General features: G+C 72.6%; 54 protein-coding genes and 2 pseudogenes (1 of these 56 only partly in view). 30 read left to right on the top strand and 26 right to left on the bottom strand.

Annotation, left to right across the window (positions count from 1 at the left end; all coding sequences use genetic code 11):
* From ACTOQ2_RS37810 to ACTOQ2_RS37780, 7 genes are all read right to left on the bottom strand, one after another.
* Nucleotides 1-266, bottom strand: partial view of a VOC family protein gene (locus ACTOQ2_RS37810; RefSeq protein ID WP_440105848.1) — the start only. The gene continues 499 nt to the left of window position 1, outside the view; 266 of the gene's 765 nt are visible here — the first part of the coding sequence; the start codon lies at nt 264-266; the stop codon falls past the left edge of the window.
* A 223-nt stretch (nt 267-489) separates the two neighbouring features.
* Entirely contained in the window at nt 490-1,638 is a 1,149-nt protein-coding gene (locus tag ACTOQ2_RS37805) for a bifunctional WXG100 family type VII secretion target/C40 family peptidase (protein WP_440105846.1), read from the bottom strand.
* Complete coding sequence (locus ACTOQ2_RS37800) at nt 1,635-1,943, bottom strand: hypothetical protein (protein ID WP_440105844.1); 309 nt, start codon at nt 1,941-1,943, stop codon at nt 1,635-1,637. The genes ACTOQ2_RS37805 and ACTOQ2_RS37800 overlap by 4 nt, the downstream gene beginning before the upstream one ends.
* Nucleotides 1,944-2,211: 268 nt before the next feature.
* Nucleotides 2,212-2,619 (bottom strand): RidA family protein, encoded by a 408-nt coding sequence (locus tag ACTOQ2_RS37795; RefSeq protein WP_440073620.1) that lies wholly within the window; start codon nt 2,617-2,619, stop codon nt 2,212-2,214.
* Nucleotides 2,620-2,787: 168 nt separating this feature from the next.
* The gene (locus ACTOQ2_RS37790; RefSeq protein ID WP_440105842.1) at nt 2,788-3,741 is read right to left on the bottom strand and encodes an SRPBCC family protein; all 954 of its coding nucleotides are present in this window, start codon (nt 3,739-3,741) and stop codon (nt 2,788-2,790) included.
* 43 nt (nt 3,742-3,784) lie between these two features.
* Nucleotides 3,785-4,099: an ArsR/SmtB family transcription factor gene (locus ACTOQ2_RS37785; RefSeq protein WP_362691272.1), complete on the bottom strand. Its 315-nt coding sequence runs from the start codon at nt 4,097-4,099 to the stop codon at nt 3,785-3,787.
* Nucleotides 4,100-4,287: 188 nt separating this feature from the next.
* On the bottom strand, nt 4,288-5,355 hold the full coding sequence (locus tag ACTOQ2_RS37780; protein WP_440105840.1) for a lysostaphin resistance A-like protein: 1,068 nt from the start codon (nt 5,353-5,355) through the stop codon (nt 4,288-4,290).
* 353 nt (nt 5,356-5,708) lie between these two features.
* Between ACTOQ2_RS37780 and ACTOQ2_RS37775 the strand changes: the two genes are divergently transcribed.
* Nucleotides 5,709-6,125: an SRPBCC family protein gene (locus tag ACTOQ2_RS37775; RefSeq protein WP_440105838.1), complete on the top strand. Its 417-nt coding sequence runs from the start codon at nt 5,709-5,711 to the stop codon at nt 6,123-6,125.
* Nucleotides 6,126-6,286: 161 nt separating this feature from the next.
* On the opposite strand, the gene ACTOQ2_RS37770 is transcribed toward ACTOQ2_RS37775, so the two are convergent.
* Complete coding sequence (locus ACTOQ2_RS37770; protein WP_440105836.1) at nt 6,287-7,171, bottom strand: SMP-30/gluconolactonase/LRE family protein; 885 nt, start codon at nt 7,169-7,171, stop codon at nt 6,287-6,289.
* Between the two features lie 37 nt (nt 7,172-7,208).
* Between ACTOQ2_RS37770 and ACTOQ2_RS37765 the strand changes: the two genes are divergently transcribed.
* On the top strand, nt 7,209-7,649 hold the full coding sequence (locus ACTOQ2_RS37765) for an Lrp/AsnC family transcriptional regulator (protein ID WP_440073596.1): 441 nt from the start codon (nt 7,209-7,211) through the stop codon (nt 7,647-7,649).
* 158 nt (nt 7,650-7,807) lie between these two features.
* Here ACTOQ2_RS37765 and ACTOQ2_RS37760 read toward each other — a convergent pair whose 3' ends face one another.
* The gene (locus tag ACTOQ2_RS37760) at nt 7,808-8,476 is read right to left on the bottom strand and encodes a response regulator (protein ID WP_440105834.1); all 669 of its coding nucleotides are present in this window, start codon (nt 8,474-8,476) and stop codon (nt 7,808-7,810) included.
* Complete coding sequence (locus ACTOQ2_RS37755; RefSeq protein ID WP_440105832.1) at nt 8,473-9,759, bottom strand: sensor histidine kinase; 1,287 nt, start codon at nt 9,757-9,759, stop codon at nt 8,473-8,475. Before ACTOQ2_RS37755 ends, ACTOQ2_RS37760 begins: the two co-directional genes overlap by 4 nt.
* Before the next feature lie 132 nt (nt 9,760-9,891).
* Between ACTOQ2_RS37755 and ACTOQ2_RS37750 the strand changes: the two genes are divergently transcribed.
* Nucleotides 9,892-10,380: a hypothetical protein gene (locus ACTOQ2_RS37750; protein WP_440105830.1), complete on the top strand. Its 489-nt coding sequence runs from the start codon at nt 9,892-9,894 to the stop codon at nt 10,378-10,380.
* A 172-nt stretch (nt 10,381-10,552) separates the two neighbouring features.
* Nucleotides 10,553-11,326 (top strand): class I SAM-dependent methyltransferase, encoded by a 774-nt coding sequence (locus ACTOQ2_RS37745; RefSeq protein ID WP_440105828.1) that lies wholly within the window; start codon nt 10,553-10,555, stop codon nt 11,324-11,326.
* Nucleotides 11,327-11,484: 158 nt separating this feature from the next.
* Here the strand turns inward: ACTOQ2_RS37745 and ACTOQ2_RS37740 are convergent.
* Both ACTOQ2_RS37740 and ACTOQ2_RS37735 read right to left on the bottom strand, forming a co-directional pair.
* A pseudogene (locus tag ACTOQ2_RS37740) lies at nt 11,485-12,453 on the bottom strand (RNA polymerase sigma factor); the annotation flags it as partial.
* A 437-nt stretch (nt 12,454-12,890) separates the two neighbouring features.
* Nucleotides 12,891-13,400 (bottom strand): hypothetical protein, encoded by a 510-nt coding sequence (locus tag ACTOQ2_RS37735; RefSeq protein ID WP_440105826.1) that lies wholly within the window; start codon nt 13,398-13,400, stop codon nt 12,891-12,893.
* Between the two features lie 239 nt (nt 13,401-13,639).
* On the opposite strand from ACTOQ2_RS37735, the gene ACTOQ2_RS37730 reads away from it, so the two are divergent.
* Nucleotides 13,640-14,944, top strand: a complete 1,305-nt coding sequence (locus ACTOQ2_RS37730; protein WP_440105824.1) for a sensor histidine kinase — start codon at nt 13,640-13,642, stop codon at nt 14,942-14,944.
* Nucleotides 14,941-15,585 carry a response regulator transcription factor gene (locus tag ACTOQ2_RS37725; protein ID WP_440105822.1) on the top strand — a complete coding sequence of 215 codons (645 nt, stop codon included), beginning with the start codon at nt 14,941-14,943 and terminating at the stop codon, nt 15,583-15,585. Before ACTOQ2_RS37730 ends, ACTOQ2_RS37725 begins: the two co-directional genes overlap by 4 nt.
* Here ACTOQ2_RS37725 and ACTOQ2_RS37720 read toward each other — a convergent pair.
* Nucleotides 15,570-17,201, bottom strand: a complete 1,632-nt coding sequence (locus ACTOQ2_RS37720; RefSeq protein ID WP_440105820.1) for a serine hydrolase domain-containing protein — start codon at nt 17,199-17,201, stop codon at nt 15,570-15,572. The genes ACTOQ2_RS37725 and ACTOQ2_RS37720 overlap by 16 nt on opposite strands.
* A 468-nt stretch (nt 17,202-17,669) precedes the next feature.
* Between ACTOQ2_RS37720 and ACTOQ2_RS37715 the strand changes: the two genes are divergently transcribed.
* Entirely contained in the window at nt 17,670-19,511 is a 1,842-nt protein-coding gene (locus ACTOQ2_RS37715) for a discoidin domain-containing protein (RefSeq protein ID WP_440105818.1), read from the top strand.
* Nucleotides 19,512-19,696: 185 nt separating this feature from the next.
* On the opposite strand, the gene ACTOQ2_RS37710 is transcribed toward ACTOQ2_RS37715, so the two are convergent.
* On the bottom strand, nt 19,697-20,557 hold the full coding sequence (locus tag ACTOQ2_RS37710) for an aldo/keto reductase (RefSeq protein ID WP_440073581.1): 861 nt from the start codon (nt 20,555-20,557) through the stop codon (nt 19,697-19,699).
* A 108-nt stretch (nt 20,558-20,665) separates the two neighbouring features.
* Between ACTOQ2_RS37710 and ACTOQ2_RS37705 the strand changes: the two genes are divergently transcribed.
* Entirely contained in the window at nt 20,666-21,565 is a 900-nt protein-coding gene (locus ACTOQ2_RS37705) for a LysR family transcriptional regulator (RefSeq protein WP_440105816.1), read from the top strand.
* Here ACTOQ2_RS37705 and ACTOQ2_RS37700 read toward each other — a convergent pair.
* Nucleotides 21,558-23,504 carry a serine/threonine protein kinase gene (locus tag ACTOQ2_RS37700; protein ID WP_440105814.1) on the bottom strand — a complete coding sequence of 649 codons (1,947 nt, stop codon included), beginning with the start codon at nt 23,502-23,504 and terminating at the stop codon, nt 21,558-21,560. The two genes, ACTOQ2_RS37705 and ACTOQ2_RS37700, sit on opposite strands and share 8 nt — an antisense overlap.
* Nucleotides 23,501-25,462, bottom strand: a complete 1,962-nt coding sequence (locus ACTOQ2_RS37695; RefSeq protein ID WP_440105812.1) for a serine/threonine protein kinase — start codon at nt 25,460-25,462, stop codon at nt 23,501-23,503. Before ACTOQ2_RS37695 ends, ACTOQ2_RS37700 begins: the two co-directional genes overlap by 4 nt.
* Nucleotides 25,463-25,776: 314 nt before the next feature.
* Between ACTOQ2_RS37695 and ACTOQ2_RS37690 the strand changes: the two genes are divergently transcribed.
* Nucleotides 25,777-26,664: a helix-turn-helix domain-containing protein gene (locus tag ACTOQ2_RS37690; protein ID WP_440105810.1), complete on the top strand. Its 888-nt coding sequence runs from the start codon at nt 25,777-25,779 to the stop codon at nt 26,662-26,664.
* A 151-nt stretch (nt 26,665-26,815) separates the two neighbouring features.
* Here ACTOQ2_RS37690 and ACTOQ2_RS37685 read toward each other — a convergent pair whose 3' ends face one another.
* Complete coding sequence (locus tag ACTOQ2_RS37685) at nt 26,816-27,490, bottom strand: pyridoxamine 5'-phosphate oxidase family protein (protein ID WP_440105808.1); 675 nt, start codon at nt 27,488-27,490, stop codon at nt 26,816-26,818.
* 245 nt (nt 27,491-27,735) lie between these two features.
* Between ACTOQ2_RS37685 and ACTOQ2_RS37680 the strand changes: the two genes are divergently transcribed.
* From ACTOQ2_RS37680 to ACTOQ2_RS37635, 10 genes are all read left to right on the top strand, one after another.
* Complete coding sequence (locus ACTOQ2_RS37680) at nt 27,736-28,515, top strand: sugar phosphate isomerase/epimerase family protein (RefSeq protein WP_440105806.1); 780 nt, start codon at nt 27,736-27,738, stop codon at nt 28,513-28,515.
* 252 nt (nt 28,516-28,767) lie between these two features.
* Entirely contained in the window at nt 28,768-29,049 is a 282-nt protein-coding gene (locus tag ACTOQ2_RS37675; RefSeq protein WP_440073569.1) for an MSMEG_0570 family nitrogen starvation response protein, read from the top strand.
* Nucleotides 29,046-30,353, top strand: coding sequence for an MSMEG_0569 family flavin-dependent oxidoreductase (locus ACTOQ2_RS37670; protein ID WP_362846215.1), 1,308 nt, complete (start codon nt 29,046-29,048; stop codon nt 30,351-30,353). The genes ACTOQ2_RS37675 and ACTOQ2_RS37670 overlap by 4 nt, the downstream gene beginning before the upstream one ends.
* A gap of 1 nt (nt 30,354) precedes the next feature.
* The gene (locus ACTOQ2_RS37665) at nt 30,355-31,170 is read left to right on the top strand and encodes an amidohydrolase family protein (protein ID WP_440105804.1); all 816 of its coding nucleotides are present in this window, start codon (nt 30,355-30,357) and stop codon (nt 31,168-31,170) included.
* A 13-nt stretch (nt 31,171-31,183) separates the two neighbouring features.
* Entirely contained in the window at nt 31,184-31,696 is a 513-nt protein-coding gene (locus ACTOQ2_RS37660; protein ID WP_362691351.1) for an MSMEG_0572/Sll0783 family nitrogen starvation response protein, read from the top strand.
* Nucleotides 31,697-31,706: 10 nt separating this feature from the next.
* A complete protein-coding gene (locus ACTOQ2_RS37655; RefSeq protein WP_440105802.1) occupies nt 31,707-32,759 on the top strand; it encodes an MSMEG_0568 family radical SAM protein in 1,053 nt (350 codons plus the stop codon).
* A 7-nt stretch (nt 32,760-32,766) separates the two neighbouring features.
* Nucleotides 32,767-34,269: an MSMEG_0567/sll0787 family protein gene (locus ACTOQ2_RS37650; protein WP_440105800.1), complete on the top strand. Its 1,503-nt coding sequence runs from the start codon at nt 32,767-32,769 to the stop codon at nt 34,267-34,269.
* Nucleotides 34,266-35,108 (top strand): carbon-nitrogen hydrolase family protein, encoded by an 843-nt coding sequence (locus ACTOQ2_RS37645; RefSeq protein WP_362846207.1) that lies wholly within the window; start codon nt 34,266-34,268, stop codon nt 35,106-35,108. The genes ACTOQ2_RS37650 and ACTOQ2_RS37645 overlap by 4 nt, the downstream gene beginning before the upstream one ends.
* Nucleotides 35,109-35,111: 3 nt before the next feature.
* The gene (locus tag ACTOQ2_RS37640) at nt 35,112-35,939 is read left to right on the top strand and encodes a carbon-nitrogen hydrolase family protein (RefSeq protein ID WP_362691363.1); all 828 of its coding nucleotides are present in this window, start codon (nt 35,112-35,114) and stop codon (nt 35,937-35,939) included.
* Between the two features lie 149 nt (nt 35,940-36,088).
* Nucleotides 36,089-37,216 carry an MSMEG_0565 family glycosyltransferase gene (locus ACTOQ2_RS37635; protein WP_440105798.1) on the top strand — a complete coding sequence of 376 codons (1,128 nt, stop codon included), beginning with the start codon at nt 36,089-36,091 and terminating at the stop codon, nt 37,214-37,216.
* Here the strand turns inward: ACTOQ2_RS37635 and ACTOQ2_RS37630 are convergent.
* Both ACTOQ2_RS37630 and ACTOQ2_RS37625 read right to left on the bottom strand, forming a co-directional pair.
* Nucleotides 37,167-37,745: an HAD-IA family hydrolase gene (locus ACTOQ2_RS37630; RefSeq protein ID WP_440105796.1), complete on the bottom strand. Its 579-nt coding sequence runs from the start codon at nt 37,743-37,745 to the stop codon at nt 37,167-37,169. The two genes, ACTOQ2_RS37635 and ACTOQ2_RS37630, sit on opposite strands and share 50 nt — an antisense overlap.
* Nucleotides 37,746-38,024: 279 nt before the next feature.
* A complete protein-coding gene (locus ACTOQ2_RS37625; RefSeq protein WP_440105794.1) occupies nt 38,025-38,546 on the bottom strand; it encodes a CGNR zinc finger domain-containing protein in 522 nt (173 codons plus the stop codon).
* A 71-nt stretch (nt 38,547-38,617) separates the two neighbouring features.
* On the opposite strand from ACTOQ2_RS37625, the gene ACTOQ2_RS37620 reads away from it, so the two are divergent.
* A complete protein-coding gene (locus tag ACTOQ2_RS37620; RefSeq protein WP_440105792.1) occupies nt 38,618-39,490 on the top strand; it encodes an alpha/beta fold hydrolase in 873 nt (290 codons plus the stop codon).
* 91 nt (nt 39,491-39,581) lie between these two features.
* On the top strand, nt 39,582-39,992 hold the full coding sequence (locus ACTOQ2_RS37615) for a RidA family protein (protein WP_440105790.1): 411 nt from the start codon (nt 39,582-39,584) through the stop codon (nt 39,990-39,992).
* A gap of 116 nt (nt 39,993-40,108) precedes the next feature.
* Here ACTOQ2_RS37615 and ACTOQ2_RS37610 read toward each other — a convergent pair whose 3' ends face one another.
* The 4 genes from ACTOQ2_RS37610 to ACTOQ2_RS37595 form a co-directional block, all read right to left on the bottom strand.
* Nucleotides 40,109-40,663 carry a hypothetical protein gene (locus ACTOQ2_RS37610; protein WP_440105788.1) on the bottom strand — a complete coding sequence of 185 codons (555 nt, stop codon included), beginning with the start codon at nt 40,661-40,663 and terminating at the stop codon, nt 40,109-40,111.
* A gap of 29 nt (nt 40,664-40,692) precedes the next feature.
* Nucleotides 40,693-40,920 (bottom strand): hypothetical protein, encoded by a 228-nt coding sequence (locus ACTOQ2_RS37605; RefSeq protein ID WP_440105786.1) that lies wholly within the window; start codon nt 40,918-40,920, stop codon nt 40,693-40,695.
* Nucleotides 40,921-40,989: 69 nt separating this feature from the next.
* Nucleotides 40,990-41,589 (bottom strand): hypothetical protein, encoded by a 600-nt coding sequence (locus ACTOQ2_RS37600; protein ID WP_440105784.1) that lies wholly within the window; start codon nt 41,587-41,589, stop codon nt 40,990-40,992.
* 186 nt (nt 41,590-41,775) lie between these two features.
* On the bottom strand, nt 41,776-42,996 hold the full coding sequence (locus ACTOQ2_RS37595) for a cation diffusion facilitator family transporter (protein ID WP_440105782.1): 1,221 nt from the start codon (nt 42,994-42,996) through the stop codon (nt 41,776-41,778).
* 48 nt (nt 42,997-43,044) lie between these two features.
* On the opposite strand from ACTOQ2_RS37595, the gene ACTOQ2_RS37590 reads away from it, so the two are divergent.
* The 3 genes from ACTOQ2_RS37590 (at nt 43,045) to ACTOQ2_RS37580 (ending at nt 45,132) form a co-directional block, all read left to right on the top strand.
* Nucleotides 43,045-43,401: an ArsR/SmtB family transcription factor gene (locus ACTOQ2_RS37590; protein WP_440072111.1), complete on the top strand. Its 357-nt coding sequence runs from the start codon at nt 43,045-43,047 to the stop codon at nt 43,399-43,401.
* A 117-nt stretch (nt 43,402-43,518) separates the two neighbouring features.
* Nucleotides 43,519-44,322: an ArsR/SmtB family transcription factor gene (locus tag ACTOQ2_RS37585; RefSeq protein WP_440105780.1), complete on the top strand. Its 804-nt coding sequence runs from the start codon at nt 43,519-43,521 to the stop codon at nt 44,320-44,322.
* 48 nt (nt 44,323-44,370) lie between these two features.
* Nucleotides 44,371-45,132 (top strand): SRPBCC family protein, encoded by a 762-nt coding sequence (locus ACTOQ2_RS37580; RefSeq protein WP_440105778.1) that lies wholly within the window; start codon nt 44,371-44,373, stop codon nt 45,130-45,132.
* Between the two features lie 4 nt (nt 45,133-45,136).
* On the opposite strand, the gene ACTOQ2_RS37575 is transcribed toward ACTOQ2_RS37580, so the two are convergent.
* Both ACTOQ2_RS37575 and ACTOQ2_RS37570 read right to left on the bottom strand, forming a co-directional pair.
* The gene (locus ACTOQ2_RS37575; RefSeq protein WP_440105776.1) at nt 45,137-45,718 is read right to left on the bottom strand and encodes a dihydrofolate reductase family protein; all 582 of its coding nucleotides are present in this window, start codon (nt 45,716-45,718) and stop codon (nt 45,137-45,139) included.
* 162 nt (nt 45,719-45,880) lie between these two features.
* Nucleotides 45,881-47,272 (bottom strand): MFS transporter, encoded by a 1,392-nt coding sequence (locus ACTOQ2_RS37570; protein ID WP_440105774.1) that lies wholly within the window; start codon nt 47,270-47,272, stop codon nt 45,881-45,883.
* A 47-nt stretch (nt 47,273-47,319) separates the two neighbouring features.
* Here ACTOQ2_RS37570 and pdxR point away from each other — a divergent pair, with 47 nt between their 5' ends.
* Nucleotides 47,320-48,744, top strand: a complete 1,425-nt coding sequence (pdxR, locus tag ACTOQ2_RS37565; RefSeq protein WP_440105772.1) for a MocR-like pyridoxine biosynthesis transcription factor PdxR — start codon at nt 47,320-47,322, stop codon at nt 48,742-48,744.
* A 153-nt stretch (nt 48,745-48,897) separates the two neighbouring features.
* On the opposite strand, the gene ACTOQ2_RS37560 is transcribed toward pdxR, so the two are convergent.
* Nucleotides 48,898-49,755, bottom strand: coding sequence for an SDR family oxidoreductase (locus ACTOQ2_RS37560; protein ID WP_440105770.1), 858 nt, complete (start codon nt 49,753-49,755; stop codon nt 48,898-48,900).
* Nucleotides 49,756-49,870: 115 nt separating this feature from the next.
* Here ACTOQ2_RS37560 and ACTOQ2_RS37555 point away from each other — a divergent pair, with 115 nt between their 5' ends.
* The 5 genes and pseudogenes from ACTOQ2_RS37555 to ACTOQ2_RS37535 form a co-directional block, all read left to right on the top strand.
* Nucleotides 49,871-50,287, top strand: a complete 417-nt coding sequence (locus ACTOQ2_RS37555) for a winged helix-turn-helix transcriptional regulator (protein ID WP_440105768.1) — start codon at nt 49,871-49,873, stop codon at nt 50,285-50,287.
* 84 nt (nt 50,288-50,371) lie between these two features.
* Complete coding sequence (locus tag ACTOQ2_RS37550) at nt 50,372-50,800, top strand: nitroreductase family deazaflavin-dependent oxidoreductase (RefSeq protein WP_440105766.1); 429 nt, start codon at nt 50,372-50,374, stop codon at nt 50,798-50,800.
* Between the two features lie 415 nt (nt 50,801-51,215).
* A complete protein-coding gene (locus ACTOQ2_RS37545) occupies nt 51,216-52,730 on the top strand; it encodes an FAD-dependent monooxygenase (RefSeq protein ID WP_440105764.1) in 1,515 nt (504 codons plus the stop codon).
* A gap of 124 nt (nt 52,731-52,854) precedes the next feature.
* A complete protein-coding gene (locus tag ACTOQ2_RS37540; protein ID WP_440105762.1) occupies nt 52,855-54,246 on the top strand; it encodes a helix-turn-helix domain-containing protein in 1,392 nt (463 codons plus the stop codon).
* 346 nt (nt 54,247-54,592) lie between these two features.
* A pseudogene (locus tag ACTOQ2_RS37535) lies at nt 54,593-54,867 on the top strand (histidine kinase); the annotation flags it as partial.

Raw genomic sequence — 54,867 nt, 5'->3', positions numbered from 1 at the left:
TGCTCGACCGCCTTCGCCGTGGCGTCGGCGTCGGAGGTGTGGAAGTAGGGCGTCCACGCCGGCACCGCGCCCTCCTGGGTGAGCGGCCCGACGGCGGCGACGGTCTTGCCGTCGAGCTGGAAGAAGCCGTAACCGCCCGCCTGGGGACCGGCCTCCTGGAAGTGCCAGCCGAACAAGGAGGAGTAGAAGGCGACGGCGGCCTCGGTGTCGGGCGTGCCCAGGTCGATCCAGTTGGGGGCGCCGGGGACATATCGGGTGGTGAGCATGGCCTCTTCCTTCGATGCGTTCACGTGGCGGTGACCCGGCTCCGGGCTTCCGCGCGCGGGGGCGAAACCATCGGGCCGGTCGCCCTCAGCCTGCCAGACCCCACCGACATTTCCCTCTCCTCCGTACCCGATGCGCGGGCGGCCCGGGAACCACCGGCCCCGTCACCGCGAACACCGGCGAACGGACCTGCCGGCCGGCGTCGTGCGAGCCCCGTACGGACCTTCAGGTGAAGCGCCGGTAGGTGATGGGGGACGCGCCGGCCACCGTCTGGATCTTGACGTGGTCGCCCGGCTTCGGGGCGGCGATCATCTGGCCGTCGCCCATGTAGACGGCGCAGTGGGTCGCCGGATAGCCGAAGAAGACGATGTCGCCCGGCTGCGGCGGGCCGGTGATCGGCCGGCCGCTCGCCTGGTACCCGGCGGCGGTGTTGTCCCCGATCTTGATGCCCGCCTCGTTCAGCGAGACGTGCACCAGACCGCTGCAGTCGAACGCGTTGGGCCCGTCGGCGCCCCAGACGTAGGGCTTGCCGATGTGGCTCCTCGCGGCGGCCACGACGTCGGCTCCGGTGCCGTCGCCGGTGACCGTGTACGGGATCGCCTGGCCGCCCCCGCCCCCGCCCCCGCCTCCACTGCCGCCGCCCGAGCCGCCGCCGTTGTTCCCGGACGACGGGCCGCCGCCGTTGCCCTGCCCGCCGCCGCCTCCACCGCCGCCGCTCTGCGAGCCGGGTCCCGTACCGGCGAGCGTGGTGCGGAGCTCCTCCTCGGGCACCGGCACCCACCGGGTGGTGTGCCCGGGGCCGGGGACGAAGTCCTGGTCGCCCGCGGCCGGGATGGCGGAGAACACCGTGGTGTCGCCGAGATGCTTGTCGATCTCGCGCCGCGCGGTGGACAGCGCGGTCTCGGCCGAGTCGACGTGCCCCCGCACCTGGGACACCGCCATCTCGACCTGCCGGCCGATGCCCGGCTTGAGCTGCTCCTCGGTGGCGTGCGGGTTGCGGCGCCGGTATTCCGCCACCCAGGTCAGCAGGTCGCCGCAGACGCGCTCGGCGTCCGACCTCGCCGTCTCGACGGCGCCGGCGGCGGCGTCCAGGGAGTTCGCGCAGTCGCCCAGCGCGTCTCGCAGGGAACCGCCGGCCTTGTCGTACCGCCGCATGTACGCGACGAAGGCGTCGGCGGAGGCGCCCCTCCAGGCGGTGTCCACCTGGTTGACCGCGTTCCTCAGGAGCCTGAACGGCTCGGCGGACGAGCTGACCGCCTTGCGCCACCGGGTGGCGATCGCCCGGATCGCGGCGGGGTCCCCGTCCGTCTTCCTCACCAGCGCGGCCAGGGCCTGCCCCCCGGGCAGCGCCGCCACGGCGTCCATGTCGGTCATATGGTCGGAAGATGGCTCGTGGTGCCCCGCTCGGCCGCGGTCACGTTGTCCTCGATCGTGTCGAGGGCACGTTCGACGCCGTCAAGACGGCTCTTCACCGTGCCCAGCTCGCCGTCCGCGTACCCTTCGACCCGGCCGATCGCGTCGGCCAGCTCCCGGGCGCCGGTCAGGGTCCCGAAGAGCGACGAACTCGCGCCGCCCCTGGCGGGGAAGTCGTCGCCGACGGTGGCGAGCCTTCCCCCCTGGGCGTTCACCGTGACGCGCAGCTTGGCCAGCGCCTCGCGATTCAGGTCGAGGTTTCCCACCGGAGCCGACTCCCTCCGCCGTCGCCGAGATGCCACCCGCTCGGACGCCGGTTCGGCGCGTTGGCCGGTTGCCTGCCCACCGTCCGGCCATATCTACCAAGAAGCGATCATATCCAGCGAACCGTGATCATCGCAGTACGAAAACCTATCCGGCCCCGCGGTCCGCGGGTCGCGGTCCCGCCGGCGGCATGACGGTGGCCGACGAGGTGACCGCGACGGGCTCCGTGGCGGGTGCCGGACGGCGAGGGCCGCGGCGGTCACCCGTCGTTCAGTCGATGATCGCGGTGGCTTCCACCTCGACCAGAAGATCGGGCTCGCCCAGTGCGGCGACGCCCAGCAGCGTGATCGGCTTGACCGGGTCGACCCCCAGTTTCGCGGCCGCCCTGGCGACCCCCTCGCCCAGCAGCGGCATCTTGTCGGGGCTCCAGTCGACGACGTAGACGGTCAGCTTGGCCACGTCGTCGAAGGAGGCGCCGATCCCGGCCAGCGCGGTGCCGATGTTGAGGTAGGCCTGCTCGACCTGGGCGGCGAGATCGCCTTCGCCCACCTTGCCGCCGTCGGCGTCGCGGGCGACCTGGCCGGCCAGGAACACCAGCTTCGATCCGGTGGCGATCGACAGCTGCCGGTAGACCTCGGGCTTCGGCAACCCGTCCGGGTTGACCAGGGTGACGGCCATCGCTGCTCCTTCGTCTTCGTCCTCGGCGAACTCGGGCTCGGGCTCGCGTTCCATCAAACCATAGCATTGCTATGCAATATGATGACATGGTGAGGACGAGAAAATCGCGCGGTCGGCCCGCGGTCCGTCCTGCCCGTCGATCGCGCCGCGCGGGCGCTCCGGGCGCGATCAGCCCAGGCGGTGCTCGTACAGCTTCCGCAGTTCCTCGACGCGACCCTCGGGCCGGCGCCGGGGCTCGCCCTGGACGGCCGCGAAGAGCACCTCCAGGTGCGCCTGCCAGGCGGCGAGCGCCGTCGCGCGGAGATCGGCCAGTCGCGCGGGAACCGTCTGCGTCAGCACCACCCGGGTGCCCTGCGCGGGATCGTGCGCGAACTCCCAGCGCACCCGCCCCGCGGGCTCGCCGTCATGGAGCCAGTCGTACTCCAGGACGCGCGGCGCCCCGGCCTCCGTCACCGGGCCCGCGGGCACGTACGGGTTCGTGAGCCACGCCGGCGGCTCTGCGCCCGGCCGGGGGTCGTCCCGCTCGACGAGGACGTCCCACACCTCCTCGACGGGCTTCCACATCAGGTCGCGCGCGAACCTCACGAGGTGGCTGTCGCCGCTCTCCCGCGTCTCGCCCTCGGCCAGCCCGAAGACCTCGACGTAGGCCCCGATGCGGTCGGCCCAGCCGGAGGGCTGCTCGGAAGGCTGCTCGGAGGGCTCGCCGTCCAGCCTGGCCAGCAGCGCGACCAGGCAGACGTCCCAGCCCGCCGCGGTGCGGCCCGCGGTCAGCCGGCCGGCCCACCCGCCTCCCAGCGTGTGGGTGAAGACGAGACGGCACCCCGGCCCGTCGGGGAGCACCTCGAAACGCAGCACGTCCTGGTTCCAGCGGAAGGCGTACACCTTCGGGGGGTCGAACTCGAGGATCCGGCCGTGGGTGAGGTCGTCCCCGCCTTCGAAGGTGAAGCGCATCGCGGCGCCGACCACCTGCTCGGTCTCCACCGTCGCCGGGAACCAGTGGACCATCTCGGCCGGGTCGGTGACGGCCTTCCAGACCTTCTCCGGGGAGTGGGCCAGCCGCCGTTCGAAGCGCAGCACCGGCCGGTCGTCGACGGTCCGCAGGGTCGCCTGTTGTTCCTCCACTATGTTTCCCTTTCTTGGGTTTTGTCGGATTCCTGATGCCTTGTCAGGCCTCTTCCGGCATGGTGTCGAGGTGGCGTTCGAGCGCGTCCAGGCTGGTCTCCCACATGCTCCGGTAGGGCTCGAGCCAGGCGGCCATCTCGGCGAGCGGCTCCGGTCGCAGCCGGTACCACCGGCGCTGCGCGTCGTGCCTGACCTCGACCAGGCCCGCCTCGCGCAGGATCCTCAGGTGCTTCGACACCGTCGGCTGGGTCAGCGCGAGCCGCTCGACCAGGTCGCCCACGGGACGCTCGCCGGTGCGGAGCAGGTCGAGGATCTCCCGGCGCCGGGGCTCGGCCAGTACTTCGAATGTGGTTGCCACTTCGGCAATATAGCTGGATTGGCATATATCCTGTCAAGGAGCGTGGAAGGCGGTCCGGATGCCGCGCCCGGCGTACGGGATGGGAGTGCGCGCTCCGGCCGGGTTCCACGCGGGCGACGGGGCCGGCGGGGCGACCCGTGCGGCGATCCCGGGCCGGCCGGGGCGATTCGAGCCGTGGCGCCGGGGCCTCAGCGGGAGACGGTCTCGATCCTTCGCCTCCTGGCCATGACCACCACCACGATCGCGTAGAGGCCGAGCTGCACGACCGTTCCCGCCAGGGTCTGCCAGGGCACCGACCCCTGTTTCAGCGCCTCCGACAGGCTCCCGTCGGCTCCGCTGACCCCGAACGCCAGCACGTTGTTGGCCACGTGCAGGGCGATGGCGGCCTCCAGGCCGCCGGTCCGCACCGCCAGCCAGCCCATCAGCGCCCCGAAGGCGAAGACGTCGATGACGCCCCAGTCGATGTAGGCGTGCACCGCGGTGAAGCCGGCGGCGCTCAGCAGGATGCCGGGCCACGGGTTGGAGAGGAAGGCGCCGAACGCCTGGATCAGCCACCCCCGGAAGACGTACTCCTCGGCGGCGGCCTGGAAGGGCACCAGGAGCAGGGTGACGGCCAGGGCGGGAAGGAAGCGCTCCCAGCCCACCCAGCCGAACATGTCGCCGAGGTTCTTCCCGGTGGCGAGGTAGGTGACGGCGACCGCGGCCTGGCCCAGCACCACGGCGCCGACCGCCACCGCCGTGCACCGCGCCATCCACCGCCACCGCAGGCGGCCCACGACCGAGGAGAGGGTGCCGGGCGGGCGCCGCTGGATCCACGCCACCACGCCGTACACGACGGGCAGTACGGCCGCGATCGCGAGCAGGTTGATCCCCAGGTCGAACACCGGATCGGTGAAGATCTGCCCGTCGGATCCGCCTATCTCGACGCCCGCGACCACGCCGGCCGTCGCACCGCCGAGGATGACGGCGAGCCCGGCCAGCATGAGGCCCGCGAGGCCCACGGCCGTGCCCAGCACCGGCCGCCACCAGGCGTGCAGGCGGGTGCGCGCCAGCCGGTCGTAGCGGCTGCCGGGCGGTGCCGGCACCAGCCAGGGGTCGTGCCGGGACGGGGGCGGGAAATGCTCCACGGGTACGCCGGACGCGTCGGGAGCACCGGGAGCACCGGGAACGCCGAACCGGTGGGGCGGCGGGCCGGGAGGCTGGGCGGGGGGCTGGAGGGGCCCCGCCGCGGGCCGAGGGTCCTGGGGGACGTGCATGGCTTCGTTCCGTTCCGATGGATTCACGGAGTTCATGAGGGTTCATGAGGGTTCATGAGGTCGGAGGGCGGGACGCGCCTCATCGAGCTCGACGCTCCGCCCGGGATCCCGGTCCCCTTCGGGCACAACGACACCCGACGCCGTTCGGTTCCGCGCCGTTCCCTCCGGGGACGCCACGGGGCCTCGGCGGGCGATCCCGGTGGAGGCCCCGGCCCTGAGCTCTCGGAATCCGGTTTGAGCTGGTGTTTCGTGGATGGATCTCGCGGGGTGGGGTAGGTCGTCGATCAACGTCCACGACCGGTCGGCAACCTCCTCGGGGCCGAGGCCGGGGTCTCCACACCGGAGGGATCGAGATGAGTGAATACGAGCGTTCCCGTACGATCGCCGCACCGCCGGAGGTGGTGTTCGATCGGGCGGGCGATGTGGACAACCTCGACGAGTGGCTCCCGCACGACCTGCACGTGCACCCGGGAGACCTGCCCGCGGTGACGGTGCACGATGACACCGGCGGGCAGGACTCCACCGGGCAGGACTTCCGCGCGCTGCTGCGCACCGAGCGGGACCAGCTCCGGATGGAGTGGGGCACCCGCGACGACGGCAGCTACGCCGGGTGGCTCCAGGTGGCCGGCATCGGCGACGCCGAGAGCGAGGTGACGATCCACCTGTCCTTCTTCGACGAGGCGCACGCCCCGCCGGGCGCCGCGGTCGACCGGGCGCTCGGCGACAGCCTGGAGCGCCTCGCCGGTCAGGTCGACCGGCGAGGCGGCTGATCCCCTCCGGTGGCCGCGGGTGGGCGGCCGTACGCGACCGTACGCCGGGCCGGTCCGGCTCCGGCGGCCGGGCGGCTCGGCGGGCACACGACACCGTCCCAGCCGGGCCGCCCGGAGTGCCGGCCGCGTCCCCGAGCCGGCCCGCGTCACGTCCGGGAAGATCACGCCCCGCGGACGTTGGTCATGATCGCGTAGACCGAGCTGGAGGCGGTCATGAACAGCCAGTTGCGCTTGAGGCCGCCGAAGACCAGGTTGGAGGTCTTCTCGGGAAGCCTGAGCCTGCCGATCAGGGTGCCGTCCGGGGCGAAACAGTGCAGCCCCTCGTGCGTCGCCGCCCAGATCCGGCCGGCGGTGTCGAGCCTGATCCCGTCGAGGCCGCCCGCCGAGCATTCCGCGAGCACCCTGCCGTTCTCCAGCGCGGCGCCGCGCACGTCGAAGACCCGCAGATGCCCGTGGCGAGTGTCGGCGACGTAGAGCAGGGACTCGTCCGGCGAGAAGGCCAGGCCGTTGGGGCGGGCGAAGTCGTCGGCCACCGCCGTGACCTCTCCGGTGGCGGGGTCGAGACGGTAGACCTGGTCGTTGCCGATCTCGCTTTCCGCGCGGTGGCCCTCGTAGTCGCTGGTGATGCCGTAACTGGGGTCGGTGAACCAGACGGAGTCGTCCGACCTGACCACCACGTCGTTGGGGCTGTTGAGACGCTTGCCCTGCCAGCTGTCGGCGATGACGGTGATGGAGCCGTCGTGCTCGGTACGGGTCACCCGCCGGTTGCCGTGCTCGCAGGAGATCAGCCGGCCCTGCCGGTCGAGAGTGTGACCGTTGCTGTACCCGGCCGGGGCGCGGAAGGGGCCGACGTTCCCGGTCATCTCATCCCATCGGAGCATCCTGTCGTTGGGGATGTCGCTCCACAGCAGATAGCGGCCCGCCGCGACGTAGGTGGGACCCTCGGCCCATCGGCAACCGTGGTGGATCCGCTCGATCCGCTCGTCGCCCCCGACGCCGACGAACCGTTCGTCGAACGCCTCGAACTCCGCTGGGATAGATTCCATCATGCAATCCTCCTTGATCACAGAATATGATACGGCGATGGATAAGATTGACAAGACGTTGGTCAGCCTCCTTCAGGTCGATGCCGGTCAGTCTTACGCCGCGCTCGGCGCCGCGGTGGGGCTGTCGAGCGGCGCCGCGCACGAGCGGGTGCGCAAGCTGCGCGAACGGGGGCTGATCCGGCGGACGACCATCGACGTCGATCCCGTCGCCGCGGGCAGGGGCGTGTTGTCGTTCGTGCTCGTGGAGGGGGACGCGTGGATGGGCGCGTCGGGCGAGGCCCTGCTGGCGATTCCCGAGATCGAGGAGGCGCACGTCATCGCGGGCCCGGCGTCACTGCTGGTCAAGGTGCGTACGGCGAGCACCCGGGAACTGCAGGAGGTGCTGCGCGGGATCTTCCAGATCGAGGGGGTGACCGGGACGCGAACCATCATGGTGCTGGAGAGCTTCTTCGAGCGTGGCCTGCATGTTCCTCACTAGGGTGTGCGAAGGCCTCGTGACCTGAGCTCGCCTCCCCGGAGCCGGAGCCGGAGCCGGAGCCGGGGCCAGGGCAGAGGGCCTCACCGGGAGCCGGGACGGGCGGGCGTCGCGTTCGGGCCGGGGCAGCGGGAAGCCCTCGGCCGCCGACGCGCCGGTCACTACCGGCGGAGGTCCTCGCTGGTGCCGAGCCCGGAGCGGTGAGCGATGACGGCCAGCGCCGTGCGGTCCCGCGCGTCGAGTTTGGTCAGGATCCGGCTGACGTAGGTGCGTACGGTGGCCGGGCTGATGAAGAGCGCGGCGGCGATCCTGTCGTTGGTCTCGGCATGACCGATGCGGGCCAGGACGGCGAGTTCCCGTTCGGTCAGCGTGGCCAGCCGCGGGTCCGGCTCCGGCGGTCGCGGGGTCTGGGCGAGACGTTCCATGACGCGCCGGGCGATCGCGGGGGAGAGCACGTTGCCGCCTCCCGCGGCCGTGCGCACCGCCTTGCGGAGGTCCTCCGACGGGGTGTCCTTGAGAAGGTAACCGGCGGCTCCCACGGTGACGGCCTCGACGATGTCCTCCTCGTCGTCGAACGTGGTCAGGATCAGCACCCGCGAGCCCCTCAGGGACTCGTCGGCGCGGATGGCCGCGGTCGCCTGGAGCCCGTCCATGCCGGGCATGCGGATGTCCATGAGCACGACGTCCGGGTGGAGCTCCCGGACGCGGGAGAGCGCGGCACGCCCCTCCGAGGCCTCACCGACGACGGTGATGCCCGGATCGTTCTCGAGGAGTGTCCGCAGTCCCGCTCGCACGAGCTCCTGATCGTCGACGATGACCACGCCTATCATGACGTCCTCTCCAGGGGGAGGACGGCCCGGACCGCGAATCCCGCGGACTCGCGTCCGGCCGTCAGGGTGCCGCCGAGGGTCTCGGCCCGCTCGCGCATCCCGGCGATGCCGTGTCCCGAGCCGATGCCGTGTCCCGAGCCGATGCCGTGTCCCGAGCCGATGCCGTGTCCCGGGCCGACGCCGTGACCTGAGCCGATGCCGTGTCCGGGACCGATGCCGTGTCCGGGACCGATGTCGTGGTCCGGGCCGCCGTCACGGACCTGCCCGGGACCGTCGTCGACGACGGACAGGCGCAGGACCGCGCCGTCGTCGAGCGCGGTGATGCGGGCACGGGTGCCGCGGGAGTGCTTGACGATGTTGGTGACCGCCTCCTGGACGATCCTGAACGCCGAGGCGTCCACCGTCGCGGGAAGCTCGGCGGTGACGCGCATCTCGATGTCGATCTCGATCCCCGCGGCCGCGGCGGTCTCGCGGAGTGTGTCGACGCTGGACAACGAGACGACCGACCTCGCGTCCTCGTCCGGGGTACGGAGCAGGGCGACGGTTCTGCGCAGCTCGCTCATCGTGCGGGTGGTGGTGGACTTGATCAGGTCGAGAGCCGCCCGGGTCTGCGACTCGTCGCGGCCGAGCGACTCGCGGGCGACATCGGCGTGCAGGGAGATCACGGAGGTCGTGTGGCCGATCGAGTCGTGCAGATCACGCGCGATGGCCAGGCGTTCGGCGTGCAGCCGGGCGTCCGCTTCCTGCCGGTACCGCTGGGCGGTGAGCTCGGCGATCCGTCTCGCTCCCGCCTGCGCGTTTCGCCGCGATCTCAGGCTGTCTCCCAGGGCGATCGCCGCGGCCATGAGCAGGATGTGCCCGGCCAGTTCGTACCCGACGACGAACGAGAAGTCATCTCCCTCGGCCAGTCGGAAGAACAGCGAGACCGCGATCACGACGGTGGCGGTGACGACGGCATGGACGAGACGGCCGAACTCGGCCGCCGAGAACAGCGCCGCGGCGACGGGGACCGCGATCCCGACGGCCGGATAGCCGGCGGCGTAGTAGGCGAACAGTCCCAGGGCGGTGACGGCGAGCACGGTCACCGGGTGGCGTCGCCGGGCGAGCATCAGCGCCCCCAGCCCCACGGCCCACAGATGGGCGATCGCGTCCGGGCTCTGCCGTCCTCCCTGGCCGGCGGAGATGACGATCGACACGATGAGAGCGACGCCCGCACCGATCAGGGCGTCGACCGCCCAGGGCGGAAGTCTCCTCAGTGCCTGCCCGTACCGCTCTTCGATCATGAATTCACCCTATGGCGCCGTCCCGTCGCTCCGCGTCCCGCGTGAGGCGACGCCGGCGGTCGCCTCTCGACGTACCGGCATCGAGACCGGAGACGGATGTGCCGCGTCCCCGGCGCTTCCTAGCGTGAGGCCATGACCTCTCGAAACGCCCTGCCGCGTCAACCGCTCGCCTCCAGACGCCCGGTCCTCGGGCTGCCCGTGCTCGCCGTGATCGGACTCGCTCTCCTCGCGGTGCCCCGGGTCGTGCTTCACGACCTGGACGTCATCCACGAGGGTACCTTCGTGAACGCCCTGTTCGTCTTCGTACCTCTGGTCGTCTGGATCGCGGTCGCCCTCTGGAGGAGGGTGCCCAACCCCTTCCTCACCCTCCTCGTCGTGGGCCTGTTCTACGGCGTCTTCCTGGCCGCGGGACATCAGCTGCTCTGGAACTCCGCGTTCGGCGGCAACCCGCCCACGCTCGGCGGAAACCTGAGCGACCTCGCCCCGGCCACGCAGTCCGCCATCCTGCGACTCTTCGCCGCGATCAGCAGTGTCTTCACCGGTGTGATCGTCGGAGCGATCACCGGCCTCGTCGCCTGGGGACTCGGCAAGGTCGTTCCCTCCGGCCCCCGGACGCCCTGAACGGGACGCGGCCCTCCCGGTGCCCCGGACCGGGCGTGACCCTCCCGGTCCGCCGGACGGGACGCGTGTCTCCGGCAGTGCGTGACGAACGGCGTCTTCCGCTGTTCAGGGGCCCCTATCGGCCCGGCCGCAGGCCCCCGGTTCCCGGAGGAGCGTGTCTAAACTGGTTCGCATGATCTCTCGGAGCGAACTGTTCGCGGGTGCCGCCACCTACTACGCGCGTTACCGGCACGGCTACGAAACAGAGATCATCGACTACATCGCGGACATGCTGGACCTCGACGACCGGGTACGGGTGCTGGACCTCGGGTGCGGTCCGGGCACGCTGGCGATCCCCCTCGCGTCCCGGGCCGGGGAGATCCTGGCCGTGGACCCCAGCGAGGAGATGCTCGCCGAGGGGGCCCGGTGGGGCACGCCCGGCATCCGCTGGCTGCGGGGCGACTCCTCGACGCTCGGGGAGCTGCCGCTCGGCCCGGTCGACCACGTCGTCATGGGCCGTTCCTTCCACTGGATGGAGCGCGAGCGGGTGCTCCGGTATTTCGACGGGCTGCTCCCCGCGCACGGGGCGGTCGTCCTGGCCGGTCCCACCACCGACCCGGTCGAGCCGCCCTGGGAGCCGGTGGTGCAGGCCGTACGGCAGACGTTCGGCCTGGAGTGGCGGGCGAACAGCGAGGAGTACGCCCAGAGCGGGCGGCACCACCAGGAGGTGCTGCGCGAGTCGGTGTTCCACCGGCTGGAGTCCCGGTGTTTCGTCCGTACGGTCCGGCAGTCCGTCGACGAGATCGTGGGGTTGCAGCTGTCGTTCTCCTACTCCTCGCCCGCGCGGCTCGGTGAGCGCCTGCCCGCGTTCACGGAGGCGGTGCGCGAGGCACTGGCCGCGGTGAACCCGTCGGGGGAGTGGCCGGAGGAGGTCGTCACCGAGATAGTCGTCGCGCGCAGGTCGTGACACGGGTCGTGACGGCCGCCGCACGCGTGTCTCGAACGCCCCGTTCGCCCGGTCGCGCCTCGTGGCGGCGCCGGGCCTGAGGGGCCCGCGGTGGCGAGAATGAATCCGGGGCGGTCCGGACGGCGACCGCCCCGGGGCCGACGGGGCCGGAAGACCGATCAGGTCAGATAGTCGCGCAGGGCCCGCGAGCGCGAGGGGTGGCGCAGCTTCGTCATGGTCTTGGACTCGATCTGCCGGATGCGCTCGCGGGTCACCCCGTAGGCGCGCCCGATCTCCTCCAGTGTCTTGGGCCGGCCGTCGCCGAGCCCGAACCGCATCGCCACCACCCCGGCCTCACGCTCGGACAGCGCCTCCAGGATCGTGTGCAGCTGCTCCTGCAGCAGCGCCGAGGCCACCGCGTCCTCGGGGGTGATCGCCTCGGAGTCCTCGATGAGGTCGCCGAACTCGCTGTCGCCCTCGGTGCCCAGCGGGCTGTGCAGGGAGATCGGCTCTCGCCCGTACCCCTGGACCTCGACGACCCGCTCCGGGGTCATCTCCAGCTCCACGGCCAATTCCTCGGGGGTGGGCTCGCGGCCCAGGTCGGTCGTCATCTGCCGGTGCACGCGCGCCAGCTTGTTGATCACTTCGACCATGTGCACGGGGATGCGGATGGTGCGGGCCTGGTCGGCGAGCGCCCGGGTGATCGCCTGCTTGATCCACCAGGTGGCGTACGTGGAGAACTTGAATCCCTTGGTGTAGTCGAACTTCTCCACGGCGCGAATCAGCCCCAGGTTGCCCTCCTGGATCAGGTCCAGGAACAGCATGCCCCGGCCGGTGTGGCGCTTGGCCAGCGACACCACCAGGCGCAGATTGGCCTCCAGCAGGTGGTTCTTGGCCCGGTGGCCGTCCTCGGCGAGCCATTCGAGCTCCGCGCGCACGTCGGGCTGGAGCCGGTCGCCGTCGTTGAGTCGTTCGGTGGCGAACAGCCCGGCCTCGATGCGCCTGGCGAGCTCGACCTCCTGCTCGGCGTTGAGGAGGGGAATCCTGCCGATCTGCTTGAGATAGTCCTTCACCGGGTCGGTGCTCGCCCCGACGGTCGCCTCCAGGGCTGCGGGCGCCTCGTCGTCGTCGGTCAGGACCAGGTCCTCTTCCTCAACCTCGACAACCTCAACGGTGCCTTCCACGGTGGCGGCTTCCATGGCGTTCACACCTTCCCCAGGTCTGGTCAGATACAACAACCCGTGCAGTTCAAGGTACGTCCCGCGACGGTGTGCTGTGGCGCCTGGCTCGCCGTCGCGTCCTTCGCTGGGAGCGGAGAGCTCCGCCGCCGGGATCTCTCGCGAAGGGCGCGGCTGTCCCGTTCGACGCCGAACGGTCGCCGGGCCGCCTTCCCGGCGGGGGAGGCGGCCCGGCGGATCTTCCGGCGACGCTGCGGGCGTTGCCGTGATGGTGGGCGGACGCGTGATGGTGGGCGGACGGGGGAGGGAGGGGGAGCGGAGGCCGGATCTCGCCGAACCCCGCCGGACCCCGCCGGGTCAGGGCGAACCAGAACGGATCAGGCCATATCAGGACGGATCGCGCCGGATCAGGCCGGGAAGTCGTTCGGGTTGACGCCGGTCGTCCGGGCGTTGCCGCCCCTGACCGGATTGAGGGTCAGGGTCCAGATGGTCGCGCTGGACGAGGTCGTGGTGAACCTCAGCTTGCTGGTGAAGCGCTGGTAGGAGGGGGAGCTGGTGAACCTGCCCCGGGAGGTGCTGAACCGGTAACCGGAGGTGAAGAAGATCGTGTAGGTGCCGTCCCTGACATCGCGGACGGAGGCCGTCGACCGGGCGCGGACGTAGATGCTGATCGCCTTGGACCTGCCGCGGACCAGCGTGACGACGGCGTCCCTGCGGGTGCCGTTCTTGACCTTCAGCGTGCCCCGCCCGCCGCTGATGCGGTCGTAGAGGATCTTTCCGTTACCCGGTCGCGCGGCGGCCTCGGTCGAGGAGACGGCGACGGTTTCCCGGGTCGAGGCGGTCGCGGGGGCGGCGACGGAGCCGGCCAGCAGAACGGACGCGAGGACGGCTCCCGCGAGGTGGCGTAAACGAATCATTGCGCAAATATGGCCAATTCCTGGTTGCCGGTCAAAGCAATTCACGCCCGCGGTGACTCTTTGGGTGATTTGTATAGGTATTTCGGTCCTCCGGTGAGCACCCGGGCGGTGTGCGGGCTCCGGCGGCCTCCGGTCCGGGGCCCCGCCTGCTCCGAGCCGCGGCACCGCCCGGTTTCGGCGGTCAATGTCGTTTTCTGGTGGTCTTCGAGGGGCGAGGGAAGGTCAATACAATTCGTCTGATGTCGATGACCCCGATGACCCCGATGACCCCGATGATCGCGAGGATGAAAGTCATGCAGTGGCCGGTACCTCGATCCGCGCGGGCCGGGGCACCGGTCGCGCGGGCCGCCCGGCGCGGCGCGGGTCTGGTCGCGGGGGGCGTGACGGGTGTCGCCGAGCTCTGCTTCCTGTGCGTCGCGGGCGGGCTGTTCGCGGTCCTGGCGGCGTGGCCCGCGGGCCGGCGCGCCGCCCGGCGCTTCGCGGCGGCGGGAACGGCACGGCTGGTCGCGCTGGAACGCGCCCGGCTGGCGGCGTGCTTCGACCACGGCACCGGCGTGTGGTCCGGCCACGGGACCGGCGGGGGGCCGGCGAGGAGCGCGTACGGCTACCTCGCGCTGCGGGCGGCGTTCGGCACGTTCGCGAGCCTGCTGACCTTCACCGGTCTCTTCGTCGGCCTGCTGTTCCTGGCCGGCGGCGTCGGGGAACTGCTCTCCGGCGCGTCGTCCCCGGTCCCGCTGCGGTATCCCGGCGTGCGCCTGACGGTCGACAGCGGGCCGCTGGGCACCGCCTACGGGCTGGTCCTGCTGGGGCTGGCCGCGCTGTGCGGCGCGGCGACGGTGGCCGCGGAGCGGCGGCTGGCCGCGTACTTCGCCGGTCCCGGGGAGCGGGAGGCGATGCGCCGCCGCATCGCGGAGCTGACCGCCACCCGCAGCGGCATCGTGCGGGCCGTCGACGACGAGCGGCGGCGCATCGAGCGTGACCTGCACGACGGCGTCCAGCAGAGGGGCGTGGCCCTGGGAATGCTGCTGGGCCGGGCTCGGCACGGCGCCGACCCGGCCGCGGTCGCCGCCCTCGTGGACCAGGCGTACGCGGAGTCACGCCGCCTCCTCGACGAGCTGCGCGGCGTGGCCTGGCGGATCTACCCGGCCGCGCTGGACGAGCTGGGCCTGCGCGCGGCCCTGGCCGGGGTGGCGGAACGGGCGGGCGTGCCGGTGACCGTCCGCTACGGTCTCGCGGAACGCCCGGTGTCGGAGATCGAGACGGCCGTCTACTTCGTGGCCCGCGAGGCCATCGCCAACGCCGCGAAACACGCGGGTGCCGGCGGCGTCCTGGTGGTCCTGAGCGAGGACGAGCACGCGGTGACCGTGGAGATCTCCGACGACGGCCGGGGCGGGGCGGATCCCGCCGGCGGCGGGCTGTCCGGGCTGGAGCGACGGGTTCTGGCGCTGGACGGCGCCTTCGAGGTGGACAGTCCCCCCGGTGGCCCCACCAGGGTCACGGCGACGCTGCCCCGCGGCGGGTCCGAACGCCCGGAGCCGTCATGAGGCTGGTCCTCGCCGACGACTCCGTGCTGTTCCGCGAGGGCCTGGTCCGTCTCCTGGAGGAGGCGGGTCACGAGGTGGTGGCGGCGGTGGGCGACTCCGCGGGGCTGCTCGAGGCCGTGGACGGGCACCGCCCCGACGTGGCGATCGTGGACGTGCGCATGCCGCCGGGCCAGGCGGGCGAGGGGCTGCGGGCCTCGCTGACGATCCGGGAGCGCCGGCCGGGCGTGGGCGTGCTCGTGCTGTCGCAGTACGTCGAGACGGCCTACGCCGCCCGGCTGCTCGCCGGAGCCCCCGAGGGGCTGGGGTACCTGCTCAAGGACCGGGTGACCGAGGTGGGCGAGTTCCTGGAGTCGCTGGAGCGGGTCCGCGCGGGCGGGACGGTCTTCGACCCGGAGGTGGTCCGGCGGCTGCTCGCCCGCACCACCCGCACCGACCCGCTGAGCAGGCTCACCCGGCGGGAGTCCCAGGTGCTGGAGCAACTGGCCCAGGGGCTCGTCAACGCCGCGATCGCCGAGCGCCTGCACGTGTCGCAGAGCACGGTGGAGAAGCACATCAACGCGATCTTCGACAAGTTCGGGCTGTCGCGCACCCCCGGCTACAGCCGGCGCGTCCTGGCCATCCTGCGCTATCTGGACGGCTGAGCGGCGCCGGGCGCGGGCGCCCGGCACGTCCGGACCAGGTGGCCGATCCGTACGAGGACCAGGACCACGCAGGCCCCGGTGGCGAGGACGAGCCAGAGCATGAAGGACGGGTAGATGTAGGCCACCTGCGTCCAGGTGATGTCCTTCCCTCTGGCCAGCAGCCCGAAGACGTCGGTGATCGTCAGGCACAGCACCCCCGGCAGCGCGTACGGCAGCAGCCGCGCCGCCGCGCGCCACGCCGGGTGACCGGCACGCCGCGCCGCCCACCGGCGGGAGCGGGCCAGCCCGCGGCCCGCCAGCAGGAGCGTCACGGCGGCGACCGCCGCGACGGCGAGGTCGATGATCAGGTACGGGGGGATCGAGGGGGGCGCCTTGGGCTCCTGCCCCTCGGCCATGGCGACCAGCGCGTCCGCGACGGCGTCGCTGTCGCCGTACGTCGTGCCGGTGTTGGCCATCACCACGATGCCGTACCCCGACCGGGGCAGGAGCCTCTGCTGGGCCGTCGCGGTGAGCAGGTCGCCGCCGTGCTCGACGACCGGCGAGCCGTTTCCCGTCGTGCCGATCGCCCAGCCCAGGGCGTAGGAGTTTTTGATCTTGGACGGGGTGCGCATCTCCGCGACGCTCGCGGCGGAGACGACGCGGACGCCGCCCGGACCGGCTCCCTCGCCGTTCTGCATGATCATCCACTGGGCCATGTCCCTCGCGCTGCTGATCACCCCGCCGGAGCCGTTGCCGAACCCCGGGGGCTCGGGAAGGGCGAGCGTGGCGCCGAGCAGGTGGAGGTGGCCCCGCGCGCTCGCGGGGAGGTCGCGCTCGGTGTCGATCGTGGTGCTGTTCCGCATGCCGAGTGGGCCGAACACGTGTTTTCCGAGGTAACCGGCGAAGGGCACGCCGCTCGCCACCTCGACCAGGCGCGCGGCGACCTGGAAGTTGGTGTTGTGGTAGCTCCACCGCGTGCCGGGGTCGGCGGCCAGCCTCGCCCCCCTCAGCCGCGCGACGGCCTCGCGGAGTGATCGGGGCTGGGGCAGGCTCCTCTCGGGAAAGGCCTGGTCGGCCATGCCCGAGGTCTGGTCAAGCAACTGGCGGACGGTGATGCGGGCCGCCCGCGGATCGGCCATCACGAACTCGGGGAGCCGGACGCGCACCGGTTCGTCGAGCCTGACCACCCCCTTCTCCGCCAGTTGCATGACGGCCAGGGAGGTGAAGGACTTGCTGAGCGACGCGGTCGCCATGGGGGTGTCCGCCGTGACGGGATCGCCGGAGGAGGTACGGCCGTAGCCGGCGACGTGGACGACCTCGTTTCCCCTGGTGACGGCGACGGCGACCCCCGGCAGTCCGGTCGACTTCCGGTAGGCGTTCACGAAACGGTCGACGGCCGCGGGATCGATCTCCCGGAGGGCGGTATCCGTCCCCGCCGATGACACCGGCACCGATGACGCCGCCGTGAACGGGGCCGCTGCGAACGAGGCCGACGCCGACGACGCCGACGCGAACGGGACCGGTGCGAACGAGGCCGCCGTCAGAAGGGCCGTCGCGAACATGGCGGCGCGGGCCACCGGGCGGCGGCCGGCGAGACGCCGGGGGAGCGGGCTGTTTGTGATCTTGAATTCGGGCACCAGTCGACGCTACGAACACCGCTACGCCCGGACCATTGTGAGATCCCTCCGCGTTCCCCTGCGAAAAACCACAGGTTCCCCGGGTGCCGGGACTCCCTGCCGTCCCGCACTTGCGGGCCGCGGGAGACCCGCGAAGCCGGGAGACCTCGTGGCGGTGGGAAACCCTCCGACGCTGGAAAGAAACATCGGACCGTTCCAGGAGGGCGTGCTCGCCCGCGATCCAGATCGACTCACCTGTCAGCCTCTGCCGGTCGATATATCGTTCAAAGCCATTCTGTAGGCATATTTTTGCGAAAATAAGTAGAAACATTGCGGACATCTGTCCGCCATCTTATGGTGTGCACAGCGCCGTTCGCCGACCCCCCCCGGCGACGGCGGTATCCTCCCCGCCCCCACCCGGCTGGATCGCGGTGACCGCACGCCCCGCCGGCCGCGGCGATCCGGCCCCGCGTGACGAAGGGTCAGCCGATGAAGACATCCGATCAATCTGTCAGCCGCTTACGCCATACTGGGCGACGCGCCCAGATCGTCCTCGCGCTCCTGCTGGCCGCCCTGTGCTGGGCCGGAGCCCAGGCGCCGCTCCCGGCGCGCGGCGCGGCCGTCCCCGAGCAGTCTTCCAACGTCCACCTGTTCTACTACTCCTGGTACGGCAATCCCCAGACGAGCGGTGACTGGCGGCACTGGCAGCAGGGCGGCCACACCCCGCCCGGCGACGTGGGCGCCGACCTGTACCCGAGCCTGGGCGCCTACGACTCGGGCGACTACGCGGGCGCCGTCACCAGGCACATGCAGTGGATCAAGCAGGCCGGGGTCGGCGTCATCGTCTACAGCTGGTGGGGCCGCGACAGCTTCGAGGACAGGCTCACCCAGGGCGTGATGGACGCCGCCGCGCGGTACGGCGTCAAGGTCGCCTGGCACCTGGAGCCGTACGGCGGGCGCACGGCGGCCTCCACCGTCGAGGACATCCGCTACATCAACACCCGCTACGGCTCCCACCCGGCCTTCTACCGGGACGCCGAGCACGGCAACCGGGCGGCGTTCTACGTGTTCGAGAGCCTGCGGATCACCGACTGGACCGCGCTCGACCAGGTCACCGCGGGCAACATCGTGCTCGCCCAGACCACCGACACGTCGAAGATCGCGCACTTCTCCGGCATGTACACCTACGACGGGATCGCCGGCGCCACCGCGCCCGGCTGGGCCGACGCGAGCGCGTACGCCAAGCAGAACAACCTGATCTGGGCGCCCTCGGTGGCCCCCGGCTACATCGACGACCGCGCGGTGCCCGGCAACACCACCCCGACCCTCGGCCGCGCCGACGGCGCCACCTACGACCTGGAGTGGTCCAACGCCCTCGACCCGGCCAAGGGCGGCCTGCCGACCTGGGTCTCCATCACCTCGTTCAACGAGTGGCACGAGGGCAGCTCCATCGAGCCCGCCGACTCCACCCCGCCCGCCGGGTTCGGATACCAGACGTTCGACGGCGCCTACGGCAGGACGGGGGCCGCGGCGGAGACCGCGTACCTTGACCGGACGAAGTACTGGGCGACGGAGTTCGAGACCCGCAGGGCCGGCGGCACGCGGGACACCCAGCCCCCGACCGCGCCGGGCGCCGCGCGCGCCGTCCCGGCGTCGAGCACGAGCATCACGGTGGGCTGGACCGCGGCCACCGACAACGTCGGGGTGACCGGCTACGACGTCTACCGCGAGGCGGGCGCCACCGACGTCAGGGTGGGCGGCACCGCGGGAACGTCGTTCACCGTCACCGGTCTCACGCCGTCGACCTCCTACAGCTTCTACGTGGTCGCCAGGGACGCCGCGCAGAACACCTCGCCGCCCTCCGGCACGGTGACCGCGACGACCGGGCCCCCGCCCGGGTGCTCCCCGGGCGCCGGTGACCTGGCCCGCGGCAAGTCGATCACCGCGAGCAGCACCACGCAGAACTACGTGGCGGCCAACGCGGTCGACGGCGACGCGAACACCTACTGGGAGAGCGCCAACCACGCCTTCCCCCAGTCGATCACCGTTGACCTCTGCGCGCAGGCCTCCGTCGGGCGCCTGGTGCTGAAGCTGCCGCCGTCCGGCGCCTGGGGCACGCGCACCCAGACGCTGTCGGTGCTCGGCTCGTCCGACGGCACCGCCTTCGACACCCTCGTGTCGTCGCGGGGCCTCACCTTCGACCCGGCCACCGGCAACACCGCGACCGTCACCTTCCCGGCGACGACGAAGAGGTACGTGCGGCTGAACATCACCGGCAACACCGGCTGGCCCGCCGGGCAGCTGTCCTCGTTCGAGGTCTACTCCTCCTAGACATCCCTCGTACGCGGCCGGCCGGGCCGGCACCGGAGCGGTGCCGGCCCGGCCGGAGCGCGCCTCGTCGGGCCGCGTCGTGGTCAGCCGCCTTGAGGTCCGGCCGCGTGGAGGGCCGCGTCGCGGTCGGGCCGCCTTGCGGTCAGGCCACGTGGAGGGCCCGTGGAGGTCGGGCCGCCTTGCGGTCAGGCCGCGTCGAGGCGGGACAGCTCCTCGGCCGACAGCTTCACGTCGACCGCGCCGACCGAGTCGCGGATGGTCTCCGGACGCGAGGAGCCCGGGATCGGGATCACCACCGGCGCCTTGGCGAGCATCCACGCCAGGCACACCCGCTGCGGGCTCACCCCGTGGGCCCGCGCGACGTCCTCGAACACGGCGAACCGCGAACCCAGCTCGCCGGCCCGCGAGATGCCGCCCAGCGGGCTCCACGGCAGGAACGCGATCCCCAGCTCCGCGCACAGCTCCAGCTCGGGCTCGCTGGAGCGGAACGACGGCGAGAACTGGTTCTGCACGCTCACCAGCCGCCCGCCGAGGATCTCGTTGGCCTGCCGAATCTGGTCGGGATCGGCGTTCGAGATGCCCGCGAAACGGATCTTGCCCGCGTCCAGCAGGTCGCGGATCGCCCCGACCGACTCCGCGTACGGGACCTTCGGGTCGGGGCGGTGGAACTGGTAGAGCCCGATGGCCTCGACGCCGAGGCGTTGGAGTGACGCGTCGCAGGCCTTCTTCAGGTGGTCCGGCGAGCCGTCCAAAGTCCACGAGCCGTCGCCGGGGCGCACGTGGCCGCCCTTCGTGGCGATCAGCACGTCGGACGTGTCGCCGCCGTAGCCGGCCACCGCGCGGGCGATCAGGGACTCGTTGTGGCCGACCTCGTCCGCGCCCACGTGATAGGCGTCCGCGGTGTCGATCAGCGTCACGCCCGCCTCCAGCGCGGCGTGGATCGCCGCGACCGAACGCTGCTCGTCGGGGCGCCCCTCGATCGACATCGGCATGCCGCCGAGACCGATCGCGCTGACCTGGACGTCGCCGATGCGGCGTGTCTGCATGGGAGTTCCTCCTCGGAGATCGGTTGGTACAGCTTTCACCCTCTCCTGCCCCGATTAAGCTGTCCAATAGAAGAAACTGATGCCTTTCAGCGATCCTGGTGATGAATCATGGAACTACGGCAACTGGAGTACTTCGTCGCCGTCGCCGAGGAGTGCCACTTCACCCGGGCGGCCAACCGGCTGCGCGTCGCCCAGTCCGGCCTGTCGGCCTCGATCCGCTCGCTGGAGCGCGAGCTGGGCGCCTCGCTGTTCCTGCGCAGCACCCGGCAGGTCGAGCTCACCCCCGCAGGAAGGGCGCTGCTGGTCGAGGCCCGGCGGGCGCTGTCGGCGACCGACGCGGCCAGGGACGCCGTCGCGGCGGTGCAGGGCCTGCTCCGCGGAAGCCTGGCCATCGGCTCGCTGCAGTGCCTGCACGCGGTGCACCTGCCGGCCGTGCTCGCCCGCTTCCTCGCCGCCTACCCCGGCCTGGAGATCCGGCTGCGCCAGGGGGGATCCGGCGAGCTGGTCGAGCAGGTGCGCGCCGGGCGGCTGGACCTGGCGTTCGTCTCCCGCCCGGCCCGGTGCCCCGACGACATCGTGGTCGGGCCGCTCGCGGACGAGCCGCTCGTGCTCGCCTGCGCGCCCGATCACCCGTTCGCGGCCAGGGAGAAGGTCGAGCTGCCGGAGCTGCGGGCGGAGCGGTTCGTGGACTTCCAGCCGGACTGGGGCACCCGGGACCTGGTCGACGAGGTGTTCGCCGCCGCGGGCGTCGAACGCCGCGTATCGCTGGAGGTGAACGACGTGCACTCGCTGCTCGACCTGGTGACCTTCGGCCTCGGCGTGGCGCTCGTGCCGCAGTCCTTCGCGGTCAAGACCGACCGGGTGCGCTTCGTCGGGCTCGCCGGGGCCGTGCCGGCCTGGGAGACCGTCACCGTGACGGGCGACCCGACGAGCGCGGCGGCGGCCGCGCTGCTGCGCGAGGTCCACGAGGCGAGGAGCGGCCGGATCGCGGCGGAGCCCGTCACCTGAGCGTGTAGTAGAGACCGATCTTGCCCAGTTCCGCGGTGGGGCCGTCCGCGAGGACGCGCACGACCTTCCCTCGCAGGTCCAGCAGGACGACCTTCATGGTCTTCTTCTCGGTCACGGTGCCGAGAAGGTGACGGTCACCCATCCATCCGTTGAAGGTCAGCCCTTTCCTGATCGGGATGACGGCCTTACGCGTCGCCGTGGTGGCGTCCCACACGCAGACGTCGCCGGATCTGTCGTGGCAGAAGGTCATGAAGACCGTCCCGATCGCGGTGTCCCTGACGTCGTCCCGCACCAGCTCGCCCACCTTCGGGACCGTCCGCAGCAGCGTGCCGTCCAGGCGGTAGAAGCGGACCGCCCCGTCCGGCCCGGCGTGGACGACCGAGGCCGAGCCGGCGCCCCAGACGTAGTCGGAGCGGTGGTCGTCGTCCGGCATCCGGGTGACGCGGGCGGTGCGCGAGGCCACGTCCACGATCACGAAGCCCCTGGAGCGTTGTTCCTTCCCGAGTCCCTCGTAGATCGTCAGCAGGATCCTCGTCCCGTTCCGGTCCCAGTGGGGGTTGAAGGTCATCAGCGGGGTGTCGACGGTCCTGATCTGGGTCTCCGGCTCGCCGGCCGGATCCACCACCTTGATCAGGTCGAACTCCTCCTGCGGAGGCTTGTAGTCCGGGTTGACGGCGACGCGCGCTCCCCCGGGGGCGGCCAGGGCAGTCATGAACGTCCCCAGGAACCTGAACTCCGCGGTGTCGCCCCGCCGGAGGTAGACGGGGGCGCCGCCCGCCCTCTCACGCGAGTCCCGGTAGGTGGTGACCCGCTCCGTGTCCGCGGGGTTCTCCCGCAGGGTGATCTTCGTTCCGGGGATCCGCAGGTCTGTCGTGGAGGTGGTGGGCATCGTCCCGATCGCCGGTCTCGCGGGCGGGGAGGGGGTGCCCTCCGTACCGCCCGCGACCACCTTCGCGGGTTCCTCCGTCCCCGCCGCGCGGATCGCGAGGACCGCGGCGCCGGAGGCCGCCGCGAGCGCCAGCGCGGCGAGGACGGCGATCACCGGGCGCGAGGGGCGCCGCCGTACCGGCGGGGGAGCGGCCTGCTTGCGGCCCTCGCCGAGTGCCTCGTGACCGGTCCCGTACGACGGCCGCTCGGCCGGATGGCCCAGAAGCCGCAGCAGCGCAGGCATGGCCGCCGGGCGCGCCCGCGGGTCCTTGGCCAGGCACTCGCCCACCAGCTCGCGCAGCTCGTCGTCCAGGGAACCGAGTACGGGCTCGGCGTTCAGGATCCGGTGGATCACCGCGGGCAGCGGACCGGTCCCGAAGGGTGGTTCCCCCGTCGCCGCGCACACCACCGTCGACGCCCACGCGAACAGGTCGGCCGACGGCCCCGCCTCGCGCCCGTCGAACTGCTCGGGCGCCATGTACGGAGGGGTGCCGACCAGGTGGTCGGAGGACGTCGCGGTGGCGTCCAGCGCGCGGGAGATGCCGAAGTCGATCACCCGGGGGCCGTCGCGGGCGAGCAGCACGTTCGCGGGCTTGAAGTCGCGGTGCACGACGCCCGCCCGGTGGATGGCGGCCAGCGCGGTGACGGTCCCGACCGCGAGCCTGCGCAGTTCCGCCCCGCGCAGCGGTCCCCGCTCGTCGATCACCTGGGCGAGGCTGGGGCCGTCGACGTACTCGCTGACGATGTACGGCATGCCGTCGGCCTCGCCGTGCTCCAGCACCTGCGCGGTGCAGAAGGCCTCCACCCGGCGGGCCAGCTCGATCTCGCGGTGGAAGCGCGCCAGGGTCTGCTCGCCGCCGCCCCTGCCGAGCACCTTCACCGCGACCCGCGCCCCGGCGGGGGACTCCGCCAGGTACACCGTCCCCTGCCCGCCGCGGCCGATCCTGCCGATGACCCGGTGCGGCCCGATCAGATCGGGATCGCCGGGAGCCGGCGGCAGGACCCGGGTCATCCGGCCGCCGCGGTGAAGCTCAGGAAGGCCGTGTCGCCCCTCTTGAGGTCGGCGAGGACCCGGACGGACTTGCCGTACAGGTCGACCACCTCGATCTTGGAACCCTTCTTGGCGGGGTTCTGGAGAAGCAGGTGATTGTTGTTGAACCAGCTCACGAAACGGGCGTTCTCCCCGATCTCGATCGTGTAGCGCCGGTTGCCGCTCACCGTGTCCCACACGCACATGGTGTCCCCCTTGGGGCACACCGTGGCGAAGAGCGCGCCCGAGGGGGAGAACCAGCCGGTGTTGCGCGGCTGGCCGACCCAGTGCATCGTCCGGATGGTCTGCCCGTTCGGGCCGTAGAAGTCGACCCCGTAGCCCTTGCCGTCGTAGTATCCCCGCGCGACCGAGCCGTCCGGCGCGAACGTGGACGGAAACGTGTCGGCGCCGATGGACTCGGTGCGCACATGGGTGGCCCTGCGCGCCGCCACGTCCACCACCACGAACCCCTCCGACCGCTCCTTGCCCGGATCCCGTACCGACAGCAGGACCTTGGAACCGTCCTGCGACCACACGGGGTTGTACCCCTCCAGCGGTCGCTCGACGGTCTGCACGTTGAACTGGGAGCCGTCCCGCAGGTCGTGGATCCTCAGGTAGTCGAAGGACGACTCGGCGAACTTCCCGATCGGGTTCAGCGCCACCAGGTCGCCCTGCGGGGACAGCACCGGCTGCAGGGCGCTGGCCACCTGTCTGAACGTCTCCTTCCCCTTCTCCCTGGCGAGCGAGGCGAAGGGACGCTTGATGCTCACGTAGCCGCCCAGCTTGACCGGGTCCTTCGGGTTCTCGTGCAGGGTGATGCCCGTCCCCGGCAGTTCGATGTCCTGGGTGGCCTTCTCCACCGTTTCCCAGGGCGCCTCGGTGACGTTCGGGCTGAGCTGGGGCTGGGGGGTGAAGGCCGGGGCGAGCGCGCCCTGCACGGTGCTTTGGGCCGGGCGCGGGGCGGCCGCGGGCGCCGGGTCCCCCGACACCGCCAGGTAGACCGCGCCGCCGGAGACGAGGGCGACGGCCAGCGCGCCCGCGATCAGCAGCGCGGGGCGGGCACGCCGCAGCGGCCGGGTGACGGGAGTGCCGGGCGCTGACGACGCTGACGACGCTGAGGGGTCGAGGGGCGCCTGGTCGGAGGTGAGGAACCCGCCGACCAGGCGGAGCAGGGAGTCGCTCGCGGTCGGCCGCCGCGCGGGATCCTTGGCGAGGCAGGTCGTGACCAGCTCGCGCAGGTCGTCGGGGAGCGCGCCGAGGTCGGGCTCGTCGTTGACGATGCGGTTGACCGTGCCCGACATCGTCCCCGCGTCGAAGGGGGAGCGGCCCGAGGCGGCGAAGACCACGGTCGCCCCCCACGAGAACAGGTCCCCCTCGGGCCCGGGGGAGGTGCCCATGAGCCTCTCCGGCGCGCTGTAGGCGGGGACGTCGACCTTGCGGGTCGTGCTGGACGCGGTCGCCTCCAGCGCCCGCGCCATGCCGAGGTCGATCACCCGTGGCCCGTCGGGGCCGAACACCACGCTGTCGGGGCGCAGGTCGCCGTGGACCGTACCCGCCTGGTGCAGGGCGACCAGGGCGGTCATCGTCCCGACGGCCAGCCGGTGCAGCGCGGCCGCGCCCAGGACGCCCTCGGAGGTCACCGTCTCCCGCAGCGTGGGACCGTCGACGTACTCGCTCACGATGTACGGCCTGTCGCCGTCCACCCCGCCGTCCGGCCCGCTGTCCAGAACCTGCGCCGTGCAGAAGGCGGGTATCTCCCGCAGCGGCTCCATCGCCTCCCGGAACCGTTCGGGGCTCACGTCCGCGGGGAGCAGGCGCACCACCACCCGGTCTCCCGAGGGGGCCGTGGCGAGGTAGACGTCCTCCCCGAGCCGCCCAGCGACCTGGTACTCGCCCACGCGTTCGGGATCCCCCGCCCGTACGGGGTCGATATCGGGCATGGTCTGGCTTCCTCTCCGAGGAGTCCATTAGAGATCACCAATTATGAGGATTCGGCATCATAAAGTGGAGAATTCGGGAGAAGAGATGCGGACTTCTCCGGGCGCCGCGCTACACGGGTACGGCCGGGTGGATGTCACCCGCCCGAGGCGTGGTCCGGGTTCCGGTGAACCTGCTGTTCCGTATGGGAATGGCCTAAATTCGGGCCGCGGTGTCCTCGTCTCACTGCGGGGAACCGCCCCGACGTGAAAAGCTCGACCATTCACTGGGCGACCGGTCGCGGTCGAAAGGGGCGAACTTGCGCATTGTTCGGGCGATGAGCGAACAAGCCGATGGCCAGAACCCGGATCACCGGCAGGCCGGGCCCACCGTGGTCCGCATGCTGGTGGGCGCGCAGCTCCGGCGGCTGCGCGAGAACGGCCACATCACACGCGAGGAGGCCGGGGAGGCGATCCGCGCCTCGCACTCCAAGATCAGCCGCCTGGAGCTGGGGCGGACCGGCTTCAAGCAGCGCGACGTGGCCGACCTCCTCACCCTCTACGGGGTCGTCGACGACGACGAGCGCGCCCCGCTGCTCGCCCTGGCCGCGGAGGCCAACAGGCCCGGCTGGTGGCATGCCTACGGCGACGTGGTTCCCCCCTGGTTCGACGCCTTCCTCGGGCTGGAGCAGGCCGCCTCCCTCATCCGCGGCTACGAGGTCCAGTTCGTCCCCGAGCTGCTGCAGACCGAGGAGTACGCCCGCGCCCTCATCCGGCCCGCCTGCGTCGGCGCCCCCGAGTCAGAGGTCGAGCGCCGCGTCGCCCTGCGGATGGGGCGCCGGCGGCTCCTCACCCGGCCCGAGCCCGCCACGCTCTGGACCGTCGTCGACGAGGCGGTGCTGCGCCGTCCCATCGGAGGCCCACGGGTGCTGCGCGACCAGCTCCGGCACCTCACGGAGATCGTCGAGCTCGGCCACGTCACCCTCCAGGTCATGCCGTTCAGCTCCGGCGCGGCCGCCGCGGCGACGGGCCCCGCCACCATCCTGCGCTTCCCCGAGGGGGAGCTGCCCGACCTGGTCTACCTCGAACAGCTCACCGGAGCCCTCTACCTGGACAAGGTCGCCGACGTCGAGCGCTACTGGCACGTCATGAACCGGCTGGGGATCGAAGCCGAACAGCCGGCCGCGACGACGGCCCTCCTGCACCGCCTCATCAAGGAGATCTGAGGTCTCCCCGAGCCCTCGGGGAGACCCGGGTCTCCCGGCCCCCCGGCCCCGGGGGAGGGAACCGGGACGCGGACCGGCCGCGGGGGCGCGAGGAGACGCGAGGAGATCGGCCCGGGGCGGGCGGCGATTCGGGCGTCCGTCTCCGCGGGAATCACGGGTCGCGCCGGATGCGACGGCCGGTGACCTCGGTGGCGGCGATCCTCACGTACAGCTCTCGCTCACCTCCCGCCCACGGCCGGACGCCCAGCGCCGCCAGGGCGGCACGGTCCTCCTCAGAGGAGACGTGGTGGACCCCGCCGCGCACCAGCACGCTCCAGCCCTCGCGGCCGGCGTCGTCGATCCGGTCGACCTCGAAGGCCACCTTGGACTCGACCCCCTGGACCCCGGTGCGCAGGGCGTCGTCGAGCGGGCCGCCGAAGGCGGTGCGGAAGATCACCGAGTTGCCGTGCAGGGCGTAGTTGACCGGCAGGATCACCGGCCCGTCGATCTCCTCGAAGGCGATCCGCCCCACCCCGCCGGGGGTGATGAGCCGCAGGCACTCGTCCCGGTCCAGCTTCTCCAGCTCCGGCCGGGAGCCCGGCCGGCCCCGGCCTGGCGGCAGGTCGACGTTCCCGCCGAGCAGGTCCTCGGGCCTGGTGTCCAGGGCGGTGGCCACGCGGTTCACGGTGCCGGTGTTCGGCGAGGCCACGGCGTCCTCCAGGTAGGCGAGATAGCCAGGATCGATCCCGGCGCGCCTCGCCAGCTCGTCCCGGGTGAGGCCGAGGTCCTCGCGTCGTCTGGCGATCCGGCGGCCGAGGTCGCCCGGGGCCGATACGCGTCCAGTCATGGGATTCTCCAGCTGAGAAGATCGATGTCGCTGCGAGTCCGGGGCTCCTCCGGCTCCGCGTCCCCCGATCGGCATCACCTGGGGCCTCCCCCCACTCGCGCGCCCCTAATCCGGTGCGGCGGATGACCCGCCCTGAGGCTTCGCCCGCCGGGGCCCCGCCGCCCAGGCACGCGCGGGATGGCACGGCGTCTACGATGGACCCGCTCGGGAAGCGCTTTCCGAATGACGGCGGCGAGGGAGCCTCGATGAAGTTGGCGTTCAGCACGCTCGGCATGCCGGGACAGGGCCTGCCCGAGGCCGTCGCGACGGCCGTGGAGTACGGGTGCGCCGGCCTCGAACTCCGCCTCCACCCCGACACCGGGGTCCACGCCGGGCTCTCCCCGGCACGGCGCGCGAAGGTCCGCGCGGTCCTCGCCGGCTCGTCCGGGACCGCCCGGCCGGAGGTCTCCGCCCTCGCCGGATACGTCAGGATCGCCGCGGCGGGCCCGGACGAACCCGTCGTGCGGGCGCTGCGGGACGATCTGGCGCTCGCCGCCGACCTGGGCGCGCCCGCCGTGCGGGTGTTCCCCGGAGGAGACGACGTCGAGACGGGGGCGCGGCGGCTGCGCGCGGTCGCGAACCTGTGCGTGGAGTCAGGGGTACGGGTGCTGGTGGAGACCCATGACGCGATGCCGACCGGCGCCGCGGTCGGGCGGCTGCTGGACGCGGCGGGCGTTCCCGGGGCGGCGGGCGCGCTGTGGGACGTGCTGCACCCGTGGCGGCACGGCGAGGAGCCCGCGGAGACCCTGGCGGCGCTGGCCGGGCATCTGGCGTACGTGCAGATCAAGGACGCGGTCTCGGCCGCCGACACGACCCCGGTGCCGATGTGGGCGGGCGGGGTCCCCCTCGACGAGTGCGGCGAGCTGCTGCGCGGTTTCGGGGGCTGGGTCTCCCTGGAGTGGGAGCGCACCTGGTATCCGCACGTGGCGCCGGTGGAGGAGATCCTCCCCGGAGCCCGCGAGTGGGTCGCCCGCTTCTCGGCGTGACCGTGCGGCTCGGGGGCCGGCGCGGCGGGCCCGACGCCGGCGTACCGGCCGGCCCGCTACGGGTTCCGGCCGTCATCGAAACAGGCGGGACCCCGTCCCGCCTCACTGTTAACCGGTGGAGAAGTTGGTGTGACCACAGCAATCGCGTTTTGTTCCGGATGAAACAGGTCGGCAACGTCCGCCGGTTGAACTGGCGTCAGCGGTAAAGGCCCGCCAATTCGGATAAGGCCGCTTTCCCCTGTGGAGATTCGCATGCCTGAGATGTACTTCCAGGTCAGATGGCCCGATGGCTCGCGACAACGCTGTTATTCTCCCTCGCTCGTCATCGAGGACTTCCTTCACCCCGAACAATCGTACCCAATCGCCGAATTCGTCTCGCTGAGCGGCAAGGCTCTGGAGGCGGCCGGCAGGCGCGTACGCGAGAAGTACGGGTTCGGGTGCACGGCCGCGGCCGGCCAGCTCGCCGAGATCGAGAGGAAGGCGGCCGGTTTCGCCGGTGCCGGCATGGTGACGGTCGAGAGGTTCGAGCGGTGAACGGCCGTCACCACGAGGTGGTCGTCGTGGGCGCGGGCCAGGCCGGCCTGTCGATGAGCCACTGCCTGCGCCGGGACGGCGTCGACCACCTGGTGCTCGAGCGCCATCGCGTGGGCAACGAGTGGCGCGCGCGGCGCTGGGACTCCTTCTGCCTCGTCACGCCCAACTGGCAGTGCCGCCTGCCGGGGTTCCCCTACGCGGGCGACGACCACGACGGTTTCATGCTCCGAGACCAGATCGTCGCCTACCTGGAGGACTACGCCGCCTCCTTCTCCCCGCCGGTGCTGGAGGGGGTGAACGTCACCCGCCTCCTCCCCGACGGGCGGGGGTTCCGCGTGGAGACCGACCGGGGCACGGTCACCGCGGGCCAGGTCGTGGTCGCCACCGGCCCCTACCAGGTCCCGGTGATCCCGCGGGTGGCCGAGCGGTTCCCGTCGCACATGACGCAGATCCACTCCGGTGACTACCGCAATCCCGAGCAGTTGCCGCCGGGCGAGGTGCTGGTCGTCGGCACCGGCCAGTCGGGGTGCCAGATCGCCGAGGACCTGCATCTGTCCGGGCGGCGCGTGCACCTGTCGGTCGGCGGCGCGCCCCGGGTGGCCCGCTTCTACCGGGGCAGGGACGTGGTGGCCTGGCTGGACCTGATGGGCCACTACGACCGGCCCATCGACTCCTTCGACGACCACGACGCCGTCCGCGCCCGCGCCAACCATTACGTGACCGGCCGCGACGGCGGACGGGACATCGACCTGCGAGTCTTCGCCCTGGAGGGGATGAGCCTGTACGGCAGGCTGGTCACGGTCGAGAACGGCGCCGGAAGCGGCACAGCGCGGTTCGCCCCCGACCTGCGACGCAACCTCGACCACGCCGACGCGGTCTGCGAGAGCGTCAAGGACTCCATCGACGCCTTCATCGACCTCCACCGCATCTCCGCCCCCGCCGAGAAGCGCTACACCCCGCCCTGGCAGCCCGCCTTCGAGCCCGACACCCTGGAGCTGGGACGGATCACCTCGGTCGTCTGGTGCACCGGCTTCCGCCGCGACCACGGCTGGATCAGGGTGCCGGTCTTCGACGGCACCGGCTACCCCACCCACGAGCGCGGCGTCACCCGGGTCCCCGGCCTGTACTTCCTCGGGCTGCCCTGGCAACACACCTGGGGCTCGGGCCGCTTCTCCGGGGTGGCGGCCGACGCCGAGCACCTGGCCCGGCACATCGCCGCCGCGGGCGGTCCCGTACCCGCCCCGCGCGCCGCGGGACCGGCGCCGCTCGGCTACTTCGTCCACCCCGAGCTGCTGGGAACATGACATGGTCTTCGACGCCCACCGCCACCTCGGGATCCTGCCCGCCTACCCGTTCTACGGGGGCCCTCCGGTCAACCCCGATACGACCGCTCGCGCGAGCGTCGCACGGCTCCTGGCCGACCTGGACGCCGAGGGCACCGAGCGCGCCCTGGTGATGCCCAACTACGGAGTGCCCGATCCCGGGGTCGCGTTCGCCTTCAACGAGCTCTGCCTGGAGGCGGCGGCCCGCGACGACCGGATCCGCTGCGGCCTGTGGGTCTCGCCGCGTCCCGAGGACGAGCGGCGCACGGCCGAGGCATTGGCGCTGGCCGCCGAGAGCGGCGTGCGCGCGCTGAAGCTCAGCTTCCTGCTGGGCGGGCGCCCCACCGACCCGGCCTGCCGGCCCGCGCTCGACCGCATCTTCACCGCGGCCCGCCTGCACGGGCTGGTGGTGCACGTGCACACCTCGCCGGGTGCCGCCTCCGACATCGACGAGGTGGGCCACCTGGTCGAGTGGTACGGCGACGAGGTCGCCGTCCACCTGGTGCACTTCGGCGGCGGCATGAGCGGCCACATCAAGCTCGCCGGGGCGCGGTTCTTCGACTGGATCACCGCCGGCAAGCGCGTCTACACCGACCTGTCCTGGGCGATCGGATTCACACCGCGCTGGCTGGCCCAGGAGATCGACCGGCGCGGCATCGGCCACGACCGGGTGCTGTTCGCCAGCGACGAGCCGTGGGGCGACTACGCGGGCGAGCGCGCCCGCCTCGCCGCCGCGGCCGGCGACGGGGAGCTGGCCCGCCTGGCCTTCCGCGACACCTTCGAGAAACTGTACGGCTGACAAGGAGAGACCCATGACCGACCTGACCGACCTCGAGAAGCAGAGCCTCACCGAGATCCCGCACCCCTCCCTCCCGGAGGGCTCCAGCCTGTACGGCGGCACCAAGGTCTTCCCCGACTACCAGGCGGAGAACGGCGAGTCGTACTTCACGCTCGTACACGGCATCGCCCACGAGTCGTCGGTGAGCTTCGTGGCGATCCTGCAGGCGACCCGGGCGCTGCGCAAGGGCTTCGAGTCCGCGATCTACTTCTACGGTCCCGGCTCGCTGAACTGCCTGGCCACCCGGGGCTTCCCGACCACCGGCAACTCCGCCTTCCCCGGCGAGCACAACATCAACAACTCGCTCAAGACGTTCATCGAGGAGGGCGGCAAGGTCTACTGCTGCCGGTTCGGCCTGTCGCTGCACGGCGCCCGCGAGGAGGACCTCATCGAGGGCGTCATCCCCACGCACCCGCTGGACGTGCAGGACGCGCTGATCCACTACGGCCGCAAGGGCGCGATCATCAACTCGACCTACATGTTCTGAGGGGGCACCGGTGAGTGTCGGCACGAGAGTCGACGTGGCCATCCTGGGCATCCGCGTGGACGCCCCGGTGCGCCGCGCGGGCGGTGCGGGACCCAGCGACGACGGGCACCTGGTCCTCGACGGCGCCAACGCCGCGATCCCGCTCAACCCGGCCAGCCCGTATGCCGTCAGGGACGGCAGGTTGTGGCTGGGCGAGACCGATCTGGGTGCCTCCGTCCACGCGGTCGGCCGTCCTCGCTTCTACGACCTGGCGACCGCCGACGGCGTCCCGTACGAGAGGATCGCCCGGCTGCACGGCGCCGACGTGCTGGCCACCACGGTGGTGCAGACCTGTGTCCGCTACGGCGAGGCGGAGCGGTGCCGGTTCTGCTCGATCGAGGAGTCCCTGAGCTCGGGCGCCACCGTCGCCGCGAAGACCCCGGCGCAGCTCGCCGAGGTCGCCGAGGCGGCGGTGCGCCTGGACGGGGTGCGGCAGATGGTGATGACCACCGGCACCACCGGCGGCCCCGACCGGGGAGCGCGCGTCCTGGCCCGTTCGGTGCGGGCCGTGCTGGAGGCCGTACCCGGCCTGCCGATCCAGGTGCAGTGCGAGCCGCCGGCCGACCTGGCCTGGATCGGCGAGCTCGGGCGGGCGGGCGCGTCCGCGATCGGCATCCACGTGGAGTCCCTCGACGAGGAGGTGCGCCGCCGCTGGATGCCGGGTAAGTCCGAGGTGCCGATGTCCGCCTACGAGGCGGCCTGGGACGAGGCGGTGCGCGTCTTCGGCCGCAACCGCGTCTCCACCTACCTGCTGGTCGGCCTCGGCGAGGATCCCGACGAGCTGGTGGCCGGGGCCGCGGGGCTCGTCGAGCGCGGCGTGTACCCGTTCGTCGTGCCGTTCCGCCCGATGCGCGGCACCCTCGCGGGCCGCGACGGCGTGCCGGGCCCCGACCCGGCCGTGGTCCGCCGGGTGACCGAGAGCGTCGCCGCGCTGCTGCGGGACGCGGGCATGGCGGGCGCCGACCAGCGCGCGGGCTGCGCCGCGTGCGGCGCGTGCAGCGCGCTCCAGGCCGCGGGCGGGTGAGGCGCCCGTGAGCCTCACCTCCGATCTCCCGGTCGCCGCCGCCCTGAGCGACGGCTCGGGGCGGGGCGGCCGCACCGCTCCCGGCCGCGGGCCGCGGCTCCCCGAGCCGGTCTGCGACGTGCTGCTCGGCACCCGCGCACCCTCCTTCATCGTGGAGGAGGCGGACACATCCGGGCTGGCCGCCTACCGGACGCTGCGGCACCGGGTGTTCGTGACCGAGCAGCGCGTGTTCAGCGGCCACGACCTGGACGATCGCGACGACGACCCGCGCACCGTCGTCCTGGTCGCCAGGGACCGGGGCGGCGCCGTGGTCGGCGGGGTCCGGCTCGGGCCGGCCGGTGACGGCCCCGACATCGGGTGGTGGAGCGGCGGGCGGCTCGCCGTCGACCCGGCAGAACGCAGCGGCGCGGGCATCGGCCCGGCGCTGGTGCGCGCCGCGTGCGCGCGGGCCGAGGCGGCCGGGGCGCTGCGCTTCGAGGCCACCGTACGGGCCGGTGCCGAGCGCATGTTCACCCGCCTCGGCTGGCGGCCCGTACGCCCCCTGGCCGTGGCCGGCGTACCGCATGTGCTGATGCGCTGGCCCGTCGGCAGGATCGCCGCGCTGGTCGCGGCCACCAAGAGCGATCTCGGGGCGCTGCTGGCCGGGCTCGCGCCCGGCGGTCCCGGTTTCGTCGGCGACGACGGCGCCCCGGTGCCGGGCAGCGACCTGGTCGCGGCCTGCGACGCGATCCTGCCGTCCATGGTGGAGCGCGACCCGGAGTGGGCGGGCTGGTGCTCGGTACTGGTCAACCTCAACGACCTGGCGGCCATGGGCGCGGAGCCGGTCGGGCTGCTGGACGCGGTGGGCGCCCGCGACGCCTCGGCGGTGGCCAGGGTCCTGGCGGGCCTGCGCCGCGCCGCCGACGCGTACGGGGTGCCGGTGCTCGGCGGTCACACCCAGCTCGGCGTACCGGCGGCGCTGTCGGTCACCGCGCTGGGCCGCGCCCGGAAGCCGGTTCCCGGCGGCGGGGCGCGTCCCGGGCACCGGGTGTGGCTCACCGCGGACCTGGGCGGCGGGTGGAGGCCCGGCTACACGGGCCGCCAGTGGGATTCCACCACGCACCGCCGCACCCCGCAGCTGCGGGCCATGCTGGGAGCCGTTGCCGCCGCCCGCCCGGCCGCCGCCAAGGACGTGTCCATGGCGGGCGTCGCGGGCACCCTCGGCATGCTCGCCGAGGCCTCCGGCTGCGGCGCCGTACTGGACGTCGCGTCCCTGCCCAGGCCCGGCGCGGCCAGCATGGGCGACTGGCTGACCTGCTTTCCCGGCTTCGCGATGCTCACCGCCGAGCGTCCCGGCAGTCCCGGTCTCGACGCCGGGCCCGCCTCCGGTGCCGCGTGCGGCGAGTTCGTTCCCGGCGGGGGAGTGCGGCTGCGCTGGCCGGACGGGGAGCTGACCGAGGTGATCACCGGCCCGGTGACCGGGCTGGGCAGGGCCGCAGAACCCGCAGAACCCGGGGAAGGAGAAACGTGAAATTACGCATGGGCGCCGTCGCGGCGCCGTTCGACCGCGACGTGGAGGGCGGCTTCGCCCGCATCGAGCAGCTGATCACCGCGGCGCGGGCCGAAGGGGTCGGGCTGCTCGCCCTGCCGGAGGCATGCCTGGGCGGCTATCTGCTCAGCATGGACGGCGACCCGCAGGACGCCCCGCCCGCCCTGGACCCCGCCGGGCCCGAGATCCGCAGGCTGGCCGCTCTGGCGGGCGACATGGTCGTCTGCGCGGGCTACTGCGAGGCCGACGGCCCCCGCAGGTACAACAGCGTGGTCTGCCTCAGCGGCGACGGCGTGCTCGGCCACCACCGCAAGGTCCACCAGCCGCTCAGCGAGAACGCGCTGTTCGCGGCCGGTGACTCCTTCTCAGCCTTCGACACCCCGGTCGGCCGTCTCGGCATGATGATCTGCTACGACAAGGCGTTCCCCGAGTCGGCGCGGGCGCTGGCGCTGGACGGTGCCGAGATCGTGGTGTGCGTGTCGGCCTGGCCCGCCAGCAGGACCGATCCCGCGCCCGACCTCGCCGACGACCGCTGGACCCGCAGGTTCGACCTCTTCGACCAGGCCAGGGCGCTGGAGAACCAGGTGGTATGGCTGTCGGCCAACCAGTCGGGGGTCTTCGGCTCCCTCAGGTTCGTCGGCAGCGCCAAGGTCGTCGGCCCCGGAGGGGAGATCCTGGCCCGTACCGGTGTGCCGGGCGGTGTCGCGGTCGCCGAACTGGACGTGCGGGCGGCGCTGGAGGCCGCCCGCCGCTCCATGGGCCACCTGCGCGACCGCCGCCCGGACGCCTACCGTCCCGCGCTCGCCGTGGGAGGATCCTGAACCGTGATCCGCATAGCCGCGGCCTCCGCGCACTTCGGCCGGGACCTGGAGTTCGACCTGCGGCGCATCGCGAAACTGATCGACGACGCCCGCAGGGCGGGGGCGGGGCTGCTGGTGCTGCCCGACGCCGCGCTGGGCGGCTACCTCGCCGACCTGCGCCACCCCGACCCCGACGCGCTGCCCCCGGCACTCGGCCCCGACGACCCGCTGATCAAGCGGGTCGGCGAGCTGGCCGCCGAGATGGTGGTGTGCGTCGGCTACTGCGAGGCCGACGGCACCCGCAGATACAACAGCGCCGCCTGTGTCAGCGGCGACGGCGTGCTGGGACGCCACCGCAAGGTGCACCTGCCCGCCGGGGAGATCGCGGCGTACGCGCCCGGCGAGCGTTTCGACGCCTTCGACACCCCGGTGGGCCGCGTGGGCATGCTCATCGACTACGACAAGACCTTCCCCGAGTCGGCGCGGAGCCTCGCCCTGGACGGGGCGCAGATCGTCGCCTGCCTGTCGGCCTGGCCGACCAGCATCACCAACCGGGCGCCCCGGATGGCCCAGGACCGCCAGTCGCGTCTGTTCGACCTCTACGACTGCGCCCGTGCCGCCGAGAACCAGGTCATCCTGGCCTCGTCGAACCAGACCGGCGCGATGGGCGGCATGCGCTTCCTGGGTCAGGCCAAGGTGGTCGGTCCCGGGGGTGACATCCTCGCCCGTACCTGGTCCAAGGCGGGCCTGGCGGTCGCCGAGGTGGACGTCGCCGCCGAGATCGCCACCGCGCGGCGGGTGCTGAGCCATCTCGACGAGCGCAGGCCCGGCAGCTACCGGGGAGCCTCATGAGCGACGCGCGCACGCCGGGCGCGGTGAGCACCGGACGCACTGCGCACCCTGCGCATGCGGCGGGCGCGATGAGCACCGGGGGCACCGAGAGCACTACGGGCCCGGTCGGCACGGTAGACGCGAGAGACGCCCCAGGGGCGTTCCCGGTGATGAGGATCGCACTGCTGACGTACTCCACCAAGCCGCGCGGCGGGGTCGTGCACACCCTCAACCTCGCCGAGGCGCTGGCCGAGGCGGGCCAGGACGTGACGGTCTGGACGCTCGGCCGCGGCGGTGACGCGGGGTTCTTCCGGCCCGTGGCGCCCGCGGTGCGGCAGGTGGTGGTGCCCTTCGGCGAGGTGGCGGGTGAGACGGTGGGGGAGCGGGTGCTGCGCTCGATCTCCGCGCTGCGCGAGGCGTTCACCCCCGGCGGCTACGACATCGTGCACGCCCAGGACTGCATCAGCGCCAACGCGGTCGAGCGGTGCGTGCGGACCGTCCACCACCTGGACCACTTCACCACCCCCGAGCTGGCCGCCTGTCACGAGCGCGCCATCGTCGAACCCCGCGCGCACGTCTGCGTCTCGCGTGCCGTCGCCGCCGAGCTCGCCGGCGGATGGGGCATCACCGCGACGGTCATCCCCAACGGCGTCGAAGCGGACCGGTTCGCGGAGGCCGCCGCGCGCGGCGACGGCCGCTGGAGGGACCGGCTGGGACGCTACGTCCTCACGGTCGGCGGTATCGAGCCCCGCAAGGGCTCGCTGGACCTGCTGGAGGCGTACGCGTCGCTGGCCGCCGGAGACCCCGGCCTGAAGCTGGTGATCGCCGGGGGCGAGACCCTGTTCGACTATCGCGACTACCGGGCCCGGTGGGCCGAGCGTGCCGCGGTCCTCGGCGTGGAACCGGTCGTCCTGGGTCCCGTCGGCCATGAGGAGCTGCCGTCGCTGGTCGCCTCCGCGGCCGTCTTCGCCTTTCCCTCGCTCAAGGAGGGCTTCGGCCTGGCCGCCATGGAGGCGCTGGCGGCGGGCGTGCCGCTGGTCACCCGGGACCTGCCGGTCCTGCGCGAGGTGTTCGGGACCGCCGCGCGCTTCGCCGGCGACCCGGCGGGCTTCGCCGCCCAGATCGGCGCGGCACTGGCCGGAACCGACCTCGCGCGCCTGGCCGCGGGCCGCCGGCTCGCCGCCCGCCACACCTGGCGGTCGGCCGCCGAGCGGCACATCGCCCTGTACGCGGCCTTACGCGAACCCGTCAGCCCGAGCGAGGGAAAGGCGGCCACTCCGGGTAGAGGAGGGCGTTGATGCCGAGCGCCGCCGCGGCGCGGACGTTGGCGGCCCGGTCGTCGAGGAAGGTGACGTCGCCGGGGGCGGCGTCGAGGCGGCGCAGGACCTCCTCGAAGATGGCAGGGTCCGGCTTGGTCAGGGCCATGCGGCAGCTGTAGAAGCGATGGGTGAACGCCGCCGCCCAGGGGGCGTCGTCGATGGCCGCCGCCAGCGGTTCGGGGGCGTTCGACAGCAGGGCGAGCCTGTGGCGTCCCTTGAGGTCCTCGATGCCGCGCAGGGTCTCCGGGTTCAGGTGGGACCAGCTCTCGACGTCGGCCGCGTCGAGCTTGGCGACGAGCGGATCGTCGCCGGCGAGCGTCCTGCCGAGAACCGCGCTCCAGTACAGGTGGGAGGCCTGGCCGCGGTCGTAGGCCTCGCGGTGACGCCAGTAGCGGTCGTGGAAGGTCGCCTCGTCCTGGCCGATCAGCTTCGCCATGGAGGCCGTCGCGTCGGAGGGCTGTGGCATGGAGATGACCTCGCCGTAGTCCAGCAGCATCCACGTGGTCACGGGTTCTCCTCGGATCGGTCCTGCGCCGACGGTTCCGGTGTCACCCCCGACGTGGCGGGTGGGGCCTCGCACGCCCGGCTCCGGCGCGTCCCGCGCTCGGCGGGATGAGGATGATCAACGATCGTTCGAGGCCGTTCCGAAACCCTTTCGTGTTCATTCGATCGTACTTCGTGTGTGATTTCAAGATGAAGATCTCGGTCGCCACGGCCGGAACGGATCCCGGCGTCTCTCCGCCGCACGCCTGGCCGATGTCGTGCGCCTGTCCGGTCCCGTCGCCGTTCAGTCGTCGCCGCCCCGGTTCGTCGCGCGCCGGTGGTGCCGCCGGGCCTTGAGGCGGTTGCCGCAGGCGGCCATCGAACACCAGCGGCGGGAGTTGGCCCGGCTGTGGTCCACGAGGAACAGGCGGCAGTCGTCGTTGGCGCACGGGCGCAGGCGGCCGGGCAGGGTTTCCCGGAGATGCGCCCAGGCCAGCACGCACCGGATGCCGAACGGGTCCGCGGAACCGGTGTTCAGCTCCCAGCGCACGCCGTCGTCGCCGACCGACGGGGTCTGCGACACCCCTTCGAGGAAGGTCTCCAGTGTCCGGGCGGGCTCCTTGCCCCTGACCACGCGGGCGATCGCGTCCCTGACACGGCGGGCCGAGGCGACGGCGGCCGGTGAGCGGGGCAGGTCGCGTTCGCCCATCCACCGGGTGGCCTTGTGCCGGTCCCGCAGCACGTCCGTGGGGACGCCGTCGACCACGGGGGTGGTGTTGAGCAGGTCCACCAGGAGATCAACGTCTCTTATAACCACCTTGAGCATGTTGACAGGTTAGCAGTGATGGTGCTTAGCTGGCCATGGGTAACTCCCTCAACGACTCAAAGGGGTTAGACATGGATGAGATGGTTCGCTACCGCACCACCGTCGCGGGCGGGCAGGAGATCTTCTACCGGGAGGCGGGCAGCCCCGACGCGCCGGTCCTGCTCCTGCTGCACGGCTACCCGACGAGCTCCCACATGTTCCGTGACCTCATCCCGAGACTGGCCACGCGGTACCGGCTCGTCGCTCCCGACCACCTCGGCTTCGGCTACTCCGCGGCGCCGTCCGTGGACGACTTCGACTACACCTTCGCGAACCTGGCCGAGATCACCGCCGCCTTCACCGAGCGGCTCGGCCTGTCGCGCTTCGCCATGTACGTGCAGGACTACGGCGCGCCCATCGGCTGGCGGCTCGCCACCGCCCACCCCGAGCGCGTCACCGCGATCGTCACCCAGAACGGCAACGCCTACCTCGACGGGCTGGACGAGGAGTTCTGGGCCCCGATCCGGGCCTACGGCACCGATCCTTCCCCGGTCACCGAAGCCCCCGTCCGCCAATCCCAGAGTCTCGAGGCGACCCGCTGGCAGTACACCCACGGCGTGCCCGACGAGAGCCTCGTCAGCCCCGACGCCTGGCGCCACGACTTCGCGCTGCTGCAGCGTCCGGGCAACGTCGACATCCAGCTCCGGATCGCCCGCGACTACATCACCAACATCGAGCTCTACCCGGCCTTCCAGGAGTACTTCCGCGCGAGCCAGGTCCCGCTGCTCGCCGTCTGGGGAGCCCACGACGAGATCTTCAGGCCGGGCGGCGCCACGGCCTTCCAGCGCGACCTGCCCGACGCGGAGGTCCACCTGCTTCCCGCCGGTCACTTCGCCCTGGAGAGCCACGGAGCCCAGATCGCCCGGCTCGTCGACGACTTCCTCGGCCGCGTGCTTCCCCGCTGACCGCCGGCCACCCGCGGCGCGGCCGGAAAGCCGGGGGCGGGAAGATGGGGCACGTCACGTGACGCACGACGTCGTACGACGAGGAGAACCGATGATCCGTCGCTGGAATCCCCCCGGCCCGGCCGCGCCGCTCGGCCGGTACAGCCACCTGGCCGCCGCACCCGCCGACCACGAGCTGCTGATGATCTCCGGTCAGGTCGGCGTCCTGGAGGACGGCACCCTCGCGGGCCCGGACGCCGAGTCGCAGGCGCGCCAGGTCTTCGCCAACATCGAGAGCCTCCTCCGCTCCGCGGGAGCCGGTCCCGAGCACCTGCTCAAACTGTTCACCATGCTCTCCGGTACCGAGCACCTGGCGGGCTCGCGCGCGGCTCAGGGCGAGGTGTTCGCCAGGTGGTATCCGCGGGGGGACTTCCCCGCGCACTCGCTGATCGTGGTGGCCGCGCTCGCCGCCCCCGGTCTCGTCATCGAGGTCGAGGGCATCGCCGCCGTCCCGCGCCGCTGACCCCGGGCCGTCCCGCGCCGCTGGCCCCGGGCCGTTCCTACCCGACCCGGGCCGTTCCCGCCCGGCCTGGGCCGCTCCTCCGCCCGCTCCGCCGTCTCGCCTTCCCCGTCCGGGCCTCAGCCGGTGGCGATCGTCAGGTCCGCGCGGGCACGGACGTCGTCGCGGGCGTGGAAACGCTCCTCCTGAGCCGCCCAGCGGTTCCAGTGCGGGGCGTAGATATCACCGTCGCGCTCCAGCGCGCGGGCCTTGCGTACCCCGTCGGCCGCCTCCAGCCACAGCAGGCCACTCAGGTACGGCGCGGCGGCGAGGGCGCCGGAGCCGGTGCCGTCGAGGACCAGGATCCCGGTGCCCGGGACCTCGTGCCACTCCGCGTAGGCGCCCTCCGCCCAGTCGTAGCGTCGCCACCGCGCGGGCCGGTCCAGGCTCAGCGGTCGCAGGACCCACTCGACCAGCGCGTCGACCCCTCCCAGCAGGCCGTCCCACCCCGGGTAGAGATCGTCCATCCGTACGACGGGCGCGGCCAGCTCCGCGGCCAGGGCGGTGGCGAGGGTGGACTTGCCCGACCCCGAGCGTCCCTCGACCGCCAGGACGCGGGTGCGGCCCGCCCGGGCGGGGCGGGTGCGCAGCCAGCGCGAGATACGCGGCACGTGGCCGTTCACGCCGGCGTCCACAGGATGCTCCGGACGACCGGAGAGCGCGGTCACGCGCTCCGGCGGGTGCGCCAGCGGGCCAGGATCTCACGATCGGAGTCGCGCTCCTCGACGTCGCGGCGGCGCTGCTCGTCCTCGTCCTGTGCCAGGGCGAGCCATTCGGAGTATTCGGGATCGTCGCGGCCTATGTCGCGGGTGCCGTCGATCTTGGTGCCGTTGGCCAGCGTGGTCGTCGCGGGGACGCGGAGGGTGCCTCCCGGCAGCATGGTCACGTTCATGGCGTGGCCTTTCCGTCGTCTCTGACCGCTGTCGGCCCAGCATAGCTCCGGGGGTCGTGGCACGCCCGGTCAACCGATGCCGTACTGCCCGGACAGCTGGTGATACACCCGCTCGGCCTCCGCCTCCGTGCCGATCAGGTGGAGCAGCCGGGTCGCCCTCCGGGTGAGCACGCAGGCGAAGGCCTCGGCGAACAGCTCGGTGACGTCGTCGCGGTAGGGCGGCCGCAGACGGCCGCGGGTGCGAGCGTGCAGGTCGGTCCAGAACGGCGAGTGCGAGGGCAGCCGGTCCATGTGGTCGGTGGCATGGCCGATCTCGTGCCCGCACACCGACACCGAGGGCGAGGGGGCGCTCCCCACCCCGATCCGCCGCCGCCGGGGGTCGTAGACGCCCGCGCTGCGTTCCCACAGGCCCGCCTGCAGGGGCAGCGCGACGCCGCGCAGCCATTCGAAGCCGGGAAGGTCGGGCACCGATCCGGGCCCCACCACGATGCCACCGCTCAGGTGGGTGGTCAGACGGGTGGCGAGAGCCTGCGGCACGGCCGCCAGCGTCAGTATCGCGAGGAGTGTTTCCGCCGGTGGGAACGTGCCAGGTTCCCAGGTGCGCGTCAGCCGCACCTCCAGTGGGCCGACGTGCAGCCAGCCGGGGCGTCCTCTGCTGTGGTCGGCCAACGCAGCCGCTTCTCCTGGATCGGGGGGCGATCCGCCGCGGCTTGCGGGCCGGGCCGGGCGATCCGGTCCGCGGGCCGCGACGGTGATCACGCGAGACTACCTCTCCCGCGCCCCGGCCCGTGCGGGTACGCGTCCCGCGGACGGTGTCCGGCGGGGCGGTCCCGCGACCTTCCGGTACGGCCCGCCCTACCGGTGCCCGGCCAGGACGGCGTGGTGGTCGGCGCCTTCCAGGCCGTCGGGGTCGGCGTGCACGGTGGCGGCACTCAGGCGGGGCAGGTGGTGGATCAGCCGGTGCTCGGCCTCCACCGCCACGGCGTGCGCCTGGAGCAGCGAAAGGTCCTCGCCGACCACGATGTCTACCTCGGCGCGCAGTGTGTGGCCCACCCAGCGCAGTCGCACCGATCCCACCCGCCGCACGCCGCCGGTGGCGGCCAGGATCCGCTCCGCGCGGTCGACGAGCGCCGGATCGACCGCGTCCATCAGCCGGTGGTAGATCTCGCGGGCCGCGTCCCTGAGGACGAGACAGATGGCCACCGTGATCAGCAGGCCGACGATCGGGTCGGCGATCGGGTGACCCAGTGCCGAGCCGCCCGCGCCCAGCAGGACGGCCAGCGAGGTGAGGGCGTCGGTGCGGGCGTGCAACCCGTCGGCGACCAGCGCGGCCGATCCGATCTGGCGCCCGACCCGGATCCGGTAGCGGGCCACCCACTCGTTGCCCGCGAAGCCGATCACGGCCGCCGCGGCGACCCAGCCGAGTGCCCGCACCTCCTGGGGGTCGGCCAGGCGCCGCGCGGCCTCGTACCCGGCGAGCGCGGCGGAGGCGGCGATGACCAGGACGATGGCGATCCCGGCCAGGTCCTCGGCCCTGCCGTAGCCGTAGGTGAACCTGCGGGTGGCCGCCCGGCGGCCGAGGGAGAAGGCGATCGCCAGCGGAAGCGCGGTCAGCGCGTCGGCCACGTTGTGCAGCGTGTCACCGAGAAGGGCGACCGAGCCGGAGAAGACGACGATCACCGCCTGGACGGCGGCGGTCACCATGAGCACGGCGAAGGAGACGGCCAGCACGCGCATCCCGCGGCTGCTGGACTCCAGGGCGGTGTCCGTCCTGCTCGCGCTGTCGTGGCTGTGCGGGGTGAGGGCGTGGCCGGCTCGTGAGAGCAGTCCTCCGAACCGCCGTCCCCGGTGGCCACGCTCGTGATGACGACCGTGGCCGTGCTCGTGGCCGTGCTCGTGCCCGTGTTCATGGTCATGGCCGTGCTCGTGCTCGTGCCCGTGCCCGTGCCCGTGTTCATGGCCGGGCCCGTGCTCGTGCGGCGGATCGTGCGCGGCCTCGTGGCCCTGACCGTGGGGGGAACAGGGGCCGGTGGGTTCTCCGGGGGACGGAGAACCCGCGTCTTGCTGGTCGGACATGGCTACCTCGTTTGCTACCGGTGCCCTTTTCCCGGAGTATATGTAGTCATGTATGCACGCGACAATCAATCAGGTGACAACTCGTCGCAGGAGCAACCCACCGGCGCCCAGGTGGAGGCCGCCGTCGAGGCCTTCCGGATGCTCAGTGACGCCACCAGGCTGCGCCTGATGTGGCTGCTGTCATCGGGGGAGTACGACGTCGGCTCGCTCGCCGAGGCCATCGGGGTCGCGCGCCCCTCGGTCTCCCAGCACCTGGCGAAACTCCGCCTGGCCGGGCTGGTGCGCACCCGCAGGGACGGCCGCCGCGTGCTCTACCGGGCCCGCGACGCCCATGTCCGCGCGCTCATCGGCGAGGCCCTGTTCCACGCCGACCACGAGGTCTCCGGCATCCCGCGCCACGACTGACCGGAGCGCCCGGCCGGCGTACGCCGGATGGCGGCGGCCCGGCCACCGGCTTCCCTCGGTCGTGTCCGGTTGCGATGTCAATTGACAGATTAATTTGTCTAATGGTTCCATGGGGGCATGGCCGCGACCGAGATGACACTCATGGACGAGCCCGACCGTCTGCGCGTGGCGCTCACCCCGATCCGCCGACGGCTTCTCGCCCGCCTCCGCGAGCCCGCCTCCGCGGTCCAGCTCGCGGCCGAGTTCGACCTGCCGCGCCAGCGGGTCGGATACCACCTCAGGGTGCTGGAGGAGGCGGGGCTGATCGAGCTGGTGGAGGAGCGCCCGCGACGCGGTTTCGTCGAGCGCGTCATGGGCGTCACCGCGAACGCCTTCCTCGTCGATCCCGGCGTGCTCACCTCACCCGGCGAAGCCGATGAAGCCAATGAAGCCGACGGAGCCGACGAGGCCGATGGAGGCGACAAGGCTGACGAAGCCAGTGGCGACGGCGACGGGGCCATCGGGACCGCCGAGGTGGCCGGGGTCTTCCGCCGTGTCGCCGACCAGTACGCCGCCGAGCATCTCGTCGAGGTGGCCGCCGGCACCGTGCGCGACGTCACCCGCATGGCCGCCGCCGCCGACCGGCAGGGCGTCCGGCTGCTGACGTTCACCCTCGAGGCGCGGGTGCGCTTCGCAGAGCCCGGCGACGTGCACGACTTCACCGACGCGCTCGCCGACGCCTTCTCGCGGGTCGCGGCCCGCTTCGACACCCCCGGAGGGCGGCCCTACCGCCTCGTCGCCGGTGGGCATCCGGCCCCCGGCACGCGAGAGACCGGCGGACGTCCGGTCCCGGGCACGCCGGAAACCGCCGGACGTCCGGTCCCCGGCACACCGGAAACCGGCGGACAGCCCGCCCCCGGCACGCCGGAAACCCGCAGTTGACATCCGTCCCGGGACCCAGGTCCGGGGCCCCACGTTGAGAGGCATCCGATGACAGACGAGCTGTTCTCCCTTGAGGTCACCATCGCCGCACCCGTCGACGACGTGTGGAGCGCGCTGCGCGATCCCGAGCTGATCCGGCGCTGGCATGGCTGGCACTTCGACGGCCTCGACAAGGAGATCGAGGTCATCTACCACCAGAACGTCGTGGAGTCGGCCGCCGAGCACCGGCTGGAGGTCCAGGGCGGCGACCTGTTCGAGCTGACCGACCTCGGCGACCGTACGCGCCTGCGGATGACCCGTGCCCCGCGCGGCGGCAACCCCGAGTGGGACGCCTACTACGACGACATCACCGAGGGCTGGATCACCTTCGTCCACCAGCTCGCGTTCGCCCTTGAACGGCATCCGGGCGCCGACCGGCGCACGGTCTTCCTCTCCGGCACGCCGGTCACGCCGGTGCTGGAGGCCACCGGCCTCGCGGCGGTGGCCGGACTGCCCCCGGCGAGCCCGTACGAGCTGGAGGGCCCCACCGGGGAGACGCTGCGCGGCCAGGTCCGTTTCCGCTCGGCCAACCAGGTCGGTCTCACCGTCGACGGCTGGGGCGACGGCCTGCTGGTCGCGGCCCAGACCCCGCCCTCGCCCGCCAATCCGGGCGGTGGCGCCATGATGGTGCTCACCACGTACGGCCTCGACGACGCCGCGTTCGCCGAGCTCGAATCCCGCTGGACCGCCTGGTGGGGACGGAACTTCCCGGAGACCCCCGCGGACGACCAGGATGCCCCCGTCGGCGCGGAGCGGGTCCCGGACGCGTAGACGTCTATCTCACCACCCGGAACCGCAGATGCGTGACGCGCGCGGACCCGATCAGGCCGGTCCTTTCCAGTTCGACGCGGTCGCCGCCCGGGTGGTCGAAGAGCCGGGTTCCGGCCCCGAGCAGCACCGGTGCCAGCTGGAGCTGTATCTCGTCCACGAGCCCGGCTCTCACGAGCTGCCCGGCGATGTCCGCCCCGCCCATCACGAGGACGTTTTTGTCCTTGGCCGCCTTCCGCGCCTGCCGGATCGCGCTCTCGAGGCCGTCGGAGACGAAGGTGAAGGTCCCGCTCGTCATGGGTAGCTCCTCCCGGTCCTCATGGGTGAGCACGAAGCACGGCGCGGGAAAAGGCGTGTCCTTCCACAGCCCCACCCCCACGTCGAAGGTCCGCCTGCCCACCACCACCGCCCCCGTCGAGGCGGACAGGTCCCGATGCACCCCGGCGTCCACCTCCCGGTCGGCGTCGTCGTTGAACAGCCATTCGTGGAGCCGCTCACCGCCCTTGCCCATGGGCTGTTCGACGCCGATGTCGGGCCCGGCGACGAAGCCGTCGAGCGACATCGTGATGTTCAGAAGAACCGTTCCCACGAGATTTCTCCTCGTTGTCAGGGGCCTCGTCGCCGAAGCCCTCGTTGTCGAAGTCTTGATGGTCGACGTCCTGGTCGTCAGGACCCGGTCGCCGGAACCCCCGCCGCTCGGCGTGCGTCTCCCGTGTTCGACGGGAGGCTCATCGCTCCCTTGCGTCGCCGGTCATGTCGCGGCGTCCCCTGCCCTGCTCCCCGGGCTGCCCGCCGCCCGGTCGTACAGGGCGGGAGCGAGCGCGGTGAACAGCACGGCGGCGGTGACAGCGAACCCCGCCGGGTAGCCCACCGACCCGGCCAGGAGCCCGAACCCGACCGCGCCGACGCCGAGACCGGCGTCGTAGGCGAGGTTCCATGCCGCGCTCACCTGGCCGAAGGCGGATTCGGGGGCGCGCTCGAACATCAGCGCCAGGGTCGCGTTCTGGGCCATGCCGAAGCCCACCCCGAACAGCCCCATGCCGGCGATCATCGCGAGAGGGACGTCCACCCAGAAGAGTCCGGCCGTGCCGAGAGCGGCGGCCAGGGTGGCGGGGACCAGCAGGCGAGCGGGGCCGTGGCGGTCGCCGTACCGGCCCGCCGCCCAGCGCGCGAGCGGCGTGAGGCAGGACTGCGTGAGCAGGGCCAGCGCGACCAGATCGCGTGACCGCTCCGGCGCGGCCAGCGGGAGGAAGGTCAGCAGGACACCGGCCGCCGGTGTCACCATGGCGAAGACGATCGCGGGCCTGGCGACGCCGGCGTCGCGGAGGACGCCGAGGATCCCGCTCCGGCCTCCGCCCGGGGGCCCGGCCTGGGTCCCGTTCCGGATTCCGTCGTGGGTCCCGCTCCGGCTTCCGCCCTGGGTTCCGCCGTGCCGTTCGGTCCGCGCACGCGGGGAGGGCAGGCCGGGTACGGCGGCCAGCCCGAGCAGCGCCGACGCCGCCCCGGCGACGAAGACGGGTCCGTGGCCGATGTGCTCGCTCAGCCAGAGACCCAGCGGCAGGCACGCGATGGAGGGAATCCCGACGGCCGCCCCGTACAGTCCCAGCCCCTCGCCGCGACGGTCGGCCGGCACCAGTTCGGCCATCAGGGCCGCACCGGCCACTACCACGAGCCCGAGCCCGGCACCCCGCGCCAGGCAGATCCCCAGCACCGAGGGCATCGACGCCGACGCCGGCAGCAGGAGGGCGGGTGCTCCGAGCAGGAGCAGGCCCAGTCCCATGACCGCCCGGTAGCCGTACGCGCGCAGCAGGCCGGGCGCCGCGAACTCCGTCAGCACGGTTCCCAGCATCATGGTGCCGGTCGCCAGGCCCGCGCCCACACCGCCCGCACCGGACGTGGCCGCGTACAGGGGGACGACGGGCGCCAGCAGGTAGAAGCCGCCGAGGGCGCCGAGCGAGGCGGCCAGCAGCAGGACCACCGGGCGATTCAGGATGCGAGGATCCGGAACGCGGGCGCCGTCCCCCCGCGCCTTCCCACCGTCTTCCCCGGTTTCCGCGACGTCCCCCTGTGCCTCTCCGCGATCCTCCCGGGCCTTCCCGGCATCCTCCCGGGTCTCGTCGGCGGCGCTCCTCTGGTGAGTCATGGGCCGACCCTAGAGCGGGAACCGGCTCAGCGATAAGGTCCGGTTTCATGTCGATCAAGTGGACCGGTTCGGGGCCGGAACTCCTGTTGCGGGTTGACAGGAACCGGCCGGAACCCTTGCGCGAGCAGCTGGAAGGCGCGCTGCGCGAGAGCATCCGCGCCGGTCGGCTGGCCGCGGGCGAGCGGCTCCCGTCCTCGCGCGCCCTGGCCCGTGACCTCGGCGTCTCGCGCGGCCTGGTGACCGAGTGCTACGCGCAACTGCAGGCCGAGGGCTACCTCGTCACGCGCGGCGGCTCGGCCACCCGCGTGGCCGCCGCCGCCCGCCCGCCGGTGGACGCGCCGTCGCCGCCCGCCGCGCTTGCCGGGCCCGCCGCGCCCGTCGGGATCGACTTCCGGCCCGGTGTGCCCGACCTGTCGAGTTTCCCCCGTGAACGATGGAGCCGCGCCCTTCGGCGCGCCTGCCGCGACGTGCCCAGCGACCTGCTCGGCTACGGCGACCCGTACGGTGACCCGATGTTGCGCGACGTGCTCGCCGCCTACCTGCGACGGGTTCGCGGGGCCGCCGCCGACGCGGCCCACACCGTCGTGTGCGCGGGGTACGCGCAAGGGCTGCAGCTCGTCCTGCGCGCGCTGGCGGGGGAGGGCGTGCGTGTCGTGGCCGTGGAGGATCCCGGCGACCCCGACCACCGCGCCGCCGCCGCGACGGCGGGCCTCGACATCGTCGCGGTCCCCGTCGACGAGCACGGGGTCGACACCGGCGCGCTCGCGGCCACCGGCGCGCGTGCCGTGCTGCTCACCCCCGCCCATCAGTCGCCCACCGGGGTCGTACTGGCTCCCGGCCGCAGGCAGGCACTGATCGCCTGGGCCGTCGCCCGCGACGCGACGATCGTCGAGGACGACTACGACGCCGAGTTCCGCTACGACCGCGAACCGGTCGGGGCACTGCAGGGTCTGGCTCCGGACCGGGTGGCGCTCCTCGGCTCGGTCAGCAAGTCGCTCGCCCCGGCTCTGCGTCTCGGATGGATCCTCTGCCCGCCCCGGCTGTCCGCCGGTGTCGCGCGTCAGAAGCGGCTCGCCGACCGGGGCTCGCCGGTCCTCGACCAGTTCGCGCTCGCCGACCTGGTGCGGTCGGGTCATTACGACCGCCACCTGCGCCACATGCGGACGCGCTACGCCGCCCGGCGGGAGGCCCTCGTGGACGCGCTGGGGCGGTACGCGCCCGAGGTCGAGGTACACGGGCTGGCCGCCGGTTTCCACGCCGTCGCCCAGCTACCGCCGGGCACGGACGAGCGTGCCGTGGTCGAGGCCGCCCGTCGCCGGTCCGTCGCGCTGTACGGGATCAGCGGCTATCTCCTCGACCCGCCGGAACGACGGGCGTCTCCCGCACGGCTCGTCCTCGGGTTCGGCAACCTGACCCCGGACGCCATCTCCGACGGCATCGCCGCCGTCGCCGACCTGCTGCGGGGCGGCTGAGCCACCGCGGGGCCCCGACCGGCCGGTGCCGTTTCTTCAGGGGAGTTTCTGGCCCGCTTCCGTCCTTCAAGGGGGTTTCGGACCCGCTTCCGAGTGGCCGCCTCGTCATGACGGTGCACGCCCGCTTCCGGACGGCGGCTTCGTCGCCGGAGTTCACGCCTCCTTGAGGAGGGCGGTCACCGACTCGCGCAGCGGCGTGGTGGGGCGGCCGATGAGAGCGCTGAGCTCGCCCGGCGTGTGGGAGAGGACGCCCTGGGCGATGTCGAGGTCGATGTCGGCGTACATGGCCGCCACCGGTTCCGGCAGGCCCGCGTCGATCAGGGCCCGAAGGTAGTCGGCGTGCGGGAGGTCCCGGTAGACGACCGGCCTGCCGGAGGCCGCCGCCGTCTCGGCGGCCAGCTCGGGCAGGCTCCACGCGGTGTCGCCGGAGAGCTCGTAGATCTTGCCGCCGTTCTCCTCGCCGGTGAGCACGGCGACGGCCGCGGCCGCGTAGTCGGCGCGGGACGCGCTGGCGACGCGGCCGTCACCGGCGGCGCCGAGGATCACGCCGTGCTCGACGCCCTGGAGGACGGACGTCGCGTAGACCTCGGTGTACCAGCTGTTGCGCAGGAAGGTGAACGGGATCCCGGAGGCGCGGATGTGCTCCTCGGTGCCCCGGTGGTCGACGGCCAGCGCCAGGGGCGTGGTGTCGGCGTGCAGCACGCTGGTGTAGGCGATGCGGGCGACCCCGGCCGCCCTGGCCGCGTCCACCACGGCCTGGTGCTGCCCGAGGCGCCGCCCGATGGCGTCGCCCGAGATGAGCAGGACCGTGTCGCCCGGGGAGAAGGCCCGCTCGAGCGTCTCCGGCCGCTCGTAGTCGGCCTCCCTGATCGTGACGCCGCGCGCGGCCAGGCCGGCGGCCTTGCCGGGATCACGCACGGCCGCCACGACCTGGCCGGCGGGCACGCTCTCCAGCAGGCCGTCCACCACCAGGCGGCCGAGCTGGCCGGTGGCACCGGTGACAACGATCATTTCGCTTCTCCTCGTTCGAAGGGGTCGCCGCCAGGTTAGTACTAACTAATATATAGTGCCAACTAAAAGTTAGTGCTTTCTTTTGTGTGGTGCGGCGAGAAAGTAAAGTGGACGGATGGACGACCAGGCCGCGACCCCGCTGGACGAGTTCAGCCAGCTCACCTTCGACGTCTTCATGCGCGGATGCGTCTCGCGCGAGACGATGGAGCACATCACCGGCCGCTGGGGCATCCTGGTCATGGTCGCGCTCCACGAGGGGACCTACCGCTTCAACGCCCTGCGCCGCCGGGTCGACGGGGTGAGCGAGAAGATGCTCGCCCAGACCCTGCAGGCTCTGGAGCGCGACGGCCTGGTCCACCGCGAGGCCGAGCCGACCATCCCCCCGAAGGTCGAGTACAGCCTCACGCCGCTCGGCGATCAGGCCGCCCGGCGCCTGCTCGACCTCATCGAATGGCTGGAGGGCGAGATGCCCGCGGTCATGCAGGCCCGCGCCCGCCACGACCAGGCCAGGGGCGGCCACCGGACGACGTAGGCCCGTCCGTGCCGGGACCCGCCCGCCGCGCGGCCGGAAGAACCGGATCAAGAAATGTCGCCGGAGACCTATAGCGTGAGCCGCATGAGCGACGAGATCATCGATTCCCCCACCGCCTGGGTCTCCAAGCACCTTCGCGAGTACGTCGAGTCGAACGGTGCGGAGGGCCACCTCTACTACGGCAGGCCCACCCTGCTGCTGACCACCGTCGGACGCAGGTCCGGGCTGAAGCGGCGGACCCCGCTGATCTACGGTCGTGACGGCGACGCCTACGTGGTCGTCGCCTCCAACGGCGGGGCCGACGACCACCCGCTGTGGTACCACAACCTGCTGGCCCTGCCGCAGGTCGAGGTGCAGGTGCGGGACGAGGTGTTCACCGCCGTCGCGCGGACCGCGACCGCCGGGGAGAAGCCCGCCCTGTGGGAGCAGATGGTCGGGATCCACGGTGAGTACGCCGACTACCGGCGCAAGACCGCACGCGACATCCCGGTGGTGATCCTCACCCGCGCCTGAGGTCCTGGCCCGCCGCGCGCTCGACGGGCCTCCCCGAAGCGGCGGTCGCCGCGGGGGCGGAGGCCGGCGCCGCCCGCCGGAGACGGTCGAGCCGATCATGGCCGGTGGGCGGCGTGCCGGGCTGAGCCCGGCGGGGCCGGTCCGTGATCCGCGATGGCGGGCCGGGGGCGGGCACCGCGGCGATCACGCCACGGGTGGGGCAGGCGCCGACACGCCGGGAAAAGCCTGGTCGTAGCATGAGATGGCCGCCGGTGGTCTGTCGCACGACCTCGGCCGGACGGGGCGGCGGTGAAGGACGGACGGTGCCGGAGCGGCGATCCGTCAGGTCCGGGGGCCGGATCTCAGCGTGTGGGGAAGGCAGGAGTGGATCGGCGCTGGTTTTCATCCCGGTGGTCGTGTGGGGGAGCCGCCTCGCGTGGGATTGGAGACACTGATGGTGCCGTTCGACACGGACGTGCTGGTTGTTGGTGCCGGTCCGGCGGGTCTGCTGATCGCGGGCGACCTCGCCGCAAGAGGTGTCGCCTGCACGCTCGTGGAGCGGGACCCCCAGCGTTCGACGCTCACCCGGGCCTTCCCCCTGCATGCTCGTACGCTGGAGCAACTCGACGCCCGGGACGTCGCCGACGAGCTGATCGGCACCGGCACGATCGTCGAGACGGTGCGGCTGTTCAACGGCCTGGACCTCGATCTGTCCAGCCTGCCGTCGCGGTTCCCGTTCCTGCTGTGCACCCCGCGGCACAACGCCGAGCGCGTGCTCGAGGAGCGCGCCACCCGGCTCGGAGCGGAGATCGTGCGCGGCGCCGAGGCGGTCGGGCTGAGCCAGGACGCGGCCGGGGTGGACGTCGAGGTATGCGCCGACGGCAGGATGCGCACCTGGCGCGCGCGGTTCGTCGTGGGTGTCGACGACCTGCGCAGCGTCGTGAGGGACGCGCTGGGCGTTCCGTTCCCGGGGCGCTCCACCGTGCAGTCGATCATGCAGGCCGACGTCCGCCTGGAGGAGAGACCGGAGCGGGAGGTGACCCTCATCGCCAACGACGAGGGCTTCTCCTTCGTCTCCTCCTACGGCGACGGCTGGTACCAGGTCATCACCTGGGACCGGCGGCGCCAGCTTCCCGACAGCGCCCGGCTCAGCATCCACGAGGTGAGCGAGGCCACCCGGCGCGTCACGGGCAGCGACTTCGGCATGCACGACGCCCGCCATCTGTCGAGGACCCACAGCGACGAGCGGCAGGTGCTCCGCTACCGTGTCGGCCGGGTGTTCCTGGCCGCCGAGACCGCCTACGTGCACTCGCTGGCATGCGGGCAGGGCATGAACACCGGCCTGCAGGACGCGGTCAACCTCGGCTGGAAGCTCGTCGCCGGGGTCCAGGGCTGGGCGCCGGACGGCCTGCTCGACACCTACCACACCGAGCGGTACCCGGTCGGCAGGAGGGCCCTGCGGCTCAACGGCGCCCTGCTCGCCATCGCCATGGGCTCGACCCGGAGATCGCGGGCCGCCCGCTCCATGCTCCCGGCCGTCGCGAACCGGATCCATCCCCTCGGCCACCGGCTGGCCGAGACCATCTCGGGCCTGGGCATCTCCTACCCCGCTCTCGCGGGAGCGCACCGGCTGGCCGGCCAGAGGGTGCCGGACATCCACCTGGCCGGGGAGCCGATCCGGCTGTACGAGGCGCTGCGGGCCGGGCGCTTCGTGCTCCTGGCCCCCGCGGGCGATCCGGCGGATGCGGCGGGCTCGCCGTACGGGGAGCGGGTGGTCCACGCCGTTCCCGCGAGCGCCGGCCTCCCCGTCCTGCTGATCCGTCCGGACGGATACATCGCCTGCGCCGTCGACGAGAGGAACCCCGCCTCCCTCGATGCCGCCCTGCGCGCGGCCCTGGCCGCGTGGTGCGCCGCCGGCCCTCCGGTGGCATCCACCACGAAACCCGGGTGAAACGGTCTGTCGCCACCGCCCCGCTGGCCACGAAGAGCAGTACGATCTACTGTAATTGACAGTAAACCGTGCGTAAGGAGTGGGACGTGGATCTCATCGTGCCGCCGACGGAACGGCTCCGGTGATGGCAGGCCAAGCGACCATCGGTGACCGCATCCGTGGATTGCGGTTGAGCAGGCACATGTCCCAGGCGCAGTTGGCCGGGCCAGACCTGTCTGACAGTTACGTTTCGCTCATCGAGTCCGGAAAACGGACTCCCACCCCGGTCGTCACGCGCCTGCTCGCCGAGCGGCTCGGCTGCGGCGTGGAGTTCCTGCTCCACGGGATCGAGCCGCACCAGCGCGTCGACACCGCGCTCGCCCTGCGGCAGGCCGAGCTCGAACTGTGCCACGGGGACCCGGCGGTCGCGGCCGGGCTCTTCGAGGAAACGGCCAGGGCCGCGGGTGACGACAACGCCATCCTCGCCGCGCGGGCGCGCTTCGGCCAGGCTCGCGCGCTGGAGGCCCAGGGGGACACGGGGCGGGCGGTCGAGGCCTACGAGTTGCTTCGCCGTGAGGCCGCGGCGCATCCCGAGCGCCTCGCCGACCTTCCGCTCGCCGTGGCGCTCTGCCGCTGCTACCACCGCGCGGGTGACACGCTGCGCGCCCGGGATCTCGGGATGGAGGCTCTGGCCCAGGCCGACCGGCTCGGGCTCGACCAGGGCGACCTCGCCCTCGACCTCGCCGCCGTGCTCGCCGAGATGGAGGTCGCCCTCGCGTACGTCGAGCGCGTGCTGACCGCCTCCCGCCTGCCCGACGCCGTCGACCGCGACTCGGAGGTCCTCGGCCTGTGGCGGGCCGGCACGGCCGCGGCGGAGGAGGACTCCGCGCTCGCCGCCCGGCTCGCGGCGGACGCCGTCGCCGCCGGCCGGCCCGCGCGGATGGCCGTCCGCTACGTCCGGAGCGCGATGCGCTGGGCGTGGATCGCCACCGTGCGTCCCGAGGCCGCCGACCTCGGCCGGGCGGGTGAGTTCGCCGCCTCCGCGGTCGAGATCCTCTCGCGCCTGTCGCCCGGGACGATCGAGCACGCCCGGGGCCTGGTCGTGCTCTCCCGCGTGCGGCTGCGCTCCGGCGACGCGGACGCCACCGCGGAGCTGGCCGAACAGGCCCTCGGCCTGCTCGCCGGCGTGCGCGGGACGGTGCCGGCGATGGCGTACGTGGTTCTGGCCGAACTCGCTCTGGCACGCTCCAAAGACGGCGGCCCGGCGCTGGAGAAGGCTCAGGAACTGCTCGCCGACCCGGTCGCCTCGGTGGCCTCCTTCGTCGACCGGGATTCGGCCAGGCTCTGGCGCGAGATCGGTGACCTCTGGGGCCGGGCCGGGGCGCCGGAGAGGCAGACGAACGCCTATCGCAGCGCGCTCGAAACCGTCGGGGTCGGCTCGCGCGCGGAGGCTCCGCCCGGCTCGGCGTGGCGTGAGGTCGTCGTCCCGGCGATTCCGGCCCACCTCGGCGTCTCGCACGAGTCGAGGGCAGGCTGACGTCCTCTCCCCGATGCCCCCACGCCCGCGGACCGCGCCTGGATCGCGGGCGGCGGCCCGGCCACCGGCTTCCTGGAGGGAACCGGCGAGAACGCGCTCGGCGGATCTTCGGCGCCCTGGCCGGGCCGGCCCTGGCGGGCGCCGGTGATCCCCTCGGCGCCGGCGCCCGGTAGGCCCGCACCCCGCCGGTGCGGCGTCTGCCGATCCTGAGGTGAGCGAAGGGCGAGCACGCGAGAACCCGTCCGGACCCGGGCGGGTTCTCGCGTACCCGGGCACGGCACCGGCGATCACGCGCCGATCACCCCCGGCCGGTGGGGAGCGCGTCCGAGGGTACAGACTCGGGGGTATGGCAAAGGGCGAGTCAGGGCCGTTGATCCCGCACATGAGGCTGGATGAGCTGCTGGAGGAACTGCGAGAACGCCTGGAGGCGGTGCTGGCCACCCGCGACCGGGTGCACGCGCTGCTGGACGCGGTGGTCGCGGTGGGCAGCGACCTGGACCTGGAGACCGTGCTGCGCCGGATCGTGGAGACCGCCACCACCCTCGTCGACGCCACCTACGGCGCGCTGGGCGTGGCCGGAGACCACAGCACGCTGGTGCAGTTCGTCCCGGTGGGGCTGAG

This window comes from Streptosporangium sp. H16, assembly GCF_051918855.1.
GTDB lineage: Bacteria > Actinomycetota > Actinomycetes > Streptosporangiales > Streptosporangiaceae > Streptosporangium.
Note: the sequence above shows the minus strand (reverse complement) of the source record. Positions and strands in the feature narration are given on the sequence as shown.

What these genes read in the sequence shown, in the direction of transcription:
- ACTOQ2_RS37660 (WP_362691351.1), top strand. Translation starts at nt 31,184, where the DNA reads ATGACCGACCTGACCGACCTCGAGAAGCAGAGCCTCACCGAGATCCCG.
- ACTOQ2_RS37715 (WP_440105818.1), top strand. Translation starts at nt 17,670, where the DNA reads ATGAAGACATCCGATCAATCTGTCAGCCGCTTACGCCATACTGGGCGA.
- ACTOQ2_RS37750 (WP_440105830.1), top strand. Translation starts at nt 9,892, where the DNA reads ATGACCTCTCGAAACGCCCTGCCGCGTCAACCGCTCGCCTCCAGACGC.
- ACTOQ2_RS37760 (WP_440105834.1), bottom strand. Translation starts at nt 8,476, where the DNA reads ATGATAGGCGTGGTCATCGTCGACGATCAGGAGCTCGTGCGAGCGGGA.
- ACTOQ2_RS37780 (WP_440105840.1), bottom strand. Translation starts at nt 5,355, where the DNA reads ATGCACGTCCCCCAGGACCCTCGGCCCGCGGCGGGGCCCCTCCAGCCC.
- ACTOQ2_RS37585 (WP_440105780.1), top strand. Translation starts at nt 43,519, where the DNA reads ATGGCCGCGACCGAGATGACACTCATGGACGAGCCCGACCGTCTGCGC.
- ACTOQ2_RS37805 (WP_440105846.1), bottom strand. Translation starts at nt 1,638, where the DNA reads ATGACCGACATGGACGCCGTGGCGGCGCTGCCCGGGGGGCAGGCCCTG.
- ACTOQ2_RS37765 (WP_440073596.1), top strand. Translation starts at nt 7,209, where the DNA reads ATGGATAAGATTGACAAGACGTTGGTCAGCCTCCTTCAGGTCGATGCC.
- ACTOQ2_RS37570 (WP_440105774.1), bottom strand. Translation starts at nt 47,272, where the DNA reads ATGACTCACCAGAGGAGCGCCGCCGACGAGACCCGGGAGGATGCCGGG.
- ACTOQ2_RS37595 (WP_440105782.1), bottom strand. Translation starts at nt 42,996, where the DNA reads ATGTCCGACCAGCAAGACGCGGGTTCTCCGTCCCCCGGAGAACCCACC.
- ACTOQ2_RS37695 (WP_440105812.1), bottom strand. Translation starts at nt 25,462, where the DNA reads ATGCCCGATATCGACCCCGTACGGGCGGGGGATCCCGAACGCGTGGGC.
- ACTOQ2_RS37620 (WP_440105792.1), top strand. Translation starts at nt 38,618, where the DNA reads ATGGATGAGATGGTTCGCTACCGCACCACCGTCGCGGGCGGGCAGGAG.
- ACTOQ2_RS37700 (WP_440105814.1), bottom strand. Translation starts at nt 23,504, where the DNA reads ATGACCCGGGTCCTGCCGCCGGCTCCCGGCGATCCCGATCTGATCGGG.
- ACTOQ2_RS37795 (WP_440073620.1), bottom strand. Translation starts at nt 2,619, where the DNA reads ATGGCCGTCACCCTGGTCAACCCGGACGGGTTGCCGAAGCCCGAGGTC.
- ACTOQ2_RS37580 (WP_440105778.1), top strand. Translation starts at nt 44,371, where the DNA reads ATGACAGACGAGCTGTTCTCCCTTGAGGTCACCATCGCCGCACCCGTC.
- ACTOQ2_RS37745 (WP_440105828.1), top strand. Translation starts at nt 10,553, where the DNA reads ATGATCTCTCGGAGCGAACTGTTCGCGGGTGCCGCCACCTACTACGCG.
- ACTOQ2_RS37775 (WP_440105838.1), top strand. Translation starts at nt 5,709, where the DNA reads ATGAGTGAATACGAGCGTTCCCGTACGATCGCCGCACCGCCGGAGGTG.
- ACTOQ2_RS37730 (WP_440105824.1), top strand. Translation starts at nt 13,640, where the DNA reads ATGTCGATGACCCCGATGACCCCGATGACCCCGATGATCGCGAGGATG.
- ACTOQ2_RS37615 (WP_440105790.1), top strand. Translation starts at nt 39,582, where the DNA reads ATGATCCGTCGCTGGAATCCCCCCGGCCCGGCCGCGCCGCTCGGCCGG.
- ACTOQ2_RS37590 (WP_440072111.1), top strand. Translation starts at nt 43,045, where the DNA reads ATGTATGCACGCGACAATCAATCAGGTGACAACTCGTCGCAGGAGCAA.
- ACTOQ2_RS37710 (WP_440073581.1), bottom strand. Translation starts at nt 20,557, where the DNA reads ATGCAGACACGCCGCATCGGCGACGTCCAGGTCAGCGCGATCGGTCTC.
- ACTOQ2_RS37605 (WP_440105786.1), bottom strand. Translation starts at nt 40,920, where the DNA reads ATGAACGTGACCATGCTGCCGGGAGGCACCCTCCGCGTCCCCGCGACG.
- ACTOQ2_RS37725 (WP_440105822.1), top strand. Translation starts at nt 14,941, where the DNA reads ATGAGGCTGGTCCTCGCCGACGACTCCGTGCTGTTCCGCGAGGGCCTG.
- ACTOQ2_RS37555 (WP_440105768.1), top strand. Translation starts at nt 49,871, where the DNA reads ATGGACGACCAGGCCGCGACCCCGCTGGACGAGTTCAGCCAGCTCACC.
- ACTOQ2_RS37685 (WP_440105808.1), bottom strand. Translation starts at nt 27,490, where the DNA reads ATGACTGGACGCGTATCGGCCCCGGGCGACCTCGGCCGCCGGATCGCC.
- ACTOQ2_RS37770 (WP_440105836.1), bottom strand. Translation starts at nt 7,171, where the DNA reads ATGGAATCTATCCCAGCGGAGTTCGAGGCGTTCGACGAACGGTTCGTC.
- ACTOQ2_RS37635 (WP_440105798.1), top strand. Translation starts at nt 36,089, where the DNA reads ATGAGGATCGCACTGCTGACGTACTCCACCAAGCCGCGCGGCGGGGTC.
- ACTOQ2_RS37625 (WP_440105794.1), bottom strand. Translation starts at nt 38,546, where the DNA reads ATGCTCAAGGTGGTTATAAGAGACGTTGATCTCCTGGTGGACCTGCTC.
- ACTOQ2_RS37705 (WP_440105816.1), top strand. Translation starts at nt 20,666, where the DNA reads ATGGAACTACGGCAACTGGAGTACTTCGTCGCCGTCGCCGAGGAGTGC.
- ACTOQ2_RS37680 (WP_440105806.1), top strand. Translation starts at nt 27,736, where the DNA reads ATGAAGTTGGCGTTCAGCACGCTCGGCATGCCGGGACAGGGCCTGCCC.
- ACTOQ2_RS37675 (WP_440073569.1), top strand. Translation starts at nt 28,768, where the DNA reads ATGCCTGAGATGTACTTCCAGGTCAGATGGCCCGATGGCTCGCGACAA.
- ACTOQ2_RS37755 (WP_440105832.1), bottom strand. Translation starts at nt 9,759, where the DNA reads ATGATCGAAGAGCGGTACGGGCAGGCACTGAGGAGACTTCCGCCCTGG.
- ACTOQ2_RS37540 (WP_440105762.1), top strand. Translation starts at nt 52,855, where the DNA reads ATGGCAGGCCAAGCGACCATCGGTGACCGCATCCGTGGATTGCGGTTG.
- pdxR (WP_440105772.1), top strand. Translation starts at nt 47,320, where the DNA reads ATGTCGATCAAGTGGACCGGTTCGGGGCCGGAACTCCTGTTGCGGGTT.
- ACTOQ2_RS37550 (WP_440105766.1), top strand. Translation starts at nt 50,372, where the DNA reads ATGAGCGACGAGATCATCGATTCCCCCACCGCCTGGGTCTCCAAGCAC.
- ACTOQ2_RS37665 (WP_440105804.1), top strand. Translation starts at nt 30,355, where the DNA reads ATGGTCTTCGACGCCCACCGCCACCTCGGGATCCTGCCCGCCTACCCG.
- ACTOQ2_RS37735 (WP_440105826.1), bottom strand. Translation starts at nt 13,400, where the DNA reads ATGATTCGTTTACGCCACCTCGCGGGAGCCGTCCTCGCGTCCGTTCTG.
- ACTOQ2_RS37560 (WP_440105770.1), bottom strand. Translation starts at nt 49,755, where the DNA reads ATGATCGTTGTCACCGGTGCCACCGGCCAGCTCGGCCGCCTGGTGGTG.
- ACTOQ2_RS37690 (WP_440105810.1), top strand. Translation starts at nt 25,777, where the DNA reads ATGAGCGAACAAGCCGATGGCCAGAACCCGGATCACCGGCAGGCCGGG.